This window comes from Aromatoleum tolulyticum (assembly GCF_900156155.1).
GTDB lineage: Bacteria > Pseudomonadota > Gammaproteobacteria > Burkholderiales > Rhodocyclaceae > Aromatoleum > Aromatoleum tolulyticum.
In genome coordinates this window covers 115344-173014 of sequence record NZ_FTMD01000006.1, presented here as the reverse complement: position 1 = coordinate 173014, position 57671 = coordinate 115344, and the positions used below count along the sequence as shown (strand labels likewise).

The window sequence follows — 57671 nt, the reverse complement described above, 5'->3', positions numbered from 1 at the left end:
AAGTTCGCGCTGCGGCTCGCGCCCGAGAAGCGCCGCACCAAGCGCACGCGAAGCACCCGCATGGAGATCCTCGACGGCGTGCCGCTGACGCTGTTCGACCGCCTGCGCGCCTGGCGTGCGGCGACCGCCCGTGAGCGCAATGTGCCGGCGTATGTAATCTTTCACGACGCCACGCTGCGCGAGATCGCGCTCGCGCGGCCGGCATCCATCGAGGAACTCGCACATATCTCGGGCATCGGCGATCGCAAGCTCGAAGCCTACGGGGCGTCGATCGTCGCCGAGATCGCGCGCGAAGTCTGATCGCGCGCGGCTTTCAGGCCATCAGCAGGGACGGGCGGGCGAAGAAGTAGCCCTGGAAGAGATCGAAACCGAGCTCGACGCAACGGCGGGCTCGCTCCAGCGTATCCACCTTTTCCGCCAGCAGCTTCGCCGGATGCAGCCGCAGGCGGCGCACCAGCAGCTCCAACGCTTCGGGCTCGAGCTGAAGAATGTCAATTTTCACGACATCCACGATGTCCAGCAGCGGCTCCATCTCGCGACTCACGCTGCAGACGTCGTCGAGGGCGAGGCGGTAGCCGAGGTGCTTCAATGTGGAGCAACGCTCCACAACGGCGCAGTCGATCGTGACCGTTTCCAGCAGTTCGAGCAGCACGCGATCGCGCGGCAGGCGTTCGACGCGACCGCTCATCAGCATTTCCGCGTCGACATTGACGAAGCCGGCACTGCCGCCGATCACGCTGTTCAGGCCGAGACGGCCGAAGGCATGCGCAATGACCTGCGCCGTGGCGCGCGCGTCGTCGGTGACGCGGGCTTCGCCCGATTCGTCTTCGCGAAAGAGCAGTTCGTAGGCGGCAACCTTGCGCTGCCGGTCGAAGATCGGCTGGCGCGCGAGAAAGACGTCGTTCCTGGATTTCATGGTTGCCTCCTCCGCGGGCGAATTTCCTGCCCCGCAACGGTAACGAGCAATACTCGTGCCGTACCCTCACTAACGCGCCGACCGCGGGTCCCGCCGACAGGAGTTGCGAATTGCCCCAGGCACCGGCGTTAATTCGGGTCATTTTCCCCACCGATAGTGGGGGACCGGTCGTCCGTACACACCACGCAACAGAGCATTGCCAACTTGTTAACGACTGGCTCGACCCGAATCATCCGGGCGCGCAAGGTCGACTGGTAAAATTGTGTTTCAGAATCGATTTTCGACCCCGACCGCCGCCAGCGGCGACACACGAAACATACAAGACATGAACGACCCGCACGCAACCAGCCTGCAGGCAAGCACAGTTTCCGAACGGACCCGGATCAAGGTCTGGGACATGCTCGTACGCATCTTCCACTGGACCCTGGTCGTGTCCTTCACGACCGGTTATCTGGTCACCGACAAATTCCCGCTGCACGCCTACGCCGGGTACACGATCTTCACGCTGATCGTGGTCCGCATCGTCTGGGGATTCGTCGGGACGCAATACGCCCGCTTCTCGGCCTTCACCTACAGCGTCGACGAGACGGTGCAGTATCTGCTTTCCGCCCTGCGCATGGGCAAGGCTCGCGAATATCTCAGCCACAATCCCATGGGCGCGATCATGGTGTATCTGCTGCTGGCGATGCTGCTATGCAATACGGTCATCGGCACGATGCTGTACGGCGCGCAGCAGCTCGAAGGTCCGCTGGCCGAGATCGTGCCGACGCTGTGGGACGAGAATCTCGAGGTGATCCACAAGTTCATGGCGAAGGCCTTGCTGACACTGGCGTGTTTTCACCTTGGCGGAGTGCTGTGGGCGACCTGGTGGCACAGGCAGAACTACGTGCTCGCGATGTTCACCGGCTACAAGTCGGCCTTCACGCGGCGCGAACACCGCGAGGGCTCGGGGAAGGTGTGGACGCCCGAGGAACGCGCCCGCCACGTCAAGCAGCAACGCTGAGCTTCACCGTTGCCGATGCGGGCACGCAATCGGGCCCGCAGCAAGCTCATTCGGCGGGCTCCACATGCGTAGTCAGGCGTGCGCCGGCCTGTGCCTCCACGGCCCGCTCGACTTCATCGGCAAGCGCATGGGCGCGGGCGACCGACCAGTCGCCCGGCAGGCGGATGTCCACATGCGCGAAATGCATCGCGCCGGCAACGCGGGTCTTGAGGTTCGCGAAGTGGCAGCCGCGGGCGGTGAATGACGCGAGCACCGCCTCGATGCGTTCGATTTCCTCGGCGGCGAGCGCCCGGTCCATCAGCCCATCGACCGAGCGCTGCATCAGCCCCCAGCCCTCGCGCAGGATGTTCAGCGCGACCGCCGCGGCGATGATCGGATCCAGCCAGCCGAGGCCGCTTGCACTCGCGAGCGCGACGCCGACGACCACCCCGGCGGTGGTCCACACGTCCGTCATCAGGTGACGGGCGTCGGCCTCCAGCGCCAGCGAACGGTTCGCGCGCCCGACCTGGAAGAGGATGCGTGCGACGACGAAGTTGACCAGGCTCGCGCCGACTGACAACGCGGTGCCGATGCCCAATTCGCCCAACGGCTGCGGATGAAGCAGGCGCTCGCCGGCGACGAACAGGATGGCCAGCGCGGCGATGAAGATCATCACGCCCTCGAAGGCGGCGGAAAAGTATTCGGCCTTGCCGTGACCGTAGGGGTGTCCGGGGTCGGCCGGCGCCCGCGCAAAGGACACCATCAGCAGCGCGAAGGACGCACCGGCGAGGTTGACGAGGGATTCGAGGGCATCCGAAAGATAGCCGACCGATCCGGTGAGCCACCACGCACCGGTCTTCATGCCGATGGTCGTGAGCGCGGCGGCCACGGAGAGCAGCAGCGCCTGTTGGGGAGTGAGCGTACGCATGATGTCGGTAACGTTGCGATGGCCGACATGGTAAACCACGCGGGCCGGCCCCACGCGCAATGGCCAGCACCGATGATGCTTGCGGAATAGGATCGAAGCGCCAACAATGCCCTTTCTGTCGCAAACGCCGGGGAGACCGAGATGGGACTGTTGGACGGATTGGCTGGCCAGGTGCTGGGAAGCATGCTGGGCGGCGGGCAGCAGCAGGGAGCGCAGGGAACGGGTGGCGCGCTGCTGCAGATCGCGATGAACCTGCTGCAGAACCAGCCGGGCGGACTCGCCGGCCTGCTGCAGCGGTTCCAGAACGCGGGGCTCGGCAATGCGGCGGCGTCGTGGGTCGGTACCGGCCCGAACACCGTGATCGACGGCGATCAGCTGTCGAACGCGCTCGGAGCCGACACGATTGGCGGCATCGCGAAGCAGCTCGGCATCCCGCAGCAGGAGGCGGCGGGCGGGCTCGCGGCACTGCTGCCGCAACTCATCGACCAGCTCACGCCGCAGGGACGCGTGCCCGACGACAACGCCATACCGGACGGCCTGGCGGACCTGGCGTCGAAACTCCTGCGCGGTTGATCGCGCGCCGCGGCCGGCCCCCTTCCTCCGCGGAGCTTGGGGGCGCCGGCCGCGCGTCGCCGCTCAGCGCTTGAAGCGCTCCTCGGCGATCGCGTCGGCGACTTCCCCGGTCGGACGCTCTTCCTTGCGCGCGCGCGCGAAGATTTCCATCAGGTTGTCGTAGATGCTTTCGACGTGGCTCTTGAGCGCAGCGCGGTCGAAGTTGCCGGTGCGCTCGTAATACACGTCGATGATGCCGCCGGCGTTGATGACATAGTCGGGCGCGTAGAGGATGCCCTTGTTCATCAGCGCGAGCCCGTGGCGCGGTTCGGCGAGCTGGTTGTTGGCGGCGCCGGCGACGATCTTGACCTTCAGCTGCGGGATGGTCTGGTCGTTGATGATCGCGCCCATCGCGCACGGGGCAAAGACGTCGACATCGAGGCCGAAGATCTCGTCCGGCGCGACGACGGTTGCGCCGATTTCCTTGGCGGCACGCAGCAGCGGCTCGCGATGGATGTCGGTGACCCACAGTTGCGCGCCGGCTTCCTTCAGCTGGCGGGCGAGGTCGAAGCCGACGTTGCCGAGGCCCTGCACGGCGATCTTCAGACCGGCGAGCGAATCGCGGCCGAGGCGCTCCTTCACGGCAGCCTTGATGCCGACGAAGGTGCCGTAGGCGGTCGCTGGCGAGGGGTCGCCGCTGCGGGTGCCGTTTTCGGACGGCTTGTCGACGATGCCGGCGACGTGCTGGGTGAACTGGGACATGAACTTCATGTCGTCGACGCCGGTGCCGGAGTCTTCCGCGGCGATGTAGCGGCCATTGACGCGCTCGACGGCCTGGGCGAAGGCCTTCAGCAGCTCGGGCGTCTTGTCGGTGCGCGGATTGCCGATGATCACGGACTTGCCGCCGCCGAGCTTGAGGTTGGCCATCGCCGACTTGTAGGTCATGCCGCGCGACAGGCGCAACACGTCGCGGATCGCTTCCTCTTCGCTGGCGTAGGGCCACATGCGGCAGCCGCCCAACGCCGGGCCGAGGTTGGAGTTATGCACCGCGATGATGGCCTTCAGGCCGCTCTTCTCGTCGCTGCAGAAAACGACCTGTTCGTGGTCGGCGAAATCGCTCAGGTTGAAAACGCTCATGATGTCTCCTTCATTGGTCTGGAAAGGGTGCAACGCCCCCTCCACCACGGCTCATGGCCGTGGCGGAAGGTTTGCTGCGAGGGGGGGGTGAAGCAGGGGTTTCGCGGAGCACCGCTCCGCGCCTGCTGAACGGCGGAGCGAAGCGGAGACTCCCAACGGGTTTAGCCGGGAATCACCGCAATGGTCTTGCGGACCTTGGCGCCGTTGCCGTCCGCCGGGCGCTCCTTGCGGCGGAAGGCCGCGAGGAGTTGGCCTTCACGCATCCGCGCACTGCGCAGGTAGCGCTCGCGGATGTGGCCGAAGCCGCGGATCTGCTCGGGCAGGTTCGCGAGTTCGACGGCGGTTTCGAAGTTCGACTTCTCGAGGCCGACGAGGATCTCCTCGACGATGCGCTCGTACTCGGCGATCAGCTGGCGGTCGAGCTTGCGGTCGTGGGTGCGGGCGAAGGGGTCGAGCGCCGTGCCGCGCAGGCCCTTCATCTTCGCCAGCACGCGCATCGCCTTGAGCATCCACGGACCGTACTTCTTCTTCTGCAGCTGACCGGTCTGCGGGTCCTTGTCGGCGAGGGCCGGCGGCGCCATGTGGAAGACGAGCTTGTAGTCGCCTTCGAACTGCTCCTCGACGCGCTTGAGGAAGTCGCTGTCGGTGTAGAGGCGCGCCACTTCGTACTCGTCCTTGTAGGCCAGCAGCTTGTGGTAGCCCCGCGCGACCGCTTCGGTGAGCAGGGTCATACCCGGCTGGACCTTCGCTTCCGCGGCACGCACGCGCTCGACGAGCTTGGCGTAGCGTTCGGCGTAGGCGGCGTCCTGGTAGTCGGCGAGGTAGGCCTTGCGACGGGCGATCACTTCGTCGAGCGAGGCCGACAGCTTGTGATGCTCCGGCGTGCCGTGCTGCGGCTTCGCGGCCGTGGCGACGGCGTCCGGATCGACCGCGGCGCGGCGGCCCCACTGGAAGGCGGACTTGTTGGCCTCGATCGCGGCGCCGTTGAGCTCGATTGCACGCATGATCGCGTCGCGCGTCAGCGGCACGAGGCCGCGCTGCCAGGCGAAGCCGAGCATGAAGAGGTTGGTCGCGATCGAGTCGCCGAGGATTGCGGTGGCGAGGCGCGAGGCTTCGAGGAACTCGACGTTCTGATTGCCGACGGCGTCGACGATCTGGGACTCCATCGAGCCGGCCGGGAACTGCGGGTCCGGGTGCTTGACCACGTTGCCGCTGCGGGCCTGCGCCGCAAAGCCGCGGACGAATTCGCTGGTGTTGGTCTGGTCGCGGTTGATGACGACGCGGGTGTGGCCGGTACGCATCTTCGCGAGCGATTCGTCGCTCGCCGACACCACGAGGTCGCAGCCGATGACGACGTTGGCTTCACCGGCGGCGACGCGCGCGGCGAAGATGTCCTCGGGCCGGTTGGCGATCTTGACGTGCGACCACACCGCCCCGCCCTTCTGCGCGAGGCCGGCCATGTCGAGGATCGACACGCCCTTGCCTTCGAGGTGCGCGGCCATGCCGAGCAGCGCGCCGATCGTCACGACGCCGGTACCGCCAACGCCGGTGATGAGGATGCCCCACGGCGCATTGGTCGCCGGCAGCGTCGGTTCGGGCAGCGACGCGAACACGTCCGCCGCCGCCGTCGCGGCCTTGCCCTTACGCAGCTTGCCGCCTTCGATCGTCACGAAGCTCGGGCAGAAGCCCTTCACGCACGAGAAGTCCTTGTTGCACGCGGACTGGTCGATGGTGCGCTTCCTGCCGAACTCGGTCTCCACCGCCGTCACCGACATGCAGTTCGACTTCTCGCTGCAGTCGCCGCAGCCTTCGCACACCAAGTCGTTGATCACGACGCGCTGCGCGGGATCCGGGAACTTGCCGCGTTTCCTGCGGCGGCGTTTCTCTGCGGCGCAGGTCTGGTCGTAGATGATCGCGGTGACGCCCGGCACTTCGCGCAGCTCGCGCTGCACCGCGTCGAGCTCGTCGCGGTGGCGGATCGGCACCCCGTGCGGCAGGTCCGACGGGCCGTAGGCGCGCGGTCCGTCATTGACGACGATGATGTTGCCGACGCCTTCGGCCTGGACCTGGCGCGCGATGATCGGCACCGACAGCGTGCCGTCGTGCGGCTGGCCGCCGGTCATCGCGACGGCGTCGTTGTAGAGGATCTTGTAGGTGATGTTGACCTTCGCCGCGACCGCCGCGCGGATCGCGAGGATGCCCGAGTGCATGTAGGTGCCGTCGCCGAGGTTGGCGAAGACGTGCGGCGTCTTCGTGAACGGCGCCTGGCCGACCCAGGGCACGCCCTCGCCGCCCATCTGGCAGAAGGTCTGCGTCGTCTCGGGCGACAGCCAGGTCGCCATGTAGTGGCAGCCGATGCCGGCGATCGCGCGCGAGCCTTCCGGCACCTTGGTCGAGGTGTTGTGCGGGCAGCCCGAACAGTAGTGCGGCACGCGCTGGATCGACAGGCGCGGCTTGGCGAGCGCAGCTTCCTTGGCGTCGAAGAAGGCGAGGCGCGCCTTGATGCGGTCGGAAGTGTAGAAGCGGGCGATGCGCGCGGCGATCACGCGGGCGATCATCGCGGGCGTGAGGTCCCCCGCGGCGGGCAGCATCCAGTCGCTGTGCGGCAGGGCCCATTCGCCCTTCTCGTCGAACTTGCCGATCACGCGCGGGCGGACGTTTTCCTTCCAGTTGTAGAGCTCTTCCTTCAGCTGGTACTCGAGGAACTGGCGCTTCTCCTCGATGACGAGGATTTCGTCGAGGCCGTCGGCGAACTCGCGCACGCCCTCGGCTTCGAGCGGCCACACCATGCCGACCTTGTACAGGCGGATGCCGATCTCGGCGGCGGTGGCGTCGTCGATGCCGAGGTCTTCGAAGGCCTGGCGTACATCGAGGTAGCTCTTGCCGGAGGTGATGATGCCGAGCTTGGCGTTCGGGCTGTCGATCACCGTCTGGTTGAGCTTGTTGGCGCGGCAGTACGCGAGCGCGGCGTACAGCTTGTGGTGCATCAGGCGCTTTTCCTGCACCAGCGGGGGATCGGGCCAGCGCAGGTTGAGGCCGTCGGCCGGGATCGGGAAGTCGGCCGGGATGATCGTCTCGACCTTGAACGGGTCGATATCGACCGAGGCCGAGGTCTCGACGGTGTCGGTCAGTGCCTTGAACGCGACCCAGCAGCCCGAGTAGCGCGACAGCGCGAAGCCGTGCAGGCCGTATTCGAGGTAGTCCTGGATCCCCGCGGGGGCGAGCACCGGCATCATCATCGCCTTGAAGACGTGCTCGGTCTGGTGCGGTAGCGTCGAGGATTTCGCGCCGTGGTCGTCACCGGCGATCACGAGCACGCCGCCGTGCTTCGAGGTGCCCGCGGCGTTGGCGTGGCGGAACACGTCGCCGGTGCGGTCGACACCCGGGCCCTTGCCGTACCAGATCGAGAACACGCCGTCGTACAGCGCGTTCGGGTCGAGGTTCACCTGCTGCGTGCCCCATACCGCGGTCGCCGCGAGGTCTTCATTCAGACCGGGCTGGAAGCGGACGTGATGCGGTTCGAGGTATTTCTTCGCCTTCCAGAATTCCTGGTCGACGTTACCCAGCGGCGAACCGCGGTAACCGGTGACGAAGCCGGCGGTGTTGAGCCCCGCGGCCTGGTCGCGCAGGCGCTGCATGATCGGCAGGCGTACCAGCGCCTGGATGCCGGTCATGTAGGCGCGGCCGGAGGTGAGCGTGTATTTGTCGTCGAGCGCGACGGCGGCGGGGGCCTGCGGGGAGTGGGTGTTCGAATGGGTATTCGACATGGCGCGTGAATCGTCGCAAGCCGCTGGACGCGTGGCGCTCGTGACGCCCGTATCCGGCCTGCCGACGTTGTCTCCTGTATGGTTGCTGTTGTGTGCGTCCGCGGCATCGAACGCGAGTGAGCATCGTAAGGAGATGGCGTCGGGGAGTTTTTTCTTGTTGCAGGCGAATTCACGCGCCGAAGGAAAAAATTTTCCCTACCGTGCATTTTTCGGAAATATCACCCGAATTGCGGGCATTGCACCGCAGCATCCCGGCGCAGCAAGCATGCTGGAGCGCGAAAATTGCCCGGTGAAGCGAAGCGGAGACTCCCGTGCGGGGATGGGAAGGGGGGACTCCGAAGTGCCCGCGAGAAACCCATCCCCATCCTGTCCGTCCCAGGGCTGGCTTTCCACAGCCAGCCCGCTCGGACGGCGCGAAGCGGTGCTTCGCGAAACCCCGTCCTTGCCCCCTTGAAGGGGAAGGTACCTGCTAATGAGCACCTGCGACACACGAAGGAAGGCGTCGGCCGGAACCTAAACTGCTGCACGCAAGATAAGTCCCTCCAAGAACGAACCACTTCACTAGCCGTAGCGACGCGCCGCCTCCACTGCGAGACCGGCGCCGATGCTGCCGTACAGGTCGCCCTCGACGCTGCGCGCCTGCGGCAGTTCGGCGGCGATGCGCGCGCGCAGCTGCGGCACCGCGCTGCCGCCGCCGGTGAAATAGATCGTGTCGACCTGCTCGCGCCGCACGCCGGCCTCGTCGAGCAGCGAGCGCACGCAGGCCGCGACGCGGTCGACCAGCGACAGCGTCGCATCGGCAAAGTCGGCATCGGTGATCGTGTGGCCGAGGCCGGCCTCGAGGCGCCCCAGGTCCATGGTCGCAGCGGGCGCCGCCGACAGGTCGATCTTCGCCTGCTCCACCTGCAGCGCGAGCCAGTGCCCCGCGCGCTGGCTGATCAGCGTCGCGAGACGGTCCAGTTCGGTACGCGCGGCGGCGTCGCGATAGACGTTCTGCAGGTCCACCCACGCCTGTCGCGTGTAGGCGAAGTTGATCGTGTGCCAGGTCGCGAGCTGGAAGAAGATGCTGGACGGAATCTCGGCGCCGCTCTTCATGCGGCTGCGGCAGCCCAACAGCGGCATCACGCATTCCAGGCTAAGCGCGCGGTCGAAATCGGTGCCGCCGATATGCACGCCGCCGTTGCCGAGCAGGTCCTCGCGACGGTCGTGTTCGTCGTGCGAACGGCGCGCACGCTCGGGCGACAGGCGCACCAGCGAAAAGTCTGCCGTGCCGCCGCCAATGTCGGCGATCAGCACCAGCTCCTCGCGCGCGAGCGACAGTTCATAGTGCAGCGCCGCGCCGATCGGCTCGAACTGGAAGCTCACGTCGCGGAAGCCGACTTGGGCTGCGATTTCGGCGAGCGTCTGCTGCGCCCTGCGGTCGGCCTCGTCGTCGTCATCGACGAAGCGCACCGGACGGCCGAACACCGCCTGGTCGAAGCTGCGCCCGGCCTGCGCCTCGGCGCGCGACTTCAGCTCGCCGATGAAGCTCGCGAGCAGATCGCGAAAGCGTAGCGCCCGCCCCTGCACCTCGGTCTGGCCCTCGATCAGGCTGCTGCCGAGCAGGCTCTTCAGCGCGCGCATCAGGCGGCCTTCGTAGCCGTCCAGGTATTCCGCCAGCGCAGCGCGGCCGAACGCGGTGGTCTCCTCGTCGGCGTTGAAGAAGATCGCCGAAGGCAGCGTCGGCTTGCCGTCCTCGAGCGCGAGCAGGGTCGCCGCGCCCGGGCGAACCCAGCCGACCGTGGAGTTGGAGGTGCCGAAGTCGATACCGCAGGCGCGGGCGGGCTGTTGCATGTGACGGACAGGTCGAGACGGGTCGCCGATGCTACCGGAGAGCGACCGGCGCGGCCAGCCGCGATGCGTCGTCCCCATCCCCGAGGTGCACGGCCGCCCGGGTCCGGAAAAAAACAGGCGCTCCTCCAGCGTCAATCATATGCAAAACACTGTTACATATTTCCTCGCTCCCTGTCGATCGCCCCCCTAACCTCGCGATCACGTTACAAGAAATACAGCGATGCGCTTTCGCCTGCGTATCGAATCGAAACTCGGACATACCACGAAAGGGATGGGAAGCATGACATATCGGAATATTCTGCTCACGGCGGCACTCCTCGCCATCTTCGCGAATCCTGCCGCAGCGAAGGATGCCGTTCAAAGCAGCGTGTCGGACTGGACCGGCACGCCCATCATCCAGAACAACGGAAATCCGGACGCACAGGGCACCTTCGCGGTCGGCACGATCCAGCTCACCTACACGGTGGTGGGCTACACCTTTACCGCCGGCGACTTCGGCAGTTTCAAGCTCAACTGGGGCGTGCAGGCGAACTACTCGGGCGGCCAATCGACCAGCTACTCGCCCGACCTCACGCTCAAGATCGAGCAGATCGGTGGCAGCCACCTCGAACTGACACCGTCCCCCGCCGAGTTCAATCCGTTGTCGAATACCGCCCAGGACACGTCCGTCATCGACATCGCAATCGGCAGCAACGTGCCGAACGATCCAGCCCTCAACTGCGACGGCTGTACCCTCGTCGGAAATCTGAAACTCGTCACCGATCCGTCGGGCGCGAAGCTCGACACGGTGACGAACGTACAGGTGAAGCTGGTGCTTGCCCACCCCGACAGTTGCCTGAAGGCCTACAACTTCATCACGAACCAGGATACCGGCAGCGAGATCACTACCACGACGCTGAACGTTGCGACCAATGGTGCCAAGAAGGGAACGGTAACGAGTAGTGCTCCCGGGCAGTTCTCGGATGACGTGCTGGTTGCAAACACCTGCGCGAACGAGCAGGACTTCGATCTGAAGATCGCGCTGGACCCCAACTTCGAGACCAACCCGTCGAACAATGCCGGCAACGCAGTCTTCACATACTCCAAGAACGGGGCGGTCGACCAGCAGAACTTCGACCTCTCGAGCTTCGGTCTTGGCACACCGCAGGGCCAGCAGGTGTGCCTCCGGAATGTGACGATTCCCGCCGACTCCTCCTTCCTTGCCACGGTCCACTCGCAAGTGAAGAAGGGAACGGTTGCGTCAGCCTTGCCCGCCAGCAAGACCTTCCAGTTCGCCGCCGCGCTCCATCAGACGTCCAACTCCGCCTGCGCAGGTGAGTTGCGCACCGATGTCGCACCGGGGAACCCTGTCGGCGCGGCGCTCGGTTTCACTTATTGATACAACCAGGCGTTCCGCTCGCTCAGGCCGCCCACGGGCGGCCTTTGCATTTGTGCCAGTAGGGCACACCTGCCATCTTTGAAGGACGCGGCCGCCCCCCGGCCCGCAATGTCGAGGGCACGAGCCCATTGACGGGAATCACCCGCGCAGAAGGCGGTTGTTGCACCGCGCCACGCCCTTCCGGCACGAATCGGATGAGATCGCCCCCGAAGCAGGAAAATTTTTCCTCCCGGTATCCGTAAATCCCGCAAAAGCCGCAAAACAATTCCGCACGCCCCTCCGTACCATTCATCACCTCGCAACCGCCCCACGAACGGCTGCGAAAAAAATACAGGCAGGAGACAAACCATCGTGGATCGACCGGTTGCCGCGCGAGCGGCCGGTGTCCCTTCGTCTCCGCCACGCCTGTGCAGCAGCACCCGCGCACCGCCCACAAGGAGGAGACACCCATGAAGCAGAACAAACTGATTTTCGCCCTCGCTGCCGCCACCCTCGCCGCCGGCGCAGTTCAAGCCAAGGAAGTCGTCGTGCGCATCGGCCATGCCGGTCCGCTCACCGGCCCGGCCGCGGCCTTCGGCAAGGATGGCGAGAACGGCGCGCGCCTCGCGATCGAGGACGCCAACGCGAAGGGCATCAAGATCGGCGGCGACACGGTCAAGTTCGAACTCGTCAGCGAGGACGACCAGGCCGACCCGCGCACCGCGACCACCGTCGCCCAGCGCCTGACCGACTCCGGCGTGAAGGGCGTGGTCGGCCACGTCACCTCCGGCGCCTCGATCCCCGCCTCGCGCATCTACGAGCAGGCCGGCATCCCGGTGATCACCCCGTCGTCGACCAGCCCCAAGCTGACCCAGCAGGGCTACAAGATGACCTTCCGCGTGATCGCCAATGACCTGCAGCAGGGCAACGCGCTCGGCAAGTACGCGGTCGATCAGCTGAAGGCGAAGAAGATCGCCGTGATCGACGACCGCACCGCCTACGGCCAGGGCCTCGCCGACGCCTTCGCGAACTCGGTGAAGACTTCCGGCGGCCAGATCGCCGGGCGCGAATTCACCAACGACAAGGCCACCGACTTCATGGCGATCCTCACCAAGATCAAGGCCATGAACCCCGACGCCGTGTTCTACGGCGGCATGGACGCGCAGGCCGCCCCGCTCGCGCGCCAGATGAAGCAGCTCGGCATGACCGCCAAGCTGCTGACCGGCGACGGCGGCTGCACCGGGGAGATGATCAAGATGGCGGGCGACGCGCTGTCGGCGACCACCTTCTGCACCCAGGCCGGCATCCCGCTCGACAAGATGCCCGGCGGCGCGGCCTTCCGCACCCAGTTCAAGCAGCGCTTCGGCAACGACATCCACGTCTATGCCCCGTACGCCTACGACGCGATGATGTCGGTCATCGAGGCGATGAAGACGGCCAACTCGGTCGAGCCGGCCAAGTACCAGCCCGCACTGCGCAGCCTCGCCTACCAGGGCGTGACCGGCCCCGTCGCGTTCGACGACAAGGGCGACATCAAGGGCGGTTCGATCACCGTCTACAACTTCGACGCCGGCAAGTGGGCGCCGCTGCAGACCATCCAGTAACCGTTCTCCTCGCGCCGGCCGGCAGTTCCGCGGTCGGCGCACCTCCCCCCCAGAAAACGACGCTCGCCCTGTGTCCGCCGCCCGACGGCGGACACGGCGGCGGCGCTCGTCCGGCAATCCGGCGGCATCTGTCGTCGGGGTGTGCACAGCACCAAGGGTGAATCGATGGAAACCTTCCTGCAACAAACACTCAACGGCCTGGTGTCGGGCAGCATCTATGCGCTCGTCGCGCTGGGCTACACGATGGTCTATGGCATCCTCGGCCTGATCAACTTCGCGCATGGCGAGCTGGTGATGATCGGCGCGCTGGTCGCGCTGCAGACCGTGACCCTGCTCAACGCCGCGGTCCCCGGGCTGCATCCGGTAATCCTGCTGCTCGCCGGCGTAGCCGTCGCAGTGCCCGTGTGCATGGCCGTCGGCTACCTGATCGAGCGCATCGGTTACCGCCGCCTGCGCAACGCGCCGCGCCTGGCGCCGCTGATCACCGCGATCGGCGTGTCCTTCCTGCTGCAGACGCTGGCGATGATCATCTGGGGGCGCGAGTTCCACGTCTTCCCGCAGCTCGTGTCGACGACCCCGATGCAGCCGATGGACGGCGTCGTCGTGTCGCCGCTGCAGATCTTCACCATCGTCGTCGCTTTCGCGCTGATGGGGGGGCTGATGCTGCTGGTGAACAAGAGCCGCCTCGGCCGCGCAATGCGCGCCACCGCCGAGAACCACCGCGTCGCCGGCCTGATGGGCATCAACGCCAACGGCGTGATCGCCGCGACCTTCATCATCGGCTCGGGCCTCGCCGCGCTCGCCGGCGTGCTGTTCGCGTCGAACTACGCCATCGCACACTACGCGATGGGCTTCACGCCGGGTCTCAAGGCCTTCACCGCGGCGGTGCTCGGCGGCATCGGCAACCTGCCGGGCGCGATGGTCGGCGGCCTCGTGCTGGGCCTCGTCGAGAGCTTCGGCGCGGGCTACATCGAGCACCTCACCTTCGGCTTCCTCAACTCGAGCTACCAGGACATCTTCGCCTTCATGATCCTCGGCGCCGTCCTGATCTTCCGCCCGTCCGGCCTGCTCGGCGAACGCGTCGCCGACCGCGCCTGACCTGCCCAGGAAAGCATCCATGACCACGACTTCCTCCGCCCTTCCGCTGCCGGCGAGCTTCGCGTTCGACCGCCGCGTGCAGCGCCCGCTCGTCATCCTGCTCGCGCTCGCGGCGCCGCTGATCGCGCTCGCCATGGGCAAGAGCTGGGTGCGCGTGCTCGACTTCGCGCTGCTGTACGTGCTGCTCGCGATCGGCCTCAACCTCGTCGTCGGCTTCGCCGGCCTGCTCGACCTCGGCTACATCGCGTTCTATGCGGTCGGCGCCTACACCTGGGCCTTCCTCGCCTCGCCGCATTTCGGCATCCACCTGCCGTTCTGGATCGTGCTGCCATTGGGGGCGGCCTTTGCGGCCCTCGCGGGCATTGCGCTGGGTTTCCCGACCCTGCGATTGCGCGGCGACTATCTCGCGATCGTGACGCTGGGCTTCGGCGAGATCATCCGCATCTTCATGAACAACCTGAACCAGCCGATCAACATCACCAACGGCCCGCAAGGCATCGACTCGATCGACCCGCTGACGATCGCCGGGCTCGACCTGTCGCGCGACCTCGATCTGTTCGGCTTCCAGATCTCGTCGCTGCTGCTGTACTACTACGCCTTCCTCGCGTGCGTGGTGTTCGCGATCATCCTCGTGCGCCGCCTGCAGATCTCGCGCATCGGCCGCGCCTGGGCCGCGATCCGCGACGACGAACTCGCGGCCAAGGCGATCGGCATCGACACCCGGATGATGAAGCTGCTCGCGTTCGCGCTCGGCGCGACCTTCGGCGGCGTCTCGGGCGGCCTGTTCGCCGCCTTCCAGGGCTTCGTCAGCCCGGAGAGCTTCAGCCTGATGGAGTCGATCGTGGTGCTGACGATGATCGTGCTCGGCGGCATGGGCAACCTTGCCGGCGTGATCGTCGGCGCAATCATGCTCACTGCGCTGCCCGAGCTGCTGCGCCACTTCGCGGTCCCGATGCAGATGGCGCTGTTCGGCAAGACCCTGCTCGACCCCGAAGTGCTGCGCATGCTGCTGCTGTCGCTGGCGATGATCGTGATGATGCTCGTCCGCCCCGCCGGCCTGCTCCCCGCCCGTACCCGCTATGCCCACCGTGACCGGAGGAACGCATGATCACCCTGCTCGAATCCCGTGCCGTGAATAAACGCTTCGGCGGCCTGAAGGCGCTCACCGACGTGTCGCTGACGATCCGCAAGGGCGAGGTGTACGGTCTCATCGGCCCCAACGGCGCCGGCAAGACCACCTTCTTCAACGTGCTCACGGGCGCCTACGCGATCGACGGCGGCGAGTTCGTCATGAACGGCGCCGAGTTGCCCGCGGCCACGCCGCATCTGGTCGTGCAGCACGGCATCGCCCGCACCTTCCAGAACATCCGCCTGTTCCGCGAACTCACCGCGCTGGAGAACGTGATGGCCGGCCACCACATCCGCTCGTCCGCGGGCGTGTGGGGCATCCTCACGCAAAGCCGCGCCGCGCGCGAAGAGGAGCGCCTGATGCAGGAGCGCGCGCTGGAGATCCTCGACTACGTCGGCATCGGCCGCCACGCCGACACCGTCGCGAGGAACCTCTCCTACGGCGACCAGCGCCGGCTGGAGATCGCCCGCGCGCTGGCGACCGAGCCGCAGCTCCTCGCGCTCGACGAGCCGGCGGCCGGCATGAACGCGACCGAGACCGTCGGCCTGCGCACGCTGGTCGAGACGATCCGCGGCGACGGCATCACCGTGCTGCTGATCGAGCACGACGTGAAACTCATCATGGGACTGTGCGACCGCGTCGCCGTCCTCGACTTCGGCAAGAAGATCGCCGAAGGCACCCCGGCCGAGGTCCAGCGCGACCCCGACGTCATTCGCGCCTATCTGGGAGGCCACCGTGCGCACTGAAAACTCCAACGCTCCGATCCTCGAAGTCCGCGGCCTCAAGGTCGCCTACGGCGGCATCCAGGCAGTCAAGGGCATCGACCTCACCCTGCGCAAGGGCGAGCTGGTATCGCTGATCGGCGCCAACGGCGCCGGCAAGACGACGACGCTCAACACGCTGGCCGGCGTCGTGCCGCACAGCGGCGGCGAGATCCTGTACGCCGGGCAGGAGATCGGCAAGCTGCCCTCGCACCTGCGCCTGCGCAAGGGCCTCGCCCTCGTGCCGGAAGGCCGCGGCATCTTCACGCGCCTGACCGTCGCCGAGAACCTGCAGACCGGCGCCTACACGCGCCGCGACACGGACGGCATCGCCGCCGACATGGAGAAGGTGTTCGCGCTGCTGCCGCGCGTGAAGGAGCGCCTCAACCAGGTCGCCGGCACGCTGTCCGGCGGCGAGCAGCAGATGGTCGCGATCGGCCGCGCGCTGCTGTCGCGCCCGCAGGTGCTGCTGCTCGACGAACCGTCGATGGGCCTCGCACCGCTGGTGGTCGAGAAGATCTTCGAGGTGATCCACTCGATCACGCGCGAAGGTATGGGCGTGCTGCTGGTCGAGCAGAACGCCAACCTCGCGCTCGAAGTGTCGGAACGCGCCTACGTGATGGAAGGCGGCCGGGTCACGCTGGAAGGCACCGGCAAGGCGCTGCTCGACGACCCGAAGGTGCGCAGCGCCTACCTGGGCGAAGACATCGCGGAACTGGCCGCGGCCTGAGTCCGGCCGCCGTTCAGGACGTCACCAACGACGGCGTTGCCCGCCCTACAGCGGCAACGCCGTCTCGTTCTTGATCTCGCGCAGCGCGACGCTCGAATTGGTGACGTCGACTTCCGGGATCTTCAGCAGGAAATTGTGCATGAAGGACGACAGCGCTTCGAGGTTGGGCAGGTAGAGCTTCAGCAGGCAGTCCGTCTCGCCGAGCAGCTCGTAGCATTCGATGACCTCGTCGCAGCCCTTCACCGCCTGCTCGAAGCGGTCGAGCACGTCGGCGCTGTGCTTCTTGAGCTTCACGCGCACCCACACGCAGGTCTCCAACCCGAGCTTCCTGCGGTCGAGCAGGGCGACGTAGCCGCGGATCAGACCCGCCTCTTCCAGCTCGCGCACCCGCCGCCAGCACGGCGACGATGAAAGCCCCACCTTCTCGGCGAGATTCTGCGTGCTGATCGTCGAGTCCTTCTGCAGCAACGCGAGGATGCGCCGCTGTACCGGATCGAGTTTCATGTCTCCCCTCTTGTTGTCGTGACGGGCGAACGGGCGCCCGTGGCGGCGCGCCGGCCGGATGCCCGGTGGCGCGACACCGGGGCCTATGCGTGGCCCCTTGTCGTTCTAGGTGATCAGAAAACCTTCAACAGCTCGACCTCGAACACCAGCGTCGCGTTCGGGGGGATCACGCCGCCCGCGCCGCGCGCGCCGTAGCCCAGCTCGGGCGGGATCGTCAGCTTGCGCTTGCCGCCTTCCTGCATGCCCTGCACGCCTTCGTCCCAGCCGCGGATCACGTGACCGGCGCCCAGCGGGAAGTCGAAGGGGTCGTTGCGGTCCTTGCTCGAATCGAACTTGCGGCCGTCGGTCAGCCAGCCGGTGTAATGCACCGACACGCGCTTGCCCGCGGCGGCGGTGGCGCCGCTGCCGACTTCCAGCTCTTCGATGACGAGGCCGCTGGCGGTGGTGTTTTGGGACATCGGAACTCTCCTGCGGGGTTAAAACCGCGATTCTAACCGCCCCGTCGACGCCGGCTGGCGAACTTCTCGCGGAACTTGGAGATCTTCGGCGCGACGATGTACTGGCAGTAGGGCTGGTCCGAGTTGTTCGCGTAATAATTGTGATGATAGGGCTCGGCGGGCCAGAAGGTGCCCGCACGCTCGACCTTGGTGACGATCGCGCTCGGATAGACGCGCGCCTCCCCCATGTGCTCGATCAGATCCAGCGCCGTGTGCAGCTGCTCGTCGCTCACCGCAAAGATCGCCGAGCGGTACTGCGTGCCGATGTCGTTGCCCTGGCGGTTCAGGCTCGTGGGGTCATGGATGACGAAGAAGATCTCCAGCAGGTCACGATAGCTCACCACCGCCGGGTCGAAGACGATCTGCACCGCCTCGGCGTGACCGGTGCCGCCGTCGCAGACTTGCCGGTAGGTGGGCGCCTCGACACGCCCGCCGATGTAGCCCGAAGTCACCGACTCCACGCCGTTCACTTCCTTGAACACTGCTTCGAGGCACCAAAAACATCCCCCCGCGAGAATGGCGGTCTCGCGTGCTGCGGGTGCGTCGTTCTTCGTCATGCATGTGTCTCCGTGGATGCCCGCGATTAAGACAGCATCGTCGGGCCGCGATTCCCGTTATTCGAACGAGATCGTGTAATAGATATCGGCCGCGTTGTCGCTCCCGCCGCGCGCCACCAGCGACACCCTGCGACTGAGCTGATACGTCAGCTTGACGAGGCTTTCGGCCCCGCCCAGGCTCTGCTCGAAGGACAGGACGAGGTCCGACGACAGCCGCTTGCCCAGCGTCAGAACCTGCCCGCCGACGTTGTCGCCACCAGTTACGATGGTACCTTCTCCGACAACGCGGCTGGTGGCAGTTCGGGTGACACCGCCAACTTCTCCCTGGCCGATGCTCAATTCGTCGAAGCCGAGGCTGCGCGACAGCTGCTCGGTCATGCCGCCGCCAGCCCCGCCCAACAGGGCTTGCGCCGCCGGCAGCAGCAGCCCCATATCCCCGCCGCCGCCCGCGCTCGGCGCACGCCCGAGCACGATCCACGACAACTTTTCGGGGTCGGGCACGTTCGGCTCCGACACCAGCCGGATGCGGGGTCGCCGCGCACTGCCGACGATCTCGATGCCCGCCTCGACCGCCAGGCCCTTGCGCAGCGCGACGACGTTCAGGCCGGGGTTGTCGGGCGCGCCCTGGAAGTTGATCCGCCCGCGCTCGATCGCCAGCAACTGGCCGTAGCCGCGGTAGGTCCCGCCGGACGTCGCGATCGTGCCGATCGCGCTCGGCGGCACGCCATCGCGCAGGCGCAGGCGCAGCCCGCCGGTCAGGCGCGTATCGACCCCCAGCGCCGACAGGTAGAAGTGATCCCCCAGCGCCACCGCGACGTCGGCCGCGACCCGCAGCCCGCCGCCGCTGGTGCGCGGTTCGCGGCCGAGGATCACGACGTCGTCCGAGAGGCTCGGCGCAGGCGTATCGGCCAGCTCGATGTAGCCTGCATCGGCGCTCAGGTTCGCTGCAAGGTCCACGTGCGTCCAGGTGCTGTTGGCCGCGCCGACGCCGGACAGGATCAGCCAGCGGTCGCCGCGCTGCAGGATCGGCAGGCGCTCGGCGTCGAAGACGAAATGGCCCTTGCCGCTGTCCAGCGCGATCTCGCCGCTCGCGCTGAGACGCCCCGGCGTGGCCGTGAGCCGCGCCACCGGCGGGCGGGGGTCGCGCGGGCGTACCCGGTTGGGCGATACGAATTCGAGGCGTGCGAGCCGCAAGCGGTCGCGGTCGAACTCCGCCTGCAGATCCCCGCCCGACAGGTGCAGGCCCTGATCCACCAGCGCCAGCGACAGCTCCCGCCCCGTGATCGTGCCGCTCGCCCGCGGTGCGGCCGGCGTGCCGGCGAGCGCCAGGCTCGCACCGAGGCTGCCGCCGGTGACGACGTTCTCCTGCATCAGCCGCCCGACCCAGGCCACCGACGGCATCGCCAGGTGTGCCGAACCGAGCAGCGCCGCATCGGGCGCGAGACGCCAGCCGCCGCCCGGCGTGCGCTCCGCCTGTGCGGTCGCGGCGCCGGCCAGTTCGCCCAGCTCGCTGCCGCGCGCCTCCACGGCCAGCGCGAGGCGGTTGTCGTGGGCGCCGAGGCGCGCCTCCAGGTGCTCCAGTCCCAGGCGCGCCGGGATCTCGCCGGTCACGGTCAGGTCGCCCGCCTCACGGAACACGCGCGCCGAACCCTGCGCCACGTCGGCCAGCGTCAGGTTCCATTCCGCCCCGAGCACCAGCGGCCCCGGCCCGCGACGCGGACGCCCGTCGGGACGCGCCACCAGGCCGAAGGCGAGACCGGTCAGGGAACCGCGCGCGACGATCCGCTGCGGCGACCAGCTGGTCTCGTCCAGGCGGATGCGCCCGCGCTCGCCGGCATCGAGCGCCGCCGCGCCCAGCAGCACGCGCTGCGGTCCGAGCTCCAGCGGCGCCGACGCGGTCAGGCGCGTGGGCCAGCGCCCGCCCGTTTCCAGTGTCGCCAGACGTCCGCGCCATGCCGCGCTGCCGTCCCCGGTGCCGTCCGCCGTGCGCGCTTCCGACGCGTCGCCGGCGAGCCCGCCTTCCAGCCGCAGGCGCAGGCTGTCGCCCCCCAGGCCGCTGGCGACGACATCGACGGCATGCGCCCGCCGGGTCCCGCCGATCCGCAGGCTCGCCTCCGTCACCCAGTCCGGCTCGTCGGCGGACTGCCCACCGGTCGGCGGCTTTTGCGCGTCGCGGGCGACCGACTTCAGCCCCCGCAGCCCCATCGCAAGCCGGACCTCGCCGTCCGCCCCCGCCGCGAGCAGCCCCTCGCCGTCGGCCGACGCAATGCGGACATCGCCCGGCAGGCGCAGCGCCTCGGCCGCGAACTTCACGCTGCCGGCCGGCTGAGCGGCGCCCCCGGAAAGGCTTCCCGCGAACGTCAGCCGGCCGCCGAGCCGCGCATCGAGCGCCGCGAGCGCCGGCGCATCCACATCCACCTTCAGCACGTCCCGCAAAGCGCCCCAGGCGCCGCGCGCGCGCACGCGGTTGCCGGCGAGATCCACGTCCAGTTCGCCATCGGCGAGGCGTGCCCCTTCGACGACCGCACGCAGCTTCCCGCGCACCGGCTTTCCGCGCAGTTGTCCCTGCTGCAGGTCGACGGCGGTCTCGTAGCGGGCTATGTCGCCCAGCGTCGCAGCGAGGCGGAAATCCAGATTCAACTTCGCCTCGGGCGCGTCGGCGATGAAGAAACGGGGATCGAAGGACGCCACGTCGCCGCTCGCGGCGAGGCTGCGCACCCCGGCCTCCCCCTGCGCGGTCAGCACCGCCTGGGCACGCATGCGCATGTCCTTGACGCGCAAATCGAGCTCCGCGCTCTGGCGCTCGCGGTCGCCGTCGGCGTTCAGCCGGCCGACCAGCACCGAGGGAGGCAGACGTCCATCCAGGCGCTGCAGCTCGACGCCCGCCAGCTGCAGCGTGGCGCTCAAACGGCCGAGCGGGTCGGCCGCGGGGGGCGCCGTTGCCGCCCCGTCCGCGCCCTCCCCTGGCGCAGTACCTCGTCCCCCCGGCCGCCAATCCACGTCGCCGGTGACCCGCCCGGCTCCCGCCAGCCGCAGGATCAGGTCTTCGGCCCGCACCCGCTCGGGCGTCCAGAGCAGGCGTGCGGCCAGCTTCGTGAAGGGCAAGCCCTGCCGGTCGATCGCGTCGGGATGAAGATTCTCGATCGTCACCGGCCCCGACAATCCCCAGCCCCCCTGCCCCTCGCCCTGCCCCTCGCCCTGCGCCGACAGGTCCGCCGCGATGCGCAGCGCCGCGCGCGGCGCGGAAGGCTCGAACACGGACGGGTCGAGATCGCCCAGCGCGAGGCGCAGCCGGCGCACGGGCACCGCTTCGAACGGAGCCCCCAGCACCTCGCCGTCACCGCTCAGCCCTGCCCCCTGGGCCTCGATCCGCAGCTGCGGCGCAAGCAGATTACCGTCCGCGACGAACTGCAACCGGTATTCGTGCCCGTTGCTCGTCCCGGTCAGCGCCGCGCTCGCAGACAGTGCGAACGGCGCGCGCCCGTCGATCTCGCCGGCGAACTCGGCCCGCCCGAAGGGCAGGGTCGCCGCAAGGGATTCGATGCGATGGCGGCCGCCATCGCTGCGTGCGCGGGCCGCGAGATCGGCGATTTCGAAGACGGCCCCGGCAGCGGCGAGTTCACCGTCCGCCCATGCGTGCACGACAAGCCGGCCGATGCCGAGCGATTGCGCCGCCAGGGACACCGGCAGCACAAGGGATTCGGGGGGCGTCCGCTGCGCGGGTTCAGCCTGCGGACGCGTGGCGATGTCGACCCGCTCGGCCGCGAGTTCGTCGATCGCGATGCCGCCGTCGAACAAGGCGCCCGGACGCCAGGTCAGCGTTAGCCCTTCGACCCGCAGGCGCAGGTCGGGGCCGTCGATGCGCAGCACCCCGATGCGCAGCGGCCCCGCAAGGCGACCGTCCGGGGAGTCCAGCGTCACCTGTCCGCCGCTCAGCACCGCCGCAAGGACGGCGGCCGCCCGCAGGCCGGATTCGGTCAGCACCAGCCACGCCGCCGCCAGTGCGACCAGCGCCGGCAGCGCGAGCGCCGCCAGCCACAGCCTCGCCGCCCGTCGGCGCGGGCGAACCGGTTTGGCGGGGACCGGCGACGTCATGCGTCGCTCCGCTCAGCCGAACAGCGCGCGCAACTCCTCGCCCGGATCCGGCGCACGCATGAAGGCTTCGCCGACGAGGAAGGCGTGCACGGCGTTCGACCGCATCAGCGCCACGTCCTGCGGCTTGAGAATGCCGGACTCGGTGACGACGATGCGTCCGGCGGGGACGCGCGGCAGCAGGTCCAGCGTCGTCTGCAGGCTGACCTCGAAGCTGCGCAGGTTGCGGTTGTTGATGCCGACGAGCGGGGTCGCGAGCTGCAGCGCGACGTCGAGCTCGGCCGCGTCATGCACCTCGACGAGCACGGCCATGCCCAGACTCGCCGCGATCGCCTCCATCTCCTGCATCTGCGCGAGATCGAGCGCCGCCGCGATCAGCAGGATCGCATCCGCGCCCATCGCGCGCGCCTCGTACACCTGCCACGCGTCGACGAGGAAGTCCTTGCGCAGCGCCGGCAGGGCGCACGCCGCACGCGCCGCCTGCAGGTACTCGGGCGCCCCCTGGAAGAACTGGCGGTCGGTCAGCACCGACAGGCAGGCCGCTCCCGCGCGCTCGTACTGCACGGCGATTTCGGCCGGGCGGAAGTCCGCGCGGATCACGCCCTTCGACGGGCTCGCCTTCTTGACCTCGGCGATCACCGCGGCGTCACCGGCCGCGATCTTCGCGCGCATCGCGCCGACGAAATCGCGCGCTGCCGGCGCGAACTCGGCCTCCGCACGCACGCGCTCGAGGGGTCGAAGTGCCTTGCCCGCCGCCACTTCCTCGGCCTTCACGGCGAGGATCTTGTTCAGGATGTCACTCATGCTGGTGCCTGCCTCACGCGAACTGGCGGTTGAAGGCGAGGAACGCCTCGAGCTTCGCCCGCGCCGCGCCACTGGCGATGATCTCGCGCGCACGCACGATACCTTCAGCGATCGAGTCGGCGAGGTTCGCCGTGTACAGCGCCACCCCCGCGTTCAGGATCACGATGTCGCGCGCCGGGCCCGGCTTGTTGTCGAGCACGCCGAGCAGCACCGCCTTCGACTCCTCGGCGCTCTGCACCTGCAGGTTGCGCGTGCCGGCCATCGCCATGCCGAAGTCCTCGGGATGGATCTGGTACTCGCGGATCGCGCCGTCCTTCAGCTCGCCGACCATCGTCGCAGCGCCCAGGCTCACCTCATCCATGCCGTCCAGGCCGTAGACGACCAGCACGTGCTTCGCACCAAGGCGCTCCATCACGCGTGCCTGGATGCCGACGAGGTCGGGGTGGAACACGCCCATCAGCGTGTTCGGCGCGCCAGCGGGGTTCGTCAGCGGGCCGAGGATGTTGAAGATCGTGCGCACGCCCATCTCGCGGCGCACCGGCGCGACGTTCTTCATCGCGCTGTGGTGGGCCGGCGCGAACATGAAGCCGATGCCGGTGGCCTCGATCGAGGCCGCCACCTGTTCGGGCGTCACGCCGAGCTTCACGCCCAGCGCCTCGAGCACGTCCGCGGCACCGCTCTTCGACGACACGCTGCGCCCGCCGTGCTTGGCGACGCGTGCGCCGGCCGCCGCGGCGACGAAGATCGTCGTCGTCGAGATGTTGAAGGTGTTGGCGCCGTCGCCGCCGGTCCCGACGATGTCGAGGAAGTTCTGGTCCGGCCCCGCGACCTGCACCTTGGTCGACAGCTCGCGCATCACGGTCGCGGCGGCGGTGATCTCGCCGATCGTCTCCTTCTTCACGCGCAGGCCGGTGAGGATCGCGGCGGTCATCACCGGCGAGATCTCGCCGGCCATGATCTGGCGCATCAGCGACAGCATCTCGTCGTAGAAGATCTCGCGGTGGTCGATCGTGCGCTGCAGCGCGTCCTGGGCAGTAATCGTCATGGCAATCCTTGTCTGTTCATGCAGACCACGAGCCTGCGCTCGGGTTCACCTCAGTTCTTACTTCTCGCGGCTCTGGTCGAGGAAATTCTTGAGCATCGCGTGGCCGTGTTCGGTCAGGATGGACTCGGGGTGGAACTGCACCCCCTCGACCGCGAGCGTCTTGTGGCGCACGCCCATGATCTCGCCGTCGTCGGTCCACGCCGTCACCTCGAGGCAGTCGGGCAGGCTCTCGCGTTCGATCGCCAGCGAATGGTAGCGCGTGCACGTCACCGGGTTGGGCAGGCCCCTGAACACGCCGACGTCCTGATGATGAACCGGCGAAGTCTTGCCGTGCATCAGGCGCTTGGCGTGCACGATCTTGCCGCCGAAGGCCGCGCCGATGCTCTGGTGGCCGAGGCACACGCCAAGGAGGGGGATCTTGCCGGCGAACTCGCGGATCGCCGGCACCGAGATGCCGGCCTCGGCCGGCGTGCAGGGTCCCGGCGAGATCACGAGCTGCTCGGGCTTCATCAGCGCGATCTGTTCGAGGGTGATTTCGTCGTTGCGATACACCTTCACCTGCGCCCCGAGCTCGCCGAAGTACTGCACGAGGTTGTAGGTGAAGCTGTCGTAGTTGTCGATCATCAGCAGCATGGATGCATTCCTTCTTGCGCGCCGGCCCGCGGGGCGGACCGGACGGCGGAATCGGCGACGCGACGGCCGCCGCTCCGCCTGTTCAGTCGATGCGGGTATCGAGCCCGGATTCCGCCATTTCCGCGGCACGCAGCATCGCGCGCGCCTTGTTCTGCGTCTCCGTCCATTCGGCATCCGGGTTGGAGTCGGCGACGATGCCGGCACCGGCCTGCACATGGATGTGACCGTCCTTGATCACCGCGGTGCGGATCGCGATCGCGAGATCCATGTCGCCATGGAAACCGATGTAGCCGACTGCGCCCGCATAGACGCCACGCTTGACCGGCTCGAGCTCGTCGATGATCTCCATCGCGCGCAGCTTGGGCGCCCCGGACACGGTGCCGGCGGGGAAGGTCGCGCGCAGCACCGCCAGCGCATTGAGCCCGTCCTTCAGACGCGCCTCGACGTTCGACACGATGTGCATCACGTGCGAATAGCGCTCGATCGTGAACTGGTCGGTGACCCGGACGCTGCCGGTCTCGGCGACGCGGCCGGCATCGTTGCGCCCGAGGTCCAGCAGCTGCAGGTGCTCGGCGCGCTCCTTCTCGTCGGCGAGCAGGTCCGCCTCCAGCGCCTCGTCCTCGGCCGGCGTCGCGCCGCGCGGCCGCGTGCCGGCAATCGGGCGCACCGTGACGCGCTTGCCCTGCCCGTCCTCGTCGAGACGCACGAGGATCTCCGGGGAGGCTCCGACGACGTGGAAGTCCTCGAAGTTGAAATAGAACATGTAGGGCGAGGGATTCAGCGAGCGGATCGCGCGGTACAGCGCCATCGGGCTCGCCGCGTAGGGCTTGCTCATGCGCTGCGACAGCACGACCTGCATGATGTCGCCGTCGACGATGTACTGCTTGGCGCGATTCACCGCGGCCTTGAAGGCTTCCTCGCCGAAGCTCGACACCGCCGGCTGCGGCTCGGCGTGCATGTCCTCGGGAATCTGCACCGGCGCGCGCAGCCGCGCGAGGAGTTCGCGCAGGCGCTTCTTCGCGCGCTTGAGGGCGCCCGGCACTTCCGGCTCGGCATACACGACCAGCGTGAGCTTGCCCGAGAGGTTGTCGACGATGGCGATTTCCTCGGACAGCAGCAGCAGGATGTCCGGCGTGCCGAGCGTGTCCGGCTTCTGCGCGTGGGCGAGGCGCGGCTCGATGTAGCGCACGGTGTCGTAGCCGAAGCAGCCGACCAGTCCGCCCGCGAAGCGCGGCAGGCCGTCGCGCGGCGGCACCTTGATGCGCTCCATGAACTCGGCGACGTAGTTCAGCGGATCGCCGTAGTCGCGCCGCTCGACGAGGCGGTTGCCGGTCAGCAGCAGCGCCGAGCGGCCGTACACCTCGATGCGCGTCGAGGCCGCCAGCCCGATCATCGAGTAGCGGCCGAAGCGCTCGCCGCCCTGCACCGATTCGAGCAGGTAGGAATACGGTTCGTTGGCGAGCTTCAGGTAGATCGACAGCGGCGTGTCGAGGTCGGCGAAGGTTTCGAGCGTGACCGGGATGCGGTTGTAGCCCTGCGCGGCCAGCGCGTTGAATTCCTGCTCAAGCATGGAGACTCCACGGAAAACGGTTCGATTCGGCAAGGGGTGCGGGCAGTTCGTCGCCCGCGAAGCAGTCGCGTATCAGTGGCCCGCAGGCCACGAGCGCCAGCCGCGCCAGCGCAGTTGCGCGGCGACAAACTGGGTGCTTTCCTTTACCGAATCCCGGTTCCTGTAGGTCACGATGTCTCGATCGGATGATGGAGTCTTGCGGATATGCGCCGGAACTTCACGCCGCTGCGATGCGGTCGAGCGCCCCGGTAGCGACCGATAGTAGCCCATCGCATTCGATGGTGTCCACCGGCATGCCTTCGCTATATCCATAGGTCACGAGCAGCACCGGCATGCCCGCGCCGCGGGCGGCGAGCGCGTCGTTGGCCGAATCGCCGATCATCAGCGCCAGCGGCGACGGCACGCCGAGCAGCTCGCACGCGTGGTGCAGCACCGCCGGGTCGGGCTTCTTCACCGGCAGCGTGTCGCCGCTGACGACCGCACCGAAATACGGCGTCAGGCCCATGCGCTCGAGCAGCGGGAGCGTGAAGGCCTCGGCCTTGTTGGTGACGCACGCGAGCCTCAGGTCCATCGCGCGCATCGCCTCCAGCGTCTCCACGACGCCGGGGTAGATGCGCGTGCTGCGGCCGTTCACGAGCGCGTAATGGCGCCGAAACACGACGACCGCCTGCTCGATCTCGTCCTCGCCCGCCGCGGCGTCCTCGGTCATGCAGCGGCGCACGAGGTTGGGGATGCCCTTGCCGACGAAGGAATGGATCTGTTCGAGCGGACGCGCCGCGCGGCCCATCTCGGCGAGCATCAAGTTGGCCGCATCGGCCAGGTCGTGGATCGTGTCGAGCAGGGTGCCGTCGAGGTCGAACAGCACCGCCCGCACCGGGAAGCGCGCGAGGCTCACTGCTTGACCTTGGCGAGTTCGGCGCGCAGCGCGGCGATCACGCTGTCGTAGCGGTTGGGGTCGGCGTCCCGCCCGGCACCGAACACCGCCGAGCCGGCGACGAAGGTGTCGGCGCCCGCGGCGGCGATCTCGGCGATGTTGTCGACCTTCACGCCGCCATCGATCTGCAGCAGGATGCGGCGCCCGCTCGCGGCCTCGTAGGCGTCGAGCCGTGCGCGCGTCGCGCGCAGCTTGCCGAGCGTGCCGGGGATGAACTTCTGCCCGCCGAAGCCGGGATTCACGCTCATCAGCAGCACGACGTCGATGTCGTCGAGCGCATGGTCGAGGTAGTGCAGCGGGGTGGCCGGGTTGAACACCAGCCCCGCCTTGCAGCCGTGGTCGCGGATCAGCGCGAGCGAGCGGTGGACGTGGTCGGACGCTTCCGGGTGGAAGGTGATCACGTTCGCGCCGGCCTTGGCGAAGTCGGGGATGATGCGATCGACCGGCTTCACCATCAGGTGCACGTCGATCGGCGCCTCGGTGTGCGGGCGGATCGCCTCGCACACCAGCGGGCCGATCGTGAGGTTCGGCACGTAATGGTTGTCCATCACGTCGAAGTGGATCCAGTCCGCGCCGGCGGCGATGACGTTGCGCACTTCCTCGCCGAGGCGGGCGAAGTCGGCCGAAAGCAGGCTGGGGGCGATGCGGTACATTGTCGGGTTCTCCTGTTGGGCTGGCGCGATTCTAACCGCTCAGGCAGCCCGTACGCCCTCGGGGTTCCCCCGATCGCGACGGCTCATCGCACGCACACGCGCCGCACCTGCTCCATGTCGGTGACGCCGGCCAAGACTTTCTCGATGCCGTCCTGGCGCAGCGTGCGCAGGCCTTCCGCGAGCGCGAGCGCCAGCAGTTGCGCGACGCGCGCGCGCTCCTGGATCAGGCGCTTGACCTCGTTGGTGGCGACCATCAGCTCGTGCAGGCCTACGCGCCCGCGGTAGCCGCCGTTGCACTCGGTGCAGCCCACCGGCCGGTACAGCGTGAAGTGTCCGTCGGCGCCGCCATGCTCGGCCTTCAGGCGGGCCAGCACCGCCGCGCGCGCCGCCGCCGGATCGGCCTTGAAATCCGGTGTCCCCGCCATGTCCTCGCAGTACTCGTCGAGGATCTGTTGCACTTCGCCTTCGTCGGGCTGATAGGCCTCCTTGCACTTGCACAGGCGCTTGGTGAGGCGCTGCGCGAGCACGCCGAGCAGCGCGTCGCCGAAGTTGAACGGATCCATGCCCATGTCGAGCAGGCGCACGATCGATTCCGGCGCGCTGTTGGTGTGCAGCGTCGAGAACACGAGGTGGCCGGTCAGCGAGGCCTCGATGCCGACCGACACGGTCTCCTTGTCGCGCATTTCGCCGACCATGATCACGTCCGGGTCGGCACGCAGGAAGGAGCGCATCATGGTCGCGAAATCCAGCCCCGCCTTGCGGTTCACCTGCACCTGGCGCAGGCCCTTCTGCGTGATTTCGACCGGATCCTCGGCGGTCCAGATCTTGGTCTCGGGCGTGTTGATGTGGCCGAGGATGGAATGCAGCGTGGTCGTCTTGCCCGAGCCGGTCGGGCCGCACACGAAGAACAGGCCGTAGGGCTTCACGATCACCGATTTCAGGCGCGCGAGGTTGTGCGGACTGAGCCCCAGCTTGTCGAGCGGCAGCGGCTCGCTGTTGGCGAGCAGGCGCATCACGACGTCTTCCATCCCGCCCGCGGTCGGCACCGTCGCGACGCGCAATTCGATGTCGAGCGGCGCGAACTTGCGGAACTTGATCTTGCCGTCCTGCGGCCTGCGGCGCTCGGAGATGTCGAGGTCGCACATGATCTTGATGCGCGTGACGAGCGGATTGCGGTAGCTCGCCGGGATCTGGATGTAGGGCACGAGCGTGCCGTCCTTGCGGAAGCGGATCAGCGTCTTTTCCTTGCCCGGCCGCGGCTCGACGTGGATGTCCGAGGCGCCCTGGCGGTGCGCGTCGATGATGATCTTGTTCACGAGCTTGACGAGCTCGTTGTCGGCCGCCGCGGAGACGTCGTCGGCGACCGAACCCTCTTGCTCGTCCTCCAGCAGGTCGTGCAGCAGGTCATCGACCGACCCGCTTTCCATCGTCGGCTCGAAGTAGTGGTCGACGGTCTGCTCGAACTCGCAGTGCGTCGTGACGCGATAGGCGAGCTTCTTTCGCGGGAACACGTTCTCGGCGACGCGCGACACGCGCACCTGCTCGGGGTCGTAGGTGAGCAGGACGACGCCCTCGTTGGTTTCCTCCAACGGCAGCCACTGGTTCTGCTGCACGTATTCGCGCTTGATGTTGCGCAGCAGGTCCATCTGCTTGACGCGGTCGGTGCGGAACGGCTCGTACGCGACGTTGAAGAAGCGCGCCGCCGCATCGCCGATCTGCGCCAGGGGGAGTCCATATTTTTCCACCAGGACGTCCTCGACGTGGGCTCCGGTCTCGCGCGAGATGCGCGTCGCGTCATCCATCTCGCCGGTGGCGATACGCCCGTCGGCGATCAGCGCGTCGTAGCGCGAGCGCAGTGCCGCCGGCGCGTTGCTGCGCTGCGCGAAGGCGACCCCCAGCGTCTGCGCCAGCCCCAGGAGACCTTCCTTCGCCACCGGCGAAAAGTCCTCGCCCGTGAGCGGATTGATCACCTCGATGACGCCGTGCAGCTTGCCGCTGTTCGGATCGATAATCGGCGCACACAGCATCTGGCGCGTGCGGTAACCGCCGAGGGTGTCGCTCGTGGTGCGGAAACGCAGATTCGGCGAGATCGCGGCCAGTTCGGCGGCGTCGTAGACATTGCGCAGGTTGAGCGCCTCGCGCGTCAGCGCGACGTAACCCGCGATGCTGCTCTCGTCGATCGGCAGGCGCGCGCCCGGCGCCGCTCCGCGACCGGTCTTGACGCGGGCCAGCAGGTGCGTGCCGCTGTGATTGACAACAAAGAAGGATAGCCGCTCCGCGCCGAACACGGCACACAGGTCCGACGACAGCTCGAACACGATCTCGTCGATGTCCTTGGTCGCGTGGATACGGGCAGTGATCGCCTGCAAGCCCTTGAAGAAAGCCAGCCGCGTCGCGACTTCCCCCCCGGCTCCGGGCTTTCCTTGGGTCGTGCTGATAGACATGCGGGTACCTGCTGTGCGGGACGGTTGAATGGCAAGCATTCGGAACCGGCCATTCTAGCGGTACCCGGGCAGCGCGAGAATCAGAACTCGATGATCTGCCCCTGGCGCAACGCGGTCGCGTGCAGACGCGCCCCCGCCGCCGCGATCTGCGCCATGACGCGCTCGGCCTGCCCCGGCTTGATATGACTGATATGAACTTCGGGGGCACTCCTGATCTCGTTCAGGAAGGCTGCCACCATGCCGGGACTCAAGTGGCGTGCCGCAAGCGCGAGGCCGTGTTGCTCGTCGGAAAAGGCGGTCTCGATGATCAGGTGGCGCAGGTCGGGGCATGCGTTGATTGCGGCGATCAGTTCCGGCGAGTACGTGGTGTCTCCCGAATACACGAGCTGGCCGTTGCCGTCGTCGAGGCGGTAGGCCACCGCGGGCACGCTGTGCAGCGCCGGCAGCGGGGTGATCGTGCGCGTGCCGAGCCTGACGTCCTCGCCGACCTTGATCGGCTGCAGCCGCAGGAAGGGTCTGCGGCGGTCGGGGATGGCCGTGAAGTCGGGCCAGATCAGCCAGTTGAAGATGTGGGCGCGCAGGATGCGCAGGACTTCCGGGATCGCATGCACGGTGATCGGCACGCCGCGCATCTCGCCGACCGCATCGACGATCAGCGGGATCGCCACGATGTGGTCCATATGGGAGTGCGTGATGAAGATGTGGTCGATGGCCGCGAGTTCCTCCAGCGCCAGGTCGCCAACCCCGGTGCCGCAGTCGATCAGGATGTCATTGTCGGCGAGGAAGGCGGTTGTGCGGGCCTCGGGCCCGCCAATCCCTCCGCTGCAGCCCAGCACCTTCAGCTTCATCGTTCCCCGCGGTTGCAGTGCCGCCCGACCCGATGGCTCAGCAGCTCGTTTTGCGTTTCCGATACGCTAGCACCGCCCCTCCGGAAACGTCGTGCACTAAGGCACACGGGCTGGCTCAGTCGGTGAGCGAGAAGGCCATGCGCACGCCGGCGATCTCGAGGATGTCGCCGTCGTTGAGCGGATGCGCACCCGCCTCGATCGGACGGTTGTTCACCTGCGGAAGACTCCCGCCCTCGGCATGGGCGATGAAGTAGCCCTGGGGGCGCCGCGTGATCACGGCAACCTGCACGCCGGGCTTGCCCAGCGTGGTCATCGCCTTCGCCAGCCGGAGTTCGCGACCGGCCGTGGGGCCGGTCAGGACCTTGACGATCCCGAGCCGGGAGTTATCGCCCTCCTGTTCGGCCACCATGCTCGCGAGCACATCCGGCGGCAGCATCTGGGTCGCATCGCCGCGCTGCTCCCCGGTTGACGCCCCGGACGACCGCAGCGAATCCGACGGCTCCACCCGATCCCCACGCGGACGGCGCTGCAGGTCGGCGATGAACTTGAGCCGGTACTTGCCGAGCTCGATCACGTCGTTGTTGCGCAGCACGCACTTCTTCACCGGCTGGCCGTTTACGTAGCTGCCGTTCGTGCTGTTCTGGTCCTCGAGGAACGAGTCATCGAGGATGGTCGTGATCAGCGCATGCTGGCCGCTGATCGCGAGGTTGTCGATCTGGATGTCGTTGTTGGGCTTTCGCCCGATCGAGATCTTCTCCTTGTCGAGGGCGATTTCCTTGAGTACCAGACCGTCCATGCTGAGGATGAGCTTCGGCATCGTTACCTTTCCTTCGTCCATGCGGCGCTCATGCCGCCATACGCACCAGAATCACGGAAATATTGTCGCGCCCGCCCTGCGCGTTGGCCAGTGCCACCAGACGGTCGGCAGCCTCTTCGAGACGAGTCGCCGGCGACGCGGAAGGCTGCAGCACCGCCGCGATCGCCGCGTCGTCGAGCATGTCGGTGAGCCCGTCGGAACACAACAGGAAGACGTCACCGGGCCGGACGGAATGAGTTCCCGGCTCGGGCTGCACCCGCGGCGCGACGCCCAGGCCACGGGTCAGCAGGCCGCGGAACTGCGAGTGCGCGACATCCTCGGGCGCGAGGATGCCGGCATCGACCAGCTCCTGCAGCATCGTGTGGTCGCGCGTCAGTTGCTCCAGCACGCCGCCGCGCAGCCGGTACATGCGCGAATCGCCGACATGTGCGGTCACCACGCGATCGGCGAGAAACGCTGCGACCACCAGCGTCGAACCCATGCCGGAGAGATCGGGATCGCGCCCCGCCTCGGCCCGGATGTCGGCATTGGCATCGTGCACGGCGGCCTCGAGGACCGCCGCAACGTGCCCGACCACACCGTCATGCGGAGCGACCAGATCGCGATCCAGCCGCCGCAGCGTCACCTCCACGGCCATCCGTGACGCAACGTCGCCGCCGCGATAGCCTCCCATGCCATCCGCCAGCACCGCCCACGCGCGGCGCTCCTCGACCGCGAGCGAATCCTCGTTGCGCTTGCGCACCCGCCCGACATCGCTGCGCGTGCAGAACTCGAAGCGGATCGGCGAAACGGCGGACATGGCCGGCGGAGCCCCGGTGCGCCCTTAGTACGGCAATTCGCAACCGACGCCGCGCTCACGCGCGAGCGCCACGACACGGGCCGCGACCGCGATGTCCTGGATCGCCATGCCCTGCGACTCGAACAGCGTGATCTGCCCGGAGGAGGTGCGCCCCGGCCGCACGCCGGCGATCACTTCGCCCAGCTCCACCCAGCGCCCCGGCTGGGTGCGTCCCTTCTCCAGCAGCGGCATCAGGTCGCCCGCCTCGCGCACCGCAATCTCGCGCGAATCGACGCAGATCACGTCGGCCCGCCGCACCGCCGCCTCGGACAACTCCTGGCGGGCCAGGCTGTTGGAGCCCGCGGCGGTGATGTGCGTGCCCTCCTCGAGCCAGTTCGCGTCGAACAGCGGCTTGGGTGAGGTCGTGATCGTCACGACCACGTCCGACCCGCGCACCGTATCCTCCGCGCTGGCCGCCGGCACGACCTCGCGCCCGCTCTCGCGGCTCATCTGCGCGCAGAAAGCCGCCAGACGCTCCGGGTTGCGCGCAAACACCTTGATGCGCTCGATCGGCCGCACGGCACATAGCGCCAGCACCTGCCCCTGCGCCTGCCACCCGGCCCCGAACACACCGGCGACGCGCGCATCGGTTCGCGCCAGCCACTTCGTCGCGACGCCGCCGGCCGCGCCGGTCCGCATCATGCCGAGGCGGTCCGCTTCCAGCACCGCGACCGGGTCGCCGCTGGTCGCATCGAACAGATGAACCCAGAAGCGGTTGCGCCCGCCTGCGGACGTGTACACCTTGAGGCCGGTGAGATTCAGGTCCGGCACGCCGCCCTGCAGCAGATGCGTCATCGACGCCGGCAGGCGCACGCGCTGGCGCGGGAAGTCCACGGTCTCGCCGCGCCCGTGGGCGGCCATGACCTGTTCCACGGCGTCCAGCACCACCGGCATGTCCAGCAGGCTGCCGACCTCTTCTTCGTTCAGGTAGATCGTCATTTGCGCAGAATCGTCCTTTGACGTGTGGGCCGCGTGTGGCCGATGGACAAGTTTACTCCAGACTGGTGCGGGCGAAAAAAAGCCCGCCGGAACGGGCGGGCTTTCCGTAGAGCGCCGGGATGCTACAGCATGCCGAGCGCCCGCGGCAGCGCCAGCGAGATCCACGGCACGTAGGTGACGAGGACGAGGAAAATCAGCATCGACACCAGCCACGGCCATACGGCCACCGTCAGTTCGGTGATCCCCATCTTCGTGATGCCGGAGGCGACGTAGAGGTTGAGGCCGACCGGCGGGTGGCACATGCCGACTTCCATGTTCACGACCATGATGATGCCGAAATGCACCGGATCGATGCCCAGCTTGATCGCGATCGGGAACAGGATCGGCGCGAGGATCAGCACGATCGACGACGGCTCCATGAAGTTGCCCGCGATCAGCATCAGGATGTTGGCCATGATCAGGAAGCCGATCACCCCGACGCCGCTGCCGATCATGAAGTCCGCCATCGCCTGCGGGATATTCTCGTGCGTGAGCAGGAAGGAGAACAACACCGCATTGGTGATGATGTAGAGCAGCATCGCGCTCATGTTCGCGGAGTTCAAGAGCACCCTGGGCACGTCCGACATGCGCAGATCCTTGTACACGAACACCGCGACGAAGAACGCATACACCGCGCTCATCGCGGCCGCCTCGGTCGGCGTGAAGATGCCGGTATAGATCCCGCCCATCACCACGACGATCAGGAACAGGCCCCACGCGGACTCCTTGAACGCCTTCAGGCGCTCGATCCAGCTCGCCTTCGGCTGGCGCGGGTAGTCGAACTTGCGCGCGCGGTACCAGGTCGTGAAACCCAGGAACAGCGCGAGCATCAGGCCCGGCACGACGCCGGCCATGAACAGCGCCCCGACCGAGGTATTGGTCGACACCGAGTACATGACCATCACGATCGACGGCGGGATCAGGATGCCGAGCGCGCCCGAGGTCGTGATCACGCCGGCGCCGAACTTGTTCGGGAAGCCCTGCTTGACCATCGCCGGCAGCAGGATCGCGCCGATCGCGACGACCGTTGCCGGGCTCGAACCCGAGACCGCGGCGAACAGCGCGCAGGCCATCACGCCGCCGAGACCGAGACCGCCGTACCAATGCCCGACCATCGAGGTGGCGAAGTTGATCATCCGCCGCGCAACCCCGCCGTGGGTGAGGAAATTACCGGCGAGGATGAAGAACGGGATCGCCATGATCTCGAACTTCTCGATACCCGTGAACAGCTTCAGCGCGACCGACTCGATCGGCACCTGGGTCATCGTGAACAGGAAGGTCAGGACCGTCAGACCCAGCGAGATCGAGATCGGCATGCCGGTGAGCATCAGCACCAGCAGGATGACGAAGATGATTGCGGCACTCATTGCTTGCCTCCCTTGCCGTTCGTGCGGTCCTCGCCCATCTGCTTGTGCTTGAGGTCGTGCGGATGCAGGTTGTCGCCCATGTCGTACGGGTTCACATCCACCGGCAGGTGCTCCTCGTCGATGCCGTCGACGTGCCCATGGTCGTGGTGCGGCAGCTCGCCGGTGCGGATGAAGGACACCATCACCTGCAGGAAGCGGAAGCACATCAGGTAGGAGCCGAGCGGGATCGCGGAATACACGATCCAGGTCGGCCATTCCAGATCCGGCGTCGTCGGACCTTCATACAGGTCGCCGACCTCCATGCCGAACCAGGTCAGGAACTGGTAATGCGCGCCGTTCTCGAGCACGAAGGTCAGGCCCAGCGTACCGACGATGCCGGTAAACAGCGCCCCCGCACCGAGGCCGATGACCACGAACTTGGCACGATTCGCGTCCGACAACCGGTTGATGAGCACATCGACGCCGACGTGGATGCCGGTGCGCACGCCATAGGCCGCGCCGAACTTCGCCATCCACACGAACATGATGATGGTGAGCTCCTGCGCCCAGCCGAAATGCAGGGACAGCAGCCAGTCCTGCACGCCGGGAATGGACAGGCCGGAGCCGTAGCGGTGGACGACGGACACGAAGATGATCAGCGTGGCCGCGCCCATGAGGAAGGTGATCAGCCATTCCTCGAGATGATCGAGCACTTTAAGCATGGGGTTCTCCCGTCGCACGACAAACCCCCCGCCACGCATGCGCGTAGCGGGGTCCTTGCCGTATCAGTTATCGGTCGTGACGTTACGACGGTGAGTTACAGCTTCGACGGGTCGAACCCGGTGTCCTTGTAGATGGACTGGATGGTCTCGGCGCCGATGCGCGATTCCATCTTCTTGTGCACCGGCACGAGCGCCTTCTTGAATGCCATTTTTTCGGCGTCGGTCGGCTTGTAGATCGCGGTCTTGCCCGATGCACGCACCGCCTCGAGGGCCTTGTCGTTCTCCTCGCGCGCGATCTTGTTGGCGAACTCGGTCGAATCCTTCATCGCCTGCTCGAGCTGGCCGCGCACCTCCGCCGGCAGGCCGTCCCAGAACTTCTTGTTGGTGATCACCGCATAACCCAGGTAACCGTGATCGGTCAGGGTCATGTGCTTCTGCACCTCATGCATTTTCTGGGTATACAGATTCGAATGCGGGTTCTCGGTGCCGTCCACGACGCCCGTCTGCAGCGCCTGATACACCTCGGAGAAGGCCATCACCTGCGGGATGGCGCCGAGCGCGCGCATCTGCTCCTCGAGCACCTTGGACGACTGCACGCGCAGCTTCTTGCCCTTCACGTCCTCCGGGGCCTTGATCGGCGTGTTGGCTGACAGCGACTTGAAGCCGTTGTCCCAGAACGCCAGGCCCTTGATGCCGCGCGCCTCGAGCTTGCCGAGGAGCTGCTTGCCGACGGGCCCCTGGGTGACCTTGTGCAGGTCGTCGTAGCCGTCGAAGATGTAGGGCAGATCGAAGACCTCGAACTCCTTCACGCCCAGCGGACCGAACTTCGCCAGCGAAGGCGCGAGCATCTGCACGGCGCCCAGCTGCAGCGCCTCCATTTCTTCCTTGTCCTTGTACAGCGTGCTGTTCGGGTACACTTCAACCTTGACAGCACCCTTGGTGTACTTCTCGGCGAGCTCCTTGAACTTGTCTGCAGCCTTGCCCTTGGGCGTGTCGTTGGCAACGACGTGGCTGAACTTGATGACTAAGGGATCGGCGGCGACCGCAGCGGCGGACAGCCCCATGGCGACAAGACCGATGAAAAGGGCGCGGATCTTCATTCCCCTACCTCCTCCAGATTGCATAGTTATTTACCTGACCCATGTCCGGGCGGGTGCCGTGCAGCAGCCAGAGGCGCCGGACACTTCCACCAGTCTATGAAGCCACGCGCATCTATTACATTGTGGACATCCACAACACCGGACACGGACGTGCGCACATGAGCCCCCCGCGGACGACCGCCCTCTCCGTTCTGTCCGTCCGGCAGCGCCGGCTCACCGCCGTGCCCTACCTGACGGTGCTGCTGTTCCTCGCCGTGATTGCCGCCCTGGTGTGGTTCACGCGCAGCTACGACGAGGAAGAGCAGCGCGCCACGCTCATCAGCGACGTGCTGTGGATGGAGCAGAACCTCCAGTTCAAGCTCGAACGCAACGCCGCGCAGCTCGCCCAGATCGGCCAGGAAATCCTCGCCGCGGACCGCCACCAGCCCCAGGCGTCCGCCGCACTGCGCCAGCTTGTGCGCGCCGAGAACGGCCTCGTGCGGGTGATGTGGCTCGACGCCGCAGGTCGCCTGCAGGGTGCCGTGCCGCCCATGGGCGAGGGCGAGATGATCGGGGAAACGCTGGGCGGACAATCGGCTTCCAGCTTCCGTCTCGCCCAGGCGCTGGAGCGGCGCGTGTACGGTCAGGTGTACGCGGCCGCAGGCGACCGCCAGCAGTTCGAGGTGCACGTCCCGATCTACGCCGAGGACGGCTTCGCCGGCGCGATGGTCGGCGTCTATTCGCTGCACGACCTCGTCACCAACGAACTGCCGTGGTGGTTCGCCGAGCGCTACCGCGTGAGCGTGCTCGACAGCGACGGGCGCGAACTCGTCGCGAAGTCCAAGATCGCCCCGCTGTCCGACCGCCAGAGCTATTCGATGGCCTTCGACCCCCCCGGCGGCGGCCTCACGCTGCAGGTCACCGCCTACCAGGGCGAGACGCGCTGGGTGCAGGTCCTGCTGATCGGCTCCATCCTGCTGCTCGGCGGCATCCTGATCTGGAGCGTGCTGCAGCTGCGCCGCGAACTGCAGCGCCGCCACCGGGCCGAACAGGCGCTGCGCAGCGAATCCCTGTTCCGGCGGGCGATGGAAGACTCGATGCTCACCGGCCTGCGCGCACGCGACCTCGACGGCCGCATCACCTACGTCAACCCCGCCTTCTGCAGGATCGTCGGCTACAGTGTCGAGGAACTCGTCGGGCGCACGCCGCCCATGCCCTACTGGGATCCGGATTTCCTGCAGCAGACGCAGGAAATCCACGACCGCATCCTCGCCGGCGACGCCCCGCCCGAAGGCTTCGAACTGCGCCTGCGGCGCAAGAACGGGGAGCGCTTCGACGCGCTGATCTTCGAGGCCCCGCTGATCGACGCCGCCGGCCGGCACACCGGATGGATGGGCTCGATGCTCGATATCACCGCACAGAAGCGAGCCGAAGAACTTACGCGTCAGCAGGAAGAGCGCCTGCAGGCCACCTCCCGCCTGATCACGATGGGCGAGATGGCCTCGACCCTTGCCCACGAACTCAACCAGCCGCTCGCCGCGATCGCCAGCTACAACACCGGCTGCCTCAACCGCCTCGAGCAGCCCGACATCGACCGCAGCGAACTGAAGGACATCTTCGACCGGATCGGCCGGCAGGCCCGCCGCGCCGGCGACATCATCCGCCGGGTGCACGACTTCGTGCGCCGCTCCGAGCCCAAGCGCGAGCCGCTCGACATCAATCTGATGATCCGCGAGGCGATCGGCCTGATCGAAGCCGACTCTGCCAAGCGCGGCATGCGCATCGAAACCGACCTCGAAGAAGCGCTGCCGACCGTCGCCGCCGACCCCGTGATGATCGAGCAGGTCATCGTCAATCTCGTTCGCAACGGCATGGACGCGATGCGCGACAATCCCCCCGCGCGGCGCACCGTGCGCGTCGGCACGCGGCACGAGGGCGACACGCTCGTCGTGCGCGTCGCCGACAACGGCACCGGCATCGATGCCGAGACCGGCCGCCGGCTGTTCGAACCCTTCTTCACGACCAAGGCCGAAGGCATGGGCATGGGCCTCAACATCTGCCGCTCCATCGCCGAACTGCACCATGGCCGGCTCGGTTTCGAAACCAACCCCGACGGCGGTACCATCTTCACCCTGTCGCTACCCGTGGAACCCTCATGACCCAGCCCTGCGCCCACATCATCGATGACGACGAAGCGATCCGCGACGCCCTGCAGTGGCTGTTCAAGACGCGCGACGTCGCGTGCGCCACGTGGCCGAGCGCCGAGAGCTTCCTCGAAGCGCTGCAGCCCGGCTGGCGCGGCTGCGTGGTACTCGACATCCGCATGGAAGGCATGAGCGGCCTCGAATGCTTCGACGTGCTGCGCCAGCGCGGAAACCAGCTGCCCGTCATCTTCATCACCGGCCACGGCGACGTGCCGATGGCCGTCGCCGCACTGAAGAAAGGCGCGTTCGACTTCATCGAAAAGCCCTTCAACGACAGCGATCTCGTCGACATCGTCATGCGCGCGCTGGAGATCGACGCCAACAACCAGCGCGCCGAAGCCACGCGCGAAACGGTAGAGGCGCGCCTCGCCCTGCTCACCGCGCGCGAGCAGGAGGTGATGGAGCTGATCCTCGCCGGCAAGTTCAACAAGGTCATCGCCGACGAGCTGTGCATCTCGATGCGCACCGTGGAAGCGCACCGCTCCAAGGTGTTCGAGAAGATGGAAGTGCGCTCCGCCGTCGAACTCGCACAACTCGTCAATCTGGTCCGCAGCCGCGGCGCCCACTGAGTCCCGCGACGGAGCCCGCCCCACCGTGCCGCACCCCGATCACGTCTCCGACCGGCACGCCGCCGCCGCGCGCATGCGCATCGACAAGTGGCTATGGGCCGCGCGCTTCTTCAAGACCCGCTCGCTCGCCAACCAGGCCATCGAAGGCGGCCACATCAAACTCAACGGCCAGGCGGTGAAGCCCGCACGCGAGCTGCGCATCGGCGACAGCCTCGACATCGTCGCCGGCGGCACGCAATGGACCGTCGTCGTGCGCGGCCTCAACGAACAGCGCCGCCCCGCCGTCGAGGCCCAGCAGCTATACGAGGAAACGCCCGAGAGCAGCGCTCGCCGCGCAAGCGAGAAGGAAGAACGGCGGCTCGCCCCGGTGCCCGGCAGCGACCTGCACGGCCGTCCGACCAAGAAGGCCCGCCGCCAGATGCGCGGCTTCAATGAAGGCTTCAAGTAGCACTGCAGCCCGATGAGTTGTCAGTCCGTTCGGGCTGAGCCTGTCGAAGCCCACCCATCGCCGTGCGACGATCTCGGGGCGAACGGACAGGCGGCACAGGGCGATTGGTCTTCCGCGTCGTGGCCGGCAGCCGTGCGACTCAGCGCTCCCAGATGGGAACGACACCCGGCTCGCCCGGTGCGCAGCGGAACTCCGCCGCGACGCCGAACTCCCCGATCCACGCCGCCGCGCCGTCCACGCTCAGCACCGGCAGGCCGTCACGCAGCCACGCCGGGATGCCGGCTTCCTGGCACAGGTTCTTGAAGCTGCGGCGCGGCCGGCCGACGCCTGCACGCAACGCGAGCCCTGCCCAGCGCGGGCCCAGCACCACTTCCCGGGCCCGATCGAGGACCGCGCGGCTCAGGCCCTCGCCGACCGCCCCCGCAAGGACCACCCTGCCTGCGCCCCACGGCAACTCCGCCTCGCCGTGCCAGACGGTCGTACCGTGAACCGCCCTCCCGCCCTCCGGCTCCAGCCACAGCCGGCCACGATAGGCACAGCACACGGCGGCCCCCAGCGGCAAGCGCAATGCCTGCTCCGGCGCCGCCCGCAGTTGGCGCACCGCCTCGACGAGCCGCGCCCGCGCCGGCGCCTCCAGCCCCATCGCACGGATCCGCCAGCGCAGCAGATTGCGCACGCGCTCGTCGGACAGCAGCAGCAGTTTCGCGCGCTCCAGCGTCGCCCCACCGCAGGCCGCCTCGTCGAGCCGCGCCAGATCTCCGAGCAGGCCATCCGCCTCGCGAAACTGCGCACCCGCACGCGCCAGCACCGGCACAGTTCCCGGAAAAGCCTCCTCCAGCACGGGCATCACGCGGTGACGCAGCAGGTTGCGCGCATAACGCTCGTCGGCGTTGCTCTCGTCCTCGACCCACGTCAGCCCGCGGGCGCGCGCCCAGGCGGCGATCTGCGCGCGCCGCAGGCCGAGCAGCGGCCGCAGCCGCCCCGGCGTTCCCCGCTCCACATCCGCCATCGCCCCCGCTCCGCGCACCCCGGCGCCCCGCAACAGGCGGAACAGCAGCGTCTCGGCCTGATCGTCCTGATGGTGCCCGAAGGCCAGCCAGTCGCACGGTACGCGGGCAAGCGCGGCGTGGCGGGCGGCACGGGCGGCGGCCTCCGGACCGGCCGGATCGTCGCGCCGGACATGCACACGAAAGGGATGGAATGCGACACCGAGGATGTCGCAGGACGCGCGACAGGCCTCCAGCCACGCGTCGGCGTTGGGACTCAGGCCGTGGTGGACGTGCGCAGCCGCAAGCGTGAAGCCGCAGCGCCCGCGCAACCGCGCCAGGATGTGCAGCAGCACGGTCGAGTCGACCCCGCCGCTGAGCGCCACGCACAGGGTCTCGCCGGGCGCGACGCCGGCCGCCGCCAGCACGGCGGCGACGGCCTCTTCCGCGACCGGTTCAGGCGGCGTTCTGTTCCTTGTAGCGGCCATAACTCATCAGTCGCTCGAAACGCTTCTCGACGAGTTCGGCCGGCGACAGGTCCGCGACCTGGCGCAGCGCATCCTGCAGCGCCCGCTTGAGCGACTGCGACATCGCGCGATGGTCGCGGTGCGCGCCGCCCACCGGCTCATTGATCACGCGATCGATCAGTCCCAGCGACTTCAGGCGCGCCGCGGTGATGCCCATCGTCTCGGCCGCCTCGGGGGCCTTCTCGGCGCTCTTCCACAGGATGGACGCGCACCCCTCGGGCGAAATCACCGCGTAGGTCGAATACTGCAGCATCATCACCTGGTCGCCGACCGCGATCGCCAGCGCGCCGCCCGAACCGCCCTCGCCGATCACCGTGGCGATGATCGGCACCTTGAGCTCGGCCATCACGTAGAGGTTGCGGCCGATCGCCTCGGACTGGCCGCGCTCCTCCGCGCCGATACCCGGATACGCGCCCGGCGTGTCGACGAAGGTGAACACCGGCAGCCCGAACTTCTCCGCCATGCGCATCAGGCGCAGCGCCTTGCGGTAGCCCTCGGGGCGCGGCATGCCGAAGTTGCGCAGGATCTTTTCCTTCGTGTCGCGCCCCTTCTGGTGGCCGATCACGATGCAGCTCTGCCCGTTGAAGCGCGCCAGCCCGCCGACGATCGCCTTGTCGTCGGCGAACGCGCGGTCGCCGTGCAACTCCTGAAAATCGGTGAAGATGTGGCGCGCATAGTCCAGCGTGTAGGGACGCTGCGGATGGCGCGCCACCTGTGCGATCTGCCAGGGCGTGAGCTTGGCGTACAGATCCTTCGTGAGCGACTCGCTCTTGGCTTCGAGGCGAGAGATTTCCTCGGAGATATCCACCGCCGAGTCGTCCTGCACGAATCGCAGCTTCTCGATCTTCTCTTCGAGATCGGCAATCGGCTGTTCGAAATCCAGAAAGGTGGTCTTCATCCGACCCGTTCCAAGTAACCAAAACGCGCCATTGTAACGCTTCGTACGCCTGCATCGCATTGCGGCCTTCACCCGGGGGTGCGTGACAGCGACGGCACCGCTGATGCATCATGCTGCCATTCAGCACACAAGGAAGGAGTAGCGGGGTCTGCACGAACCCCGCGCTATGGGTAGTCGAACTTCGCCTCATCCACGCCACAGGCCCCGCCTGGCGAGCCCTTCGGGCGCATGCGCCCGCACCTCGCCCGGTCGATGTTGTCCGGCGCACCCTGTCATCCGACTCGCCCGGGCACACGGACTGCCCGCATGCCTTGCGCACCGCAGGCATCCCTCCCCGACGGCTGCCCGACCGCTCCCTGCCGCAATGGCAGCGCACCAATCGCGTCTCCGCGCACGTCCGCCATGCGTGCCCGCGCCGGACGCGCGCCCCTGTTCCGCATAACCCGCGAAAATGGAAATCATCCTTCTCGTCGCCCTGATCCTGCTCAACGGGGTCTTCGCCATGTCCGAGATCGCACTCGTCACGGCACGCCGCGCCCGCCTCGCGCGCCTTGCCGAAGACGGAGACGCCGCGGCCGCGGTCGCCATCAAGCTCGGCGAGGAACCGACGCGCTTCCTCTCCACGATCCAGATCGGCATCACCTCGATCGGCATCCTCAACGGCATCGTCGGCGAGGCCGCACTCGCCGAACCGCTCGCCCGCTGGCTGCAGGAACTCGGCCTCGCGCAGCGCCCCAGCGAAATCGGTGCGACCGTGCTGGTCGTCGTCGTCATCACCTACGTCTCGATCGTCGTGGGCGAACTGGTGCCCAAGCGGGTCGGGCAGATCAACCCCGAGGGCATCGCGCGCCTCGTAGCCCGGCCGATGAATGCGCTCGCCGTCGCCTCGCGCCCCTTTGTGCGCCTGCTGAGCTGGTCCACCGTGCTGCTGCTCACGCTGCTGGGCAAGCGCGACGAGGCGGCCCCCGGCGTCACGGAAGAAGAGATCCACGCGCTGCTCGAGGAAGGCTCGGAAGCCGGCGTCATCGAAAAGAACGAGCACGAGATGGTGCGCAACGTCTTCCGCCTCGACGAACGCCAGATCGCCTCGCTGATGGTCCCGCGCTCCGACGTCGTGTGGCTGGACATCAACCTGCCGCTCGACGACAACCTCGCGCGCATGGCCGAATCCGAGCACTCGCGCTTCCCCGTGTGCCGCGGCGGCCTCGACGACATCCTCGGCATCATCTCGTCGAAGCAGCTCTTCAACCAGACGCTCAAGGGCGGCACGCCCGACCTCACGAAACAGCTCGAACCCGCGATCTACGTCCCCGAATCGCTCACCGGCATGGAACTGCTCGACCAGTTCCGCGCCTCCAGCACCCACATGGTGTTCGTGATCGACGAATACGGCGAGATCCAGGGCGTGGTTACGCTGCAGGACGTGCTCGAAGCCGTCACCGGCGAATTCCGCCCGTCCAGCCTCGACGAAGCGTGGGCCATCCAGCGCGAGGACGGCTCGTGGCTGCTCGACGGCATGATCCCGATCCCCGAACTCAAGGACCGCCTCGAGATCAAGGCCGTCCCCGAAGAAGACAAGGGACGCTACCACACGCTCAGCGGCATGGTCATGTGGCTGCTCGGGCGCATCCCGCACACCGGCGACGTTACGACCTGGGAAGAGTGGCGGCTCGAAGTTGTCGACCTCGACGGCAAGCGCATCGACAAGGTGCTCGCGACGCGTCTGGTCGAAATCTCTGCCGAACAGGAAGCTCCCTCGCAGGCCGATACGCCGCCCGCCGATTGACGGCAGCGCGGCAGCCGCCGCGCCGCCCTGCGCGAGGATAGTCCGGCGATGAACTCAGAAACCCACTGGCACACCCGGTGGCACACCCTCGGCCGGGCGGCCACGGCGGCCGCCCTCGAAGTCGATCCCGAACACGGACTCGCCAGCGCGGACGCTGCCGAGCGCCTCGCGCGCGTCGGTGAAAACCGCCTCGCCGAGGCCCCGCCCCGTCCTGCCTGGCTGAAGTTCCTCGACCAGTTCCGCAGCTTCCTCATCGTCGTGCTGATCTTCGCCTCGGCGCTCGCCGGAGCCATCGGCGAACTCAAGGACGCGCTCGTCATCCTCGTGGTGGTCGTCCTGAACGCCACCCTCGGTTTCTGGCAGGAGCACCGCGCCGAACGCACGCTCTCGGCGCTCAAGGACATGCTCGCCGCCCACGCCCGCGTGCGTCGCGACCGCAGGCAGATGGAAGTCGACGCGGCGAGTCTCGTACCGGGAGACGTCGTGCTGCTCGAAGCGGGCGACCGCGTACCCGCAGACGGACGCCTGCTCGTCGCGCACAACCTGGAGGTCGACGAAGCCGCGCTGACCGGGGAATCGCAGGCCGTCGGCAAGATCACCGACACGCTGGACGCCCACGACCTCGCCCTCGGCGACCGCGTGAACATGCTCTACATGAACACCGTGGTCACCCGCGGCCGTGCCGAGATGCTGGTCGTCACGACCGGCATGGCGACCGAGATGGGCAGCCTCGCCGGCATGATCTCAAGCACGCCCCACAGCGAAACCCCGCTTCAGCGCCAGCTCGACGTGCTCGGCAAGCGTCTGGCGCTGATCGCGGGGATCGTCGTCGCCGGGATCTTCGCGCTGGATGCTTCGCGCGGCCTGCCCTGGATCCAGGCGACGATGACCGCCGTCGCCCTCGCCGTCGCGGCGATTCCCGAAGGACTGCCGGCGGTCGTCACCGTCACGCTCGCCATCGGCATGTGGCGCATGGCGCAGAACGGCGCGATCCTGAAGAAGCTCGCCGCGGTCGAAACCCTCGGCTCGACGACAGTCATCTGCTCGGACAAGACCGGCACCCTCACGCTCAACCAGATGACCGCCCGTGCCGGATGGTTCGCGGGTTGCCGCTTCACCGTGGACGGCGAGGGCTACCATGCGACCGGCCGCATCAGCGGCGAAGGGCTCGCAGACCTGCGCCCGCTGCTCCTGCCGATGGCCCTGTGCTCCGACTCCAGCGTGCGCGAAGCCGCACTGGTCGGCGACCCGACCGAAGGCGCGCTGTGGGTCTTGGCGCAGAAGGGCGGCATCGATCCGCTCGCGGAGCGCGAACACACTCCGCGCATCGCCGAAATCCCCTTCGATTCGGCGCACAAGTTCATGGCGACCTTCCACCACCGCGGCGATTGCGTGGAAATGTTCATCAAGGGCGCCCCCGACGTGCTGCTCGCACGCTCGTCGGCGTGGCACTCCGGCGACGGGAAAGGCGCAAGCGACCGCCCCCTCGACGACGACGTGCGCGCCACGATCGCCGCCGAGAACGAGCATCTCGCCGGCCAGGCCCTGCGCGTGCTGGCGGTCGCGCGACGACAAATCCCCGCGCGCGATTTCGACCCCACCGGCGACCTGTGGGCATGGGCGCGCGACTGGACCTTCGTCGGGATCGCCGGCCTCATGGACCCGCCGCGCGCCGAGGCCGCGGCGGCGATCCGGCGCTGCCGCCAGGCCGGCATCCGCGTCAAGATGATCACCGGCGACCACAAGGCCACCGCCGCCGCGATCGGGCGCGAACTGGGCCTGAAGGGGGAAGTGACGAGCGGCGCCGAACTCGACGCGATGGACGACGCGACGCTGGCCCGCCGCATCGATTCGATCGCGGTCTTCGCCCGCGTGTCGCCGACACACAAGGTGCGCATCGTGCGGGCGTTGAAAGCGGACGGGCACGTCGTCGCGATGACCGGCGACGGCGTGAACGACGCCCCCGCGCTCAAGGCCGCCGACATCGGCATCGCGATGGGCATCACCGGCACCGCGGTCACGCGCGAAGCGGCGACGATGGTGCTCACCGACGACAACTTCGCGACCATCGTGCGCGCGGTCGAGGAAGGCCGCGTGATCTTCGACAACATCGTCAAGTTCGTGCGCTTCCAGCTGTCGACCAACATCGGCGCCATCCTCACCGTGCTCGCGGCGACGCTCGCCGGCCTGCCCTCGCCCTTCACCGCGATCCAGCTGCTGTGGATCAACATCATCATGGACGGGCCGCCGGCGATGACGCTCGGCGTCGAACCCGCGCGCCCCGGCATCATGCGCGCCCCGCCGCGCCCGCAGGCCGCCCACATCCTCACCCTGCGCCGGCTCAGCCGGCTCGCCCTGTACGGCGTCACGATGATGATCGGCACGCTGTGGCTGTTCCGCTCCGCACTCGCTACACATGGCGAGCAATACGCGCTCACGCTGGCCTTCACGACCTTCGTGCTGTTCCAGTTCTTCAACGTGTTCAACGCCCGCCGCGAATACGGCAGCGCCTTCAACCGCCAGTTCCTGCGCAATGCCCGGCTATGGCTCGCCCTCGGCGGCGTCCTCGCGCTGCAGGTCGTGGTCGTCAACTGGCCGCCCGCGCAGGCCGTCTTCGGCACCGTCGCGCTGTCGGGCGCGGACTGGCTGCGCTCGGCCCTCGTCGCATCCAGCGTGCTGATGCTCGACGAAGCACACAAGCTGCTGCTGCGAATCAAGGGAACGACGCGCCCGGCGTAAGCGACCGCAGCGGGAAGCGTGCCCTGTGGGAGCGGCTTCAGCCGCGAATCAACGCCCATTCGCGGCTGAAGCCGCTCCCACGGTTTACAGCAAACGGGGCGGCCCGCCTACGCGAACCGCCCCGCTCCGATGACACCAGGTTCCGCTCACGCGGACGGGATCAGTCGTCGTTCATGACCCCGAGCAGGTGCAGCAGGCTCGTGAAGAGGTTGTAGATCGACACATACAGCGTCACGGTCGCCATCACGTAGTTCGTCTCGCCGCCGTGGATGATGTTGCTGGTCTCGAACAGGATCAGACCCGACATCAGCAGCACGAACATCGCCGACACCGCCAGCGACAGGCCCGGCATCTCGAAGAACACCGCGCCGAGGCCGGCGAGGAAGGCGACGAGGATGCCGACGGTCAGGAACCCGCCCATGAACGAGAAATCCTTGCGCGTCGTCACCGCGTAAGCCGACAGACCCAGGAAGATCGCCGCCGTGCCGCCCATCGCCTGCATCACGATCTGGTGGCCGTTGGGCAGCGCCAGATACTTCGACACGATCGGCCCCAGCGTGAAGCCCATGAAGCCGGTCAGCGCGAACACGAACAGCACGCCCAGGCCGCTGTCGCGGAACTTGGTCGTCAGGAACAGCAGGCCGAAGTAGCCCACCAGCGTGATGATCAGCCCCGGATGCGGCAGGCCGAGCGCCATCGACAGCCCCGCGGTCGCTGCCGAGAAAGCCAGCGTCATCGACAGGAGCATGTAGGTGTTGCGGATGACCCGGTTGGTCGAGAGGACCGAAGCCTCCGGGCGGGTCATTGTTGCGATGCGGTTTTCCATCGAGCGATTACCTCCGTTGTTCGAATTTTGGGTGAAATCCATCAGGCGCCGGCCGGCACTGCTTCCGGCAGGAGCTCGCGCACGATGCGGCGCTGGCGTTCGAGCCGGCGGGCCAGCACCTGCGATACGCGTTCGGCGGCGCGATCGATCGCCGAGCGCGCCTCGACTTCGGTGATCGAGAAGATCACGTCGGGCAGGTTGCGCAAGCGCAGTTGTACCACGCAACGCTTATCCACGCCGCCCCGCGGCCCATTCACGTCCGCCACCTTGATCCGCGCCCACTTGATCTGATCGCGGAAGCGGCCGATTGCGAATTTCATCCGCCGTGCGACGTATTCACGCAGACCGGCAGGGGGTTCGACACCGTTACATTGCAGATCGATTCGCATTGCACCATCTCCTTCGTGATGAGCCGGCAAGCCGGCCCGCAGAAGCAGTATGGCCGCCCGACCACTTCCGAAAAAGAAGATTGACAATGAACGCCGTTCAGTTTTTTCAGAACTTGAAATTACCTGGCCCTGCCGTCGTCCGTGCGCAGCCACGCTGAACGGCCCGGGATATCCGCTCACCGGCGCCCCGGCGGGTGCCGCCACGCGGAAGGAATGTCTAACAGGCAGAGGACAGACAGGAGACCGCGCAGCCGCATTGGCGTTCCGCGAACTCTGTTAGAATCCGCGACCTTTGCTGCGCTTTCCGCTGGAGAAAGACTGGTGCCGGGAGTGGGACTCGAACCCACACACCTTGCGGCGGCGGATTTTGAATCCGCTGCGTCTACCGATTCCGCCATCCCGGCCCGGGAAGCGCCGCATTATCCACGAAAGCCCCTGCAAGCGGCAAGCGCATGTCCCTTACTCTCGACGATTTCGACTACCTGCTCCCCCCCGAACAGATCGCCCAGGCCCCGCTCGCCGAACGCTGTGCGAGCCGCCTGCTCGTCCTCGCCGGCGGCGAACTGGCCGACCGCGGCTTCTGCGACCTGCCCTCGCTCGTCGAACCCGGCGACCTGCTCGTATTCAACGACACCCGCGTGATCCACGCCCGCCTGTACGGAACCAAGGAAACCGGCGGGCAAGTCGAGGTGCTGATCGAACGTGCGATCGGCCCGCACGAGGCGCTTGCCCAGGTGCGCGCGAGCAAGTCGCCGCGCGCCGGGGCGCGCCTGCGCCTGGCCGACGCCTTCGACGTCACGGTGCTCGGCCGCGCCGGAGAGTTCTTCCACCTGCGCTTCCCCGAAGACGAAGATCTCCATGCGCTGCTGGAAAGGCACGGCAAGCTGCCCCTGCCCCCCTACATCGACCGCGCCGCGGACGACCACGACGAGTCGCGCTATCAGACCGTCTATGCACGCGAACCAGGCTCGGTCGCGGCACCGACCGCCGGCCTGCACTTCGATCAGCAGATGCTCGCCGACCTCGCCCGCCAGGGCGTGAACGGTGCATGGGTTACGCTGCACGTTGGCGCCGGCACCTTCCAGCCGGTGCGCGTCAACGACCTCGGGGAACACCACATGCACCGCGAGCGCTACGTGATCCCGCAGGAAACGGTCGACGCGATCGCGCGCACGAAGGCCGCCGGCAAGCGGGTCATCGCCGTCGGCACCACCAGCCTGCGCGCACTCGAAGGCGCCGCACAGGACGGCGAACTCGGGGCCGGCGTGGGTGAGACGGAACTCTTCATCCTCCCCGGCTACCGCTTCCGCGTCGCCGATGCCCTGATCACCAACTTCCACCTGCCGAAGTCGACCCTGCTGATGCTCGTGTCGGCCTTCGCCGGCATGGAACCCATCCGTCGCGCCTACGCCCACGCGGTGCGCGAAGGCTACCGATTCTTCAGTTACGGGGATGCCATGTTCATCACCCGCCGCAACGATGCAATTTGACCTGATCACCCAGGACGGCGCCGCCCGCCGCGGCCGTCTCACGCTCGCCCACGGCGTTGTCGAAACGCCGGTCTTCATGCCGGTCGGCACCTACGGAACGGTCAAGGCGATGACGCCCGCCGCGCTCGACGACATCGGCGCGCAGATCTGCCTCGGCAACACCTTCCACCTGTGGCTGCGTCCCGGCCTCGAGGTCGTGGCCGCGCATGGCGGCCTCCACGACTTCATGGGCTGGAACAAGCCCATCCTCACCGACTCCGGCGGCTTCCAGGTGTTCAGCCTCGGTGCATTGCGCAAGATCAGCGAGGAAGGCGTCAAGTTCGCCTCGCCGATCGACGGCGCGAAGCTGCTGCTCACGCCCGAGATCTCGATGCAGATCCAGCACACGCTGAACTCCGACATCGCGATGATCTTCGACGAATGCACGCCCTATCCGGCGACGCGCGACGAGGCGGCGAAGTCGATGCGTCTGTCGCAGCGCTGGGCAAAGCGTTCGCGCGACGAGTTCGACAAACTGGGCAACGCCAACGCGCTCTTCGGCATCGTCCAGGGCGGCATGTACGAGGACCTGCGCGACGAGTCGCTTGCTGCGCTCGAGGACATCGGCTTCCACGGCTACGCGATCGGCGGCCTGTCGGTCGGCGAGCCCAAGGACGACATGGAGCGCATCCTCGCCCATACCGCCCCGCGCCTGCCGCAGCACAAGCCGCGCTACCTGATGGGGGTCGGCACCCCCGAGGACATCGTCGCCGGCGTGACCGCCGGCATCGACATGTTCGACTGCGTGATGCCCACGCGCAACGCGCGCAACGGCTGGCTGTTCACCCGCTTCGGCGACATCAAGATCAAGAACGCCATCCACAAGCAGGACACCCGCCCGCTCGACCCCTCTTGCGACTGCTATACCTGCCGCAACTTCAGCCGCGCCTACCTGCACCACCTGCACCGCGCGGGCGAGATCCTCGGCAGCATGCTCAACACGATCCACAACCTGCGCTACTACCAGGTCCTCACGGCGGAACTGCGCACGGCGATTGACGCGGGCGCGTTCAACGCCTACCTCGGGCGCTTCCGCGGCGAGCGCAGCACGGGCACGCAGTGACCGGCCGCGCCCGAATGCCCGCGGACGGCAAGTAGTACACAGGCCCGCCGCTTCCGGTTGCGACAGGCGCGCCAAGGCCTGCTGCTATAATCGGCCGCTTTAAGCAACCACCCGGAGTCACCCGTGTTCATTTCCAACGCATACGCCCAGGCCGCAGCCGGCGGCGACCCCACCGGCGGCCTGATGGGCATGCTGCCGCTGATCCTGATGTTCATCGTCCTGTGGTTCCTGATGATCCGTCCCCAGATGAAGCGTGCGAAGGAACACAAGGCGATGGTCTCGGCGCTCGCGAAGGGCGACGAGGTCGTCACCCAGGGCGGCATCGCCGGTCGCGTGACCCAGGTCGGCGACAACTTCCTGCGCATCGAAATCGCGGACAACGTCAATATCCTCGTGCAGAGCCAGGCCGTCGCCACCGTGCTGCCGAAGGGCACGCTGAAGACCCTGTAAGGTCGCGCGTCATGCGCCGGCCACGCCGGCGCTGCGCAACCGCGACGCTCCGTCGCCTCCTCTTTCCAGCCCCTCCAAGTCATGAACCGCTATCCGCTCTGGAAGAACATTCTCATCGGTCTGGTCCTGTTCCTCGGCCTGATCTACACCCTTCCCAATTTCTACGGTGAAGTACCCGCGGTCCAGGTCTCCAGCGGAAAAGCCACGCTCAAGCTCGATGCCTCCCTCAACGGCACGATCGAGCAGGCGCTCAAGGATGCCCGGATCGAGCACACCGGGCTGTTCATCGACGCCAACAGCATCCGCGTGCGCGTCGCCAGCACCGACATACAGCTGCGCGCGAAGGACGCCATCGAAAAGCGCCTGAACCCGGATCCGCGCGACCCGTCCTACGTCGTCGCACTGAACCTGCTTTCCGCCTCGCCGAGCTGGCTGACCGCGATCAACGCGCTGCCGATGTACCTCGGCCTCGATCTGCGCGGCGGCGTGCACTTCCTGCTCCAGGTCGACATGCCCGGCGCGATCACCAAGCGCCTCGACGCAACTGCCGCGGACCTGCGCACGCTGATGCGGGACAAGAACGTGCGCCACGCCGGCATCACGCGCGAAGGCAACAACGTGCTGCTGCGCTTCCGTGACGCCGAACAGCGCGAAGCGGCGCGCAAGGCGATTTCCGCCGGCACCGCGGACCTGCAGCTCGCCGACCGCGACGACGCAGCCGACGACCTGAAGCTCGTCGCGACCTTGAGCCAGAACGCCCAGAAAACCATCCGCGACTTCGCGATCAAGCAGAACATCACCACGCTGCACAACCGCATCAACGAACTGGGCGTCGCCGAACCGGTGATCCAGCAGCAGGGCGCCGACCGCATCGTCGTGCAGCTGCCTGGCGTGCAGGACGTCGCCAAGGCCAAGGACATCCTCGGCCGCACCGCAACGCTCGAGGTCCGCCTCGTCGACGAAACGCCGGGCGCGCTCGAAGGCGCCCTTGCGGGCAGCGTGCCGCTGGGCACCGAGCTCTACAACGAACGCGGCGGCTCGCCCATCCTGGTGCGCAACCAGGTCGTGCTCACCGGCGACCGTCTCACCGACGCACAGCCGGGTTTCGACGGCCAGACCAACGAACCCGCGGTGCATCTGACGCTGGACGCCGCCGGCAGCCGCATCTTCCGCGACGTCACGCGCGAGAACGTCGGCAAGCGCATGGCCATCCTGCTGATCGAGAAGGGCAAGGGCGAGGTCGTGACCGCACCGGTGATCCGCACCGAGATCGGCGGCGGCCGCGTGCAGATCTCCGGTCGCATGACGACCCAGGAAGCGAGCGACGTCGCGCTGCTGCTGCGCGCCGGCAGCCTCGCCGCGCCGATGGAGATCATCGAGGAGCGCACCGTCGGCCCGAGCCTCGGCGCCGAGAACATCGCCAAGGGCTTCCACTCGACGCTGTGGGGCTTCGTCGCGATCGCGATCTTCATGAGCGCCTACTACATGCTGTTCGGCCTCGTGTCGGTGATCGCGCTCGCAGCCAACCTGCTCCTGCTCGTCGCCCTGCTGTCGCTGCTGCAGGCGACACTGACGCTGCCCGGCATCGCGGCGATGGCGCTGACCCTGGGCATGGCGATCGACGCGAACGTGCTGATCAACGAGCGCATCCGCGAGGAGCTGCGCAACGGCGTCTCGCCGCAGGCGGCCATCCATGCGGGCTACGAACGCGCCTTCGACACGATTCTCGACTCCAACATCACGACGCTGATCGCCGGCATCGCGCTGCTCGTCTTCGGCTCCGGGCCGGTGCGCGGCTTCGCGGTCGTGCATTGCCTCGGCATCCTGACCTCGATGTTCAGCGCCATCCTGATCTCGCGCATGCTCGTGAACATCATCTACGGTCGCCGCCGCAAGCTCGAATCGCTGTCGATCGGGCAGATCTGGAAGCCGGGCAACTGAACGCCGCGCACGCACAAGGCTGAATACAGGGCTGAATCATGGAATTCTTCCGTATCAAGAAAGACCTCCCGTTCATGCGCCATGCGCTGACGTTCAACATCATCTCGTTGATCACGTTCGTGCTGGCGGTGTTCTTCCTCGCGACGCGCGGCCTGCACCTGTCGGTGGAGTTCACCGGCGGCACGCTGGTCGAGGTGACCTACGCGGAGGCGCCGCAACTGGAGCCGATCCGCAGCGCGCTCGCCACCAGCGGCTACCCGGACGCGCAGGTGCAGAACTTCGGCAGCGCGCGCGACGTGCTGATCCGCTTGCCGAACCGCGACGATCTCGACACCACCAAGGTGTCCGAGCGCACGATGGCGACACTGCACGCGGTGGGCGGCGCACCGGAACTGCGGCGCGTCGAGTTCGTCGGCCCGCAGGTCGGCAAGGAACTCGCCTCGGACGGCGCGATGGCGCTGCTGCTGGTGATCTTCGGCATCGTCGTGTACCTGGCGATGCGCTTCGAGTGGCGCTTCGCGGTGTCCGCGATCATCGCCAACCTGCATGACGTCGTGATCATCCTGGGCTTCTTCGCATTCTTCCAGTGGGAATTCTCGCTGCCAGTGCTGGCTGCGGTGCTCGCGGTGCTGGGCTACTCGGTCAACGAGTCGGTGGTCGTCTTCGACCGCGTGCGCGAGACCTTCAAGAAGAAGCGCGGCCTGACGACGCCGGCAGTGCTCGACCACGCGATCACCTCGACGATCTCGCGTACCGTCATCACCCACGGCAGCACGCAGATGATGGTGCTGGCGATGCTGCTGTTCGGCGGCGAGACCCTGCACTACTTCGCGATGGCGCTGACGATCGGCATCCTCTTCGGCATCTACTCCTCGGTGCTGGTGGCGAGCCCGCTGGTGATGTGGCTGGGCGTCTCGCGCGAACAGTTCATGAAGCCGAAGAAGGAAAAGGAAGAGGCGGTCGTCTGACCCCGGTTCCAACGCGGCGATGAACGAGTTCCTGCAGGCCTTCGTCAGCCTCCTGGCGATCACGAACCCGATCATCGCCGCGCCGATCTTCCTCGGCATCGTCGCCGGCATGCCCGTCGCGGCGCGCCGCCGCTCCGCCGGCCAGGCCGCGATGGCCGTGCTGGCGATCCTCGCTGGCGCCGCGATCGGCGGCCGCTACATCCTCGAGCTCTTCGGCATCTCGCTCGACGCCTTCCGCACCGCCGGCGGGCTGGTCATCATCCTCGTCGGCCTCGACATGCTGCGCGGCAGCCCCAGCGGCATCCAGCAGGACCACGCCTCGCCCGAGGACGCCCAGGACCGCATCGTCGTACCCTTCGCGATGCCGCTGGTCGCAGGCCCGGGCGCGATCACGACCGCGATCACGCTGTCGGTCGCCTACCCGTCCCGCCTCTACCTGCCGGTCATCGCACTGTTTGCGTCGGTCGCGACCGCGGCCGTGCTGTGGGCGACGCTGCGTCTCGCGCTCGTACGCCAGCGGCTGGCCACGCCGCGCGTCGAGCGCATCTTCACCCGCTTCATGGGCCTGATCCTGGTCGCCATCGGCTTCCAGATCGGCATGCTGGGCATACGCGACTTCTTCGGCCTGGGCGGAGCCTGAAGCACGCGGGGACGCCGCGATGCCCCCGCCACGCTCCTCTCAGACCGCGAAAACCTGCTTCACGCGCAGCACGTCGCCGCGCTCGACGATCCCGATCAGCCGGTCGATGTTCGGATGCTTGCCCGGATTCGCGCGCGCGTCCTCCGTATGCTCCGCATAAAGTTCCAGCCCCTTCTTCGCCGCCTCGGCGTTGATCGAACCGTAGAGCTGGGCGAGGTGGTTGTACACCGCCAGCGAGCCGGCCTGACCGGCTTTGTTCTCGGTGGTCGCGGCGACCGCACCTTCGCCGTCGAGGAGGTTCAGTGCCGCGAGGTGCGACACCTTGGGCAGCTGCTTGAGATTGTCGGCAAACGCCATTCGTGCTTCCCTTCCGTCGTCTTAAAGGAAACGCCACCCGCAGGTGGCGTTCGTCCTTGCGTACCGTGCCGGCGGCGGCCGGCCGGCGCGTTCAGATGCGCTTCGCGAGCTCCGCGGCCTTGCCCACGTAGCTCGCCGGCGTCATGTCGAGCAGGCGCCGGCAATCGGCTTCCGGAATCGCCAGCGTGCGGATGAATTCCTGCAGCGCCTCGCGCGTGATGCCCTTGCCGCGCGTCATCGCCTTCAGCTGCTCGTACGGATTTTCGATGCCGAAACGGCGCATCACCGTCTGCACCGGCTCCGCGAGCACTTCCCACGCACCATCAAGATCGGCGGCAAGACGCAGCGGATCGGCCTCGAGCTTGTTCAGGCCGCGCAGGCAGGAATCGAGCGCCAGCACCGTATGACCGAAGCCCACGCCCATGTTGCGCAGCACGGTCGAGTCGGTGAGATCGCGCTGCATGCGCGACACCGGCAGCTTTTCGGTGAAGTGGCGCAGCACGCCGTTGGCGATGCCGAAGTTGCCCTCGGCGTTCTCGAAGTCGATTGGATTGACCTTGTGTGGCATCGTGGACGAGCCCACCTCGCCCTCCTTCAGTTTCTGCTTGAAGTAACCGAAGGAGATGTACATCCAGATGTCGCGGCAGGCGTCGATGAGGATCGTGTTGGCGCGCGCGATCCCATCGAAGAGCTCCGCCATCGCGTCGTGCGGCTCGATCTGGATCGTGTACGGGTTGAATTCCAGCCCCAGCGATTCGATGAAGCGGCGGTTGAAGCCCTCCCAGTCGAATTCGGGCCAGGCCGACAGGTGCGCATTGTAGTTGCCGACCGCACCGTTGAACTTCGCCGTCAGCGACACCGCGGCGATCGCGGCGCGTGCGCGGAGCAGGCGTGCGGCGATGTTGGCCATCTCCTTGCCGAGCGTGGTCGGACTCGCGGGCTGACCATGCGTACGCGAGAGCATCGGCAGTTCGGCATGCAGGTGAGCGAGCTCGCGGAGGCGCGCGATCACCTTGTCGAGCGCGGGCAACAGCACCGCATCGCGGCCTTCGCGCAGCATCAGGGCGTGCGAGGTGTTGTTGATGTCTTCGGAGGTGCAGGCGAAATGGATGAATTCCGACACTTTTGTGACTTCGGCGTTGTGGCCCAGGCGCTCCTTGAGCCAGTACTCCATCGCCTTCACGTCATGGTTGGTGGTCGCCTCGATGGCCTTCACCGCGGCACTGTCTGCCGGGGAGAATTTCGCGACGACGCCGTCGAGCTCCGCTACCGTTGCCGCCGAGAACGGCGCGATCTCGGCGAGCCCCGGCTCGCCGGCCAGAGCCTTGAGCCATTCGATCTCGACGCGGACGCGATTACGGATCAGGCCGTGCTCGGAGAAATGTTCGCGCAGGCCCGCGACCTTTTCGTGGTAGCGGCCGTCGAGCGGTGAAAGAGCGGTCAAGGATGAAACGGACATGGCGGAATTTCCGGACAAAAGTGCTATTTTAACCTTCTGCGCCGCTGTCGAGTGCTCGATGACCGCGAGCACCTTGGACAACGGCATCCATTACAGAGGCTCCATCAATGAGCGAATCGGAAAAGTACCGCATCAAGGTTACCGCGGTGGCCGAATATGTACCCGGCCAGTCCGCGCCTGAAGAAGATCGCTACGTGTTTGCCTACCACATCACGATCAGCAACACCGGCACCATCGGCGCACAACTCCTCAGTCGTCACTGGGTCATCACGGATGGCGCGGGAAAGGTGCAGGAAGTGCGCGGCCAGGGAGTGATCGGGGAACAGCCCGCGCTCGCCCCGGGAGAACAGTTCAGCTATTCGAGCGGCTCGGTGCTCGAAACGCCGGTCGGCACGATGCAGGGCAGCTACCAGATGGTCGCGGCGGACGGACACCGCTTCGACGCCGAGATCCCGGCCTTCGTGCTGGCGATGCCGCGCGTACTGCACTGAGCGCCGGCACTAGGCGAGGCCGCCCTCCCGGAGCAGCCGCGCCGGCAGCATGACCTGCACGGCAGTGCCCTTGCCGGGCTCCGATTCGACGCGGACGTGGCCGTCATACAGGTGGGTCATCGTGTGCACGACAGCCAGCCCCATGCCGGTACCCTGCCCGACATCCTTGGTCGTGAAGAAGGGTTCGAACAGTTTCTCGCGGTGCTCGGGCGCGATCCCCACGCCTACGTCCGTCACCGTGATCGC

At 67.4% G+C, this 57671-nt stretch carries 50 protein-coding genes, 1 tRNA gene and 1 pseudogene (2 of these 52 cut by a window edge); 21 read left to right on the top strand and 31 right to left on the bottom strand.

Annotated features, from left to right (window positions below; all coding sequences use genetic code 11):
- Positions 1–300, top strand: the end of a protein-coding gene (recQ, locus tag BW991_RS10965) for a DNA helicase RecQ (RefSeq protein ID WP_076602149.1). The gene continues 1530 nt to the left of window position 1, outside the view; 300 of the gene's 1830 nt are visible here — the last part of the coding sequence; its start codon lies off the left edge, out of view; it ends in the stop codon at positions 298–300.
- Between the two features lie 13 nt (positions 301–313).
- Here recQ and BW991_RS10960 read toward each other — a convergent pair whose 3' ends face one another.
- Positions 314–916: an EAL and HDOD domain-containing protein gene (locus tag BW991_RS10960; protein WP_076602148.1), complete on the bottom strand. Its 603-nt coding sequence runs from the start codon at positions 914–916 to the stop codon at positions 314–316.
- A gap of 325 nt (positions 917–1241) precedes the next feature.
- Here BW991_RS10960 and BW991_RS10955 point away from each other — a divergent pair, with 325 nt between their 5' ends.
- Positions 1242–1919 (top strand): cytochrome b/b6 domain-containing protein, encoded by a 678-nt coding sequence (locus tag BW991_RS10955; protein ID WP_076602147.1) that lies wholly within the window; start codon positions 1242–1244, stop codon positions 1917–1919.
- A 46-nt stretch (positions 1920–1965) separates the two neighbouring features.
- Here the strand turns inward: BW991_RS10955 and BW991_RS10950 are convergent, their stop codons facing one another.
- The gene (locus tag BW991_RS10950; RefSeq protein ID WP_076602286.1) at positions 1966–2826 is read right to left on the bottom strand and encodes a cation diffusion facilitator family transporter; all 861 of its coding nucleotides are present in this window, start codon (positions 2824–2826) and stop codon (positions 1966–1968) included.
- A gap of 120 nt (positions 2827–2946) precedes the next feature.
- Here BW991_RS10950 and BW991_RS10945 point away from each other — a divergent pair.
- Positions 2947–3399, top strand: a pseudogene (locus BW991_RS10945) (YidB family protein); the annotation flags it as partial.
- A gap of 63 nt (positions 3400–3462) precedes the next feature.
- Here the strand turns inward: BW991_RS10945 and BW991_RS10940 are convergent.
- The 3 genes from BW991_RS10940 to BW991_RS10930 all read right to left on the bottom strand — a co-directional run bounded on the left by BW991_RS10940 (position 3463) and on the right by BW991_RS10930 (position 10115).
- Entirely contained in the window at positions 3463–4515 is a 1053-nt protein-coding gene (locus tag BW991_RS10940; RefSeq protein ID WP_076602145.1) for a Glu/Leu/Phe/Val dehydrogenase dimerization domain-containing protein, read from the bottom strand.
- Positions 4516–4676: 161 nt separating this feature from the next.
- Entirely contained in the window at positions 4677–8282 is a 3606-nt protein-coding gene (locus BW991_RS10935; RefSeq protein ID WP_076602144.1) for an indolepyruvate ferredoxin oxidoreductase family protein, read from the bottom strand.
- Between the two features lie 561 nt (positions 8283–8843).
- Complete coding sequence (locus tag BW991_RS10930) at positions 8844–10115, bottom strand: Hsp70 family protein (protein WP_076602143.1); 1272 nt, start codon at positions 10113–10115, stop codon at positions 8844–8846.
- A gap of 280 nt (positions 10116–10395) precedes the next feature.
- Between BW991_RS10930 and BW991_RS10925 the strand changes: the two genes are divergently transcribed.
- From BW991_RS10925 to BW991_RS10900, 6 genes are all read left to right on the top strand, one after another.
- Positions 10396–11493: a hypothetical protein gene (locus tag BW991_RS10925; RefSeq protein ID WP_139335918.1), complete on the top strand. Its 1098-nt coding sequence runs from the start codon at positions 10396–10398 to the stop codon at positions 11491–11493.
- 449 nt (positions 11494–11942) lie between these two features.
- Positions 11943–13076, top strand: a complete 1134-nt coding sequence (locus tag BW991_RS10920) for a branched-chain amino acid ABC transporter substrate-binding protein (protein ID WP_076602141.1) — start codon at positions 11943–11945, stop codon at positions 13074–13076.
- A gap of 165 nt (positions 13077–13241) precedes the next feature.
- On the top strand, positions 13242–14174 hold the full coding sequence (locus tag BW991_RS10915; protein ID WP_076602140.1) for a branched-chain amino acid ABC transporter permease: 933 nt from the start codon (positions 13242–13244) through the stop codon (positions 14172–14174).
- Positions 14175–14193: 19 nt separating this feature from the next.
- Complete coding sequence (locus BW991_RS10910) at positions 14194–15282, top strand: ABC transporter permease subunit (protein WP_076602139.1); 1089 nt, start codon at positions 14194–14196, stop codon at positions 15280–15282.
- Positions 15279–16049 carry an ABC transporter ATP-binding protein gene (locus BW991_RS10905; protein ID WP_076602138.1) on the top strand — a complete coding sequence of 257 codons (771 nt, stop codon included), beginning with the start codon at positions 15279–15281 and terminating at the stop codon, positions 16047–16049. Before BW991_RS10910 ends, BW991_RS10905 begins: the two co-directional genes overlap by 4 nt.
- Entirely contained in the window at positions 16039–16794 is a 756-nt protein-coding gene (locus BW991_RS10900; protein ID WP_076602137.1) for an ABC transporter ATP-binding protein, read from the top strand. Before BW991_RS10905 ends, BW991_RS10900 begins: the two co-directional genes overlap by 11 nt.
- A 45-nt stretch (positions 16795–16839) precedes the next feature.
- Here the strand turns inward: BW991_RS10900 and BW991_RS10895 are convergent, their stop codons facing one another.
- The 18 genes from BW991_RS10895 to BW991_RS10810 form a co-directional block, all read right to left on the bottom strand.
- Positions 16840–17298, bottom strand: a complete 459-nt coding sequence (locus BW991_RS10895; protein ID WP_076602136.1) for an Lrp/AsnC family transcriptional regulator — start codon at positions 17296–17298, stop codon at positions 16840–16842.
- A gap of 113 nt (positions 17299–17411) precedes the next feature.
- Complete coding sequence (locus BW991_RS10890; RefSeq protein ID WP_076602135.1) at positions 17412–17756, bottom strand: FKBP-type peptidyl-prolyl cis-trans isomerase; 345 nt, start codon at positions 17754–17756, stop codon at positions 17412–17414.
- A 32-nt stretch (positions 17757–17788) separates the two neighbouring features.
- Complete coding sequence (gene msrA / locus BW991_RS10885) at positions 17789–18352, bottom strand: peptide-methionine (S)-S-oxide reductase MsrA (protein WP_076602134.1); 564 nt, start codon at positions 18350–18352, stop codon at positions 17789–17791.
- Positions 18353–18409: 57 nt separating this feature from the next.
- Entirely contained in the window at positions 18410–22447 is a 4038-nt protein-coding gene (locus BW991_RS10880) for a translocation/assembly module TamB domain-containing protein (protein WP_076602133.1), read from the bottom strand.
- Positions 22448–22459: 12 nt separating this feature from the next.
- Positions 22460–23248 (bottom strand): indole-3-glycerol phosphate synthase TrpC, encoded by a 789-nt coding sequence (trpC, locus tag BW991_RS10875; protein ID WP_076602132.1) that lies wholly within the window; start codon positions 23246–23248, stop codon positions 22460–22462.
- A 13-nt stretch (positions 23249–23261) separates the two neighbouring features.
- Positions 23262–24293 (bottom strand): anthranilate phosphoribosyltransferase, encoded by a 1032-nt coding sequence (gene trpD / locus BW991_RS10870; RefSeq protein WP_076602131.1) that lies wholly within the window; start codon positions 24291–24293, stop codon positions 23262–23264.
- 57 nt (positions 24294–24350) lie between these two features.
- Entirely contained in the window at positions 24351–24926 is a 576-nt protein-coding gene (locus BW991_RS10865; protein ID WP_076602130.1) for an aminodeoxychorismate/anthranilate synthase component II, read from the bottom strand.
- Positions 24927–25008: 82 nt separating this feature from the next.
- A complete protein-coding gene (gene trpE, locus BW991_RS10860) occupies positions 25009–26496 on the bottom strand; it encodes an anthranilate synthase component I (protein ID WP_076602129.1) in 1488 nt (495 codons plus the stop codon).
- A gap of 217 nt (positions 26497–26713) precedes the next feature.
- Positions 26714–27391: a phosphoglycolate phosphatase gene (locus tag BW991_RS10855; RefSeq protein ID WP_076602128.1), complete on the bottom strand. Its 678-nt coding sequence runs from the start codon at positions 27389–27391 to the stop codon at positions 26714–26716.
- A complete protein-coding gene (rpe, locus tag BW991_RS10850; RefSeq protein WP_076602127.1) occupies positions 27388–28083 on the bottom strand; it encodes a ribulose-phosphate 3-epimerase in 696 nt (231 codons plus the stop codon). The genes BW991_RS10855 and rpe overlap by 4 nt, the downstream gene beginning before the upstream one ends.
- An 83-nt stretch (positions 28084–28166) precedes the next feature.
- Complete coding sequence (locus BW991_RS10845; RefSeq protein WP_076602126.1) at positions 28167–30527, bottom strand: GspE/PulE family protein; 2361 nt, start codon at positions 30525–30527, stop codon at positions 28167–28169.
- Between the two features lie 80 nt (positions 30528–30607).
- Positions 30608–31375, bottom strand: coding sequence for a 3',5'-cyclic-nucleotide phosphodiesterase (locus BW991_RS10840; protein ID WP_076602125.1), 768 nt, complete (start codon positions 31373–31375; stop codon positions 30608–30610).
- Positions 31376–31490: 115 nt separating this feature from the next.
- Positions 31491–32192 (bottom strand): FHA domain-containing protein, encoded by a 702-nt coding sequence (locus tag BW991_RS10835; protein WP_076602285.1) that lies wholly within the window; start codon positions 32190–32192, stop codon positions 31491–31493.
- 28 nt (positions 32193–32220) lie between these two features.
- Positions 32221–32991, bottom strand: coding sequence for a PP2C family protein-serine/threonine phosphatase (locus tag BW991_RS10830; RefSeq protein ID WP_076602124.1), 771 nt, complete (start codon positions 32989–32991; stop codon positions 32221–32223).
- 24 nt (positions 32992–33015) lie between these two features.
- A complete protein-coding gene (locus tag BW991_RS10825) occupies positions 33016–33969 on the bottom strand; it encodes an ornithine cyclodeaminase family protein (protein ID WP_076602123.1) in 954 nt (317 codons plus the stop codon).
- Between the two features lie 122 nt (positions 33970–34091).
- Positions 34092–35375 (bottom strand): TRAP transporter large permease, encoded by a 1284-nt coding sequence (locus BW991_RS10820; protein ID WP_076602122.1) that lies wholly within the window; start codon positions 35373–35375, stop codon positions 34092–34094.
- Positions 35372–36076 carry a TRAP transporter small permease gene (locus BW991_RS10815; RefSeq protein ID WP_076602121.1) on the bottom strand — a complete coding sequence of 235 codons (705 nt, stop codon included), beginning with the start codon at positions 36074–36076 and terminating at the stop codon, positions 35372–35374. The genes BW991_RS10820 and BW991_RS10815 overlap by 4 nt, the downstream gene beginning before the upstream one ends.
- Before the next feature lie 95 nt (positions 36077–36171).
- Positions 36172–37176 (bottom strand): TRAP transporter substrate-binding protein, encoded by a 1005-nt coding sequence (locus BW991_RS10810; protein ID WP_076602120.1) that lies wholly within the window; start codon positions 37174–37176, stop codon positions 36172–36174.
- A 158-nt stretch (positions 37177–37334) separates the two neighbouring features.
- Here BW991_RS10810 and BW991_RS10805 point away from each other — a divergent pair, with 158 nt between their 5' ends.
- From BW991_RS10805 to BW991_RS10795, 3 genes are all read left to right on the top strand, one after another.
- On the top strand, positions 37335–39314 hold the full coding sequence (locus BW991_RS10805; protein WP_088179600.1) for a two-component system sensor histidine kinase NtrB: 1980 nt from the start codon (positions 37335–37337) through the stop codon (positions 39312–39314).
- Positions 39311–39928 carry a response regulator transcription factor gene (locus BW991_RS10800; protein WP_076602119.1) on the top strand — a complete coding sequence of 206 codons (618 nt, stop codon included), beginning with the start codon at positions 39311–39313 and terminating at the stop codon, positions 39926–39928. Before BW991_RS10805 ends, BW991_RS10800 begins: the two co-directional genes overlap by 4 nt.
- Positions 39929–40001: 73 nt before the next feature.
- The gene (locus BW991_RS10795) at positions 40002–40376 is read left to right on the top strand and encodes an RNA-binding S4 domain-containing protein (protein ID WP_076602283.1); all 375 of its coding nucleotides are present in this window, start codon (positions 40002–40004) and stop codon (positions 40374–40376) included.
- A gap of 139 nt (positions 40377–40515) precedes the next feature.
- On the opposite strand, the gene tilS is transcribed toward BW991_RS10795, so the two are convergent.
- Both tilS and BW991_RS10785 read right to left on the bottom strand, forming a co-directional pair.
- On the bottom strand, positions 40516–41850 hold the full coding sequence (gene tilS / locus BW991_RS10790) for a tRNA lysidine(34) synthetase TilS (protein ID WP_076602118.1): 1335 nt from the start codon (positions 41848–41850) through the stop codon (positions 40516–40518).
- Positions 41819–42787, bottom strand: coding sequence for an acetyl-CoA carboxylase carboxyltransferase subunit alpha (locus BW991_RS10785; RefSeq protein ID WP_076602117.1), 969 nt, complete (start codon positions 42785–42787; stop codon positions 41819–41821). The genes tilS and BW991_RS10785 overlap by 32 nt, the downstream gene beginning before the upstream one ends.
- A 451-nt stretch (positions 42788–43238) precedes the next feature.
- Between BW991_RS10785 and BW991_RS10780 the strand changes: the two genes are divergently transcribed.
- Together BW991_RS10780 and BW991_RS10775 are read left to right on the top strand one after the other, a co-directional pair.
- A complete protein-coding gene (locus tag BW991_RS10780; protein ID WP_076602116.1) occupies positions 43239–44573 on the top strand; it encodes a hemolysin family protein in 1335 nt (444 codons plus the stop codon).
- A gap of 48 nt (positions 44574–44621) precedes the next feature.
- On the top strand, positions 44622–47312 hold the full coding sequence (locus tag BW991_RS10775; RefSeq protein ID WP_076602115.1) for a cation-translocating P-type ATPase: 2691 nt from the start codon (positions 44622–44624) through the stop codon (positions 47310–47312).
- Positions 47313–47472: 160 nt separating this feature from the next.
- Here BW991_RS10775 and BW991_RS10770 read toward each other — a convergent pair whose 3' ends face one another.
- The 3 genes from BW991_RS10770 to BW991_RS10760 all read right to left on the bottom strand — a co-directional run bounded on the left by BW991_RS10770 (position 47473) and on the right by BW991_RS10760 (position 48931).
- Positions 47473–48138 carry a Bax inhibitor-1/YccA family protein gene (locus BW991_RS10770; RefSeq protein WP_076602282.1) on the bottom strand — a complete coding sequence of 222 codons (666 nt, stop codon included), beginning with the start codon at positions 48136–48138 and terminating at the stop codon, positions 47473–47475.
- Positions 48139–48179: 41 nt separating this feature from the next.
- Positions 48180–48527, bottom strand: a complete 348-nt coding sequence (locus tag BW991_RS10765) for an HPF/RaiA family ribosome-associated protein (protein ID WP_026295663.1) — start codon at positions 48525–48527, stop codon at positions 48180–48182.
- 319 nt (positions 48528–48846) lie between these two features.
- Positions 48847–48931 (bottom strand) — tRNA-Leu (locus tag BW991_RS10760).
- Between the two features lie 48 nt (positions 48932–48979).
- On the opposite strand from BW991_RS10760, the gene queA reads away from it, so the two are divergent.
- The 6 genes from queA (at position 48980) to BW991_RS10730 (ending at position 55118) form a co-directional block, all read left to right on the top strand.
- Entirely contained in the window at positions 48980–50017 is a 1038-nt protein-coding gene (queA, locus tag BW991_RS10755; protein ID WP_076602114.1) for a tRNA preQ1(34) S-adenosylmethionine ribosyltransferase-isomerase QueA, read from the top strand.
- Positions 50007–51119, top strand: coding sequence for a tRNA guanosine(34) transglycosylase Tgt (gene tgt, locus BW991_RS10750; RefSeq protein WP_076602113.1), 1113 nt, complete (start codon positions 50007–50009; stop codon positions 51117–51119). Before queA ends, tgt begins: the two co-directional genes overlap by 11 nt.
- Positions 51120–51242: 123 nt before the next feature.
- Entirely contained in the window at positions 51243–51569 is a 327-nt protein-coding gene (gene yajC, locus BW991_RS10745; protein WP_076602112.1) for a preprotein translocase subunit YajC, read from the top strand.
- 81 nt (positions 51570–51650) lie between these two features.
- Positions 51651–53510 (top strand): protein translocase subunit SecD, encoded by a 1860-nt coding sequence (secD, locus tag BW991_RS10740; RefSeq protein ID WP_076602111.1) that lies wholly within the window; start codon positions 51651–51653, stop codon positions 53508–53510.
- Between the two features lie 38 nt (positions 53511–53548).
- Entirely contained in the window at positions 53549–54478 is a 930-nt protein-coding gene (gene secF, locus BW991_RS10735; protein ID WP_076602110.1) for a protein translocase subunit SecF, read from the top strand.
- A gap of 19 nt (positions 54479–54497) precedes the next feature.
- Positions 54498–55118, top strand: coding sequence for a MarC family protein (locus tag BW991_RS10730; protein WP_076602109.1), 621 nt, complete (start codon positions 54498–54500; stop codon positions 55116–55118).
- A gap of 39 nt (positions 55119–55157) precedes the next feature.
- Here BW991_RS10730 and BW991_RS10725 read toward each other — a convergent pair whose 3' ends face one another.
- Positions 55158–55475 carry a DUF2322 family protein gene (locus BW991_RS10725; protein ID WP_076602108.1) on the bottom strand — a complete coding sequence of 106 codons (318 nt, stop codon included), beginning with the start codon at positions 55473–55475 and terminating at the stop codon, positions 55158–55160.
- A gap of 91 nt (positions 55476–55566) precedes the next feature.
- On the bottom strand, positions 55567–56934 hold the full coding sequence (gene purB / locus BW991_RS10720) for an adenylosuccinate lyase (RefSeq protein ID WP_076602107.1): 1368 nt from the start codon (positions 56932–56934) through the stop codon (positions 55567–55569).
- A 107-nt stretch (positions 56935–57041) separates the two neighbouring features.
- Here purB and apaG point away from each other — a divergent pair, with 107 nt between their 5' ends.
- Positions 57042–57425: a Co2+/Mg2+ efflux protein ApaG gene (apaG, locus tag BW991_RS10715; RefSeq protein WP_076602106.1), complete on the top strand. Its 384-nt coding sequence runs from the start codon at positions 57042–57044 to the stop codon at positions 57423–57425.
- Positions 57426–57434: 9 nt separating this feature from the next.
- Here apaG and BW991_RS10710 read toward each other — a convergent pair whose 3' ends face one another.
- Positions 57435–57671 carry the final stretch of a PAS domain S-box protein gene (locus tag BW991_RS10710; RefSeq protein ID WP_244551666.1) on the bottom strand. Its footprint extends 1329 nt past the window's final position, so 237 of the gene's 1566 nt are visible here — the last part of the coding sequence; the start codon falls outside the window, past its right edge; it ends in the stop codon at positions 57435–57437.

Coding starts and splice junctions, on each gene's coding strand:
- msrA (WP_076602134.1), bottom strand. CDS start 18,352: ATGACGAAGAACGACGCACCCGCAGCACGCGAGACCGCCATTCTCGCG.
- BW991_RS10960 (WP_076602148.1), bottom strand. CDS start 916: ATGAAATCCAGGAACGACGTCTTTCTCGCGCGCCAGCCGATCTTCGAC.
- BW991_RS10810 (WP_076602120.1), bottom strand. CDS start 37,176: ATGAAGATCCGCGCCCTTTTCATCGGTCTTGTCGCCATGGGGCTGTCC.
- secD (WP_076602111.1), top strand. CDS start 51,651: ATGAACCGCTATCCGCTCTGGAAGAACATTCTCATCGGTCTGGTCCTG.
- BW991_RS10780 (WP_076602116.1), top strand. CDS start 43,239: ATGGAAATCATCCTTCTCGTCGCCCTGATCCTGCTCAACGGGGTCTTC.
- queA (WP_076602114.1), top strand. CDS start 48,980: ATGTCCCTTACTCTCGACGATTTCGACTACCTGCTCCCCCCCGAACAG.
- BW991_RS10940 (WP_076602145.1), bottom strand. CDS start 4,515: ATGAGCGTTTTCAACCTGAGCGATTTCGCCGACCACGAACAGGTCGTT.
- BW991_RS10830 (WP_076602124.1), bottom strand. CDS start 32,991: ATGTCCGCCGTTTCGCCGATCCGCTTCGAGTTCTGCACGCGCAGCGAT.
- BW991_RS10795 (WP_076602283.1), top strand. CDS start 40,002: ATGCGCATCGACAAGTGGCTATGGGCCGCGCGCTTCTTCAAGACCCGC.
- trpE (WP_076602129.1), bottom strand. CDS start 26,496: ATGCTTGAGCAGGAATTCAACGCGCTGGCCGCGCAGGGCTACAACCGC.
- BW991_RS10920 (WP_076602141.1), top strand. CDS start 11,943: ATGAAGCAGAACAAACTGATTTTCGCCCTCGCTGCCGCCACCCTCGCC.
- BW991_RS10895 (WP_076602136.1), bottom strand. CDS start 17,298: ATGAAACTCGATCCGGTACAGCGGCGCATCCTCGCGTTGCTGCAGAAG.
- BW991_RS10775 (WP_076602115.1), top strand. CDS start 44,622: ATGAACTCAGAAACCCACTGGCACACCCGGTGGCACACCCTCGGCCGG.
- BW991_RS10845 (WP_076602126.1), bottom strand. CDS start 30,527: ATGTCTATCAGCACGACCCAAGGAAAGCCCGGAGCCGGGGGGGAAGTC.
- BW991_RS10950 (WP_076602286.1), bottom strand. CDS start 2,826: ATGCGTACGCTCACTCCCCAACAGGCGCTGCTGCTCTCCGTGGCCGCC.
- BW991_RS10925 (WP_139335918.1), top strand. CDS start 10,396: ATGACATATCGGAATATTCTGCTCACGGCGGCACTCCTCGCCATCTTC.
- BW991_RS10805 (WP_088179600.1), top strand. CDS start 37,335: ATGAGCCCCCCGCGGACGACCGCCCTCTCCGTTCTGTCCGTCCGGCAG.
- BW991_RS10915 (WP_076602140.1), top strand. CDS start 13,242: ATGGAAACCTTCCTGCAACAAACACTCAACGGCCTGGTGTCGGGCAGC.
- BW991_RS10935 (WP_076602144.1), bottom strand. CDS start 8,282: ATGTCGAATACCCATTCGAACACCCACTCCCCGCAGGCCCCCGCCGCC.
- trpD (WP_076602131.1), bottom strand. CDS start 24,293: ATGACGATTACTGCCCAGGACGCGCTGCAGCGCACGATCGACCACCGC.
- BW991_RS10770 (WP_076602282.1), bottom strand. CDS start 48,138: ATGGAAAACCGCATCGCAACAATGACCCGCCCGGAGGCTTCGGTCCTC.
- BW991_RS10910 (WP_076602139.1), top strand. CDS start 14,194: ATGACCACGACTTCCTCCGCCCTTCCGCTGCCGGCGAGCTTCGCGTTC.
- secF (WP_076602110.1), top strand. CDS start 53,549: ATGGAATTCTTCCGTATCAAGAAAGACCTCCCGTTCATGCGCCATGCG.
- BW991_RS10800 (WP_076602119.1), top strand. CDS start 39,311: ATGACCCAGCCCTGCGCCCACATCATCGATGACGACGAAGCGATCCGC.
- purB (WP_076602107.1), bottom strand. CDS start 56,934: ATGTCCGTTTCATCCTTGACCGCTCTTTCACCGCTCGACGGCCGCTAC.
- BW991_RS10840 (WP_076602125.1), bottom strand. CDS start 31,375: ATGAAGCTGAAGGTGCTGGGCTGCAGCGGAGGGATTGGCGGGCCCGAG.
- BW991_RS10880 (WP_076602133.1), bottom strand. CDS start 22,447: ATGACGTCGCCGGTCCCCGCCAAACCGGTTCGCCCGCGCCGACGGGCG.
- BW991_RS10955 (WP_076602147.1), top strand. CDS start 1,242: ATGAACGACCCGCACGCAACCAGCCTGCAGGCAAGCACAGTTTCCGAA.
- BW991_RS10785 (WP_076602117.1), bottom strand. CDS start 42,787: ATGAAGACCACCTTTCTGGATTTCGAACAGCCGATTGCCGATCTCGAA.
- BW991_RS10865 (WP_076602130.1), bottom strand. CDS start 24,926: ATGCTGCTGATGATCGACAACTACGACAGCTTCACCTACAACCTCGTG.
- BW991_RS10825 (WP_076602123.1), bottom strand. CDS start 33,969: ATGACGATCTACCTGAACGAAGAAGAGGTCGGCAGCCTGCTGGACATG.
- tgt (WP_076602113.1), top strand. CDS start 50,007: ATGCAATTTGACCTGATCACCCAGGACGGCGCCGCCCGCCGCGGCCGT.
- BW991_RS10905 (WP_076602138.1), top strand. CDS start 15,279: ATGATCACCCTGCTCGAATCCCGTGCCGTGAATAAACGCTTCGGCGGC.
- BW991_RS10930 (WP_076602143.1), bottom strand. CDS start 10,115: ATGCAACAGCCCGCCCGCGCCTGCGGTATCGACTTCGGCACCTCCAAC.
- BW991_RS10725 (WP_076602108.1), bottom strand. CDS start 55,475: ATGGCGTTTGCCGACAATCTCAAGCAGCTGCCCAAGGTGTCGCACCTC.
- BW991_RS10820 (WP_076602122.1), bottom strand. CDS start 35,375: ATGAGTGCCGCAATCATCTTCGTCATCCTGCTGGTGCTGATGCTCACC.
- BW991_RS10815 (WP_076602121.1), bottom strand. CDS start 36,076: ATGCTTAAAGTGCTCGATCATCTCGAGGAATGGCTGATCACCTTCCTC.
- rpe (WP_076602127.1), bottom strand. CDS start 28,083: ATGTACCGCATCGCCCCCAGCCTGCTTTCGGCCGACTTCGCCCGCCTC.
- BW991_RS10890 (WP_076602135.1), bottom strand. CDS start 17,756: ATGTCCCAAAACACCACCGCCAGCGGCCTCGTCATCGAAGAGCTGGAA.
- BW991_RS10730 (WP_076602109.1), top strand. CDS start 54,498: ATGAACGAGTTCCTGCAGGCCTTCGTCAGCCTCCTGGCGATCACGAAC.
- trpC (WP_076602132.1), bottom strand. CDS start 23,248: ATGAGTGACATCCTGAACAAGATCCTCGCCGTGAAGGCCGAGGAAGTG.
- tilS (WP_076602118.1), bottom strand. CDS start 41,850: ATGGCCGCTACAAGGAACAGAACGCCGCCTGAACCGGTCGCGGAAGAG.
- BW991_RS10835 (WP_076602285.1), bottom strand. CDS start 32,192: ATGCCGAAGCTCATCCTCAGCATGGACGGTCTGGTACTCAAGGAAATC.
- apaG (WP_076602106.1), top strand. CDS start 57,042: ATGAGCGAATCGGAAAAGTACCGCATCAAGGTTACCGCGGTGGCCGAA.
- BW991_RS10765 (WP_026295663.1), bottom strand. CDS start 48,527: ATGCGAATCGATCTGCAATGTAACGGTGTCGAACCCCCTGCCGGTCTG.